The following is a 57671-nucleotide window of genomic DNA, read 5'->3' as shown; positions in this document are numbered from 1 at the left end:
TGTCTTCCGGCTTGATTACGGCGCTGCCGGCCGTGTGTGCATACTCAAGCAAACCCGGCGAATCCGTCACCTTGTCCGGTGAGATAGGATTTATAACTTTTGCTTCTTCCATACGTTACTGCTAAACAGTCCCGACCGGTGCTTTGTTCTGTTCCTGAAAAACAGACTTGCAAAACGCGTCAGGTTTAGTCATCTTGCTGCAAAAATACATTACCCACATGGAAGCTACTACAACAACAATGGATCGCCACGAGTTTTTCCGGCTGGTAGGCACCAGTGTCGGAGCCATTATGCTGTCACGCTGTCTGGCAGGCTGTACCAAAAGCAACGGAGCTGACCCCACACCGGCGGGTGCGGTAGACTTCACCATCAGCCTGAACGACAACAAATATGCGAATCTGAATCAGAAAGGGGGCTATGTGTATAACAACGGGGTTATTATCGCCCGTACGCAGGCCGATCAGCTGATTGCCGTGTCGTCAGCCTGTACGCACGAAGGGACACTGATTACGTTCCAGAGCGCCAGCAACCGCTTCTACTGCGCCAACCACGGTTCGGCATTTGACACCGATGGTAAAGTTATAAACAGCCCCGCCACCCGCGCCCTAACGAAGTATAATGTTCTGGCAGACAAAACGGCCGGCTCAGTACGGGTGTATAGTTAGTCAGGTATGTTTCTCCCCACCGATCCGGCCCGATGGCCCGCTCCCGCAACTGCTTACGAAGCCGAAGCCATCCGCTTCTGCGAAGCCTGGCTAAGCGGACAGGAGACATTTGTGCTGCACACTTCCGGCTCAACCGGTACGCCCAAACCGATTACACTTACCCGCACGCAGATGCAGGCAAGTGCACACCTTACCGGCCAAACCTTCGGGCTACAGGCCGGTGATCACGCACTCGTGTGCCTCAACATCCGGTACATTGCGGGGGTAATGATGCTCGTGCGCGGACTGGAACTTGGCCTGCCGATGACCATTCTCGAACCGTCGGGTAATCCGCTGAATGGGCTGCATCCGGCAACCCCGCTTGCCTTTACAGCCCTGGTGCCGTTGCAGCTACAGGCGATTCTGGACCAGCAGGACCCCACCCAGCCGGCGATTCTGAACGGCATGAAAGCCATCCTGGTCGGCGGAGTGGCAACAAGCCCGGCGCTGGAACAGGCCCTGCAAATCATTACGGCACCGGTCTTCGCTACCTACGGCATGACTGAGACCGTTTCTCACATTGCCGTCCGCCAACTCAACGGCCCGCAGGCAACCGATTACTTCACGGCCCTTACCGGCGTAGCAATCGGGACCGACGACCGTGGCTGTCTGCATATCACGGCAGCCGCCAGCAACTTTGAGCGGGTGCAGACCAACGATGTCGCTGAGTTTCTGACCGATCCACCCTACCGTACCTTCCGCATCGTGGGTCGCGCCGATTCGGTCATTAACAGCGGAGGGGTGAAAATCCAGCCCGAAAAGGTCGAACGAATTATGCAGCAGCAACTGGCCGGCTATCAGTTGAATCCGCGGTTGTTTGTAGCCGGTATGCCCGACGAACGGTTAGGCCAGCAACTGGTGGCGGTTGTGGAAGGAACAGTAGTACCGGATGATGTCTGGCAGGCAGTGCAGCAGGCTATCCGCGGGCAGCTTGGCCCTTATCATGTGCCTAAAAAACTGATGACTACTGGCCGGTTTGCCGAAACACCGACCGGCAAAATTGACCGGAAGCAAACCTTGTCGTTTTTGAGCGGACAGGCATAAAAAAAGCCTGACGCTGAGCATCAGGCCGGTGTATAATCAGAAAATGGCGCCCGCCACTTTCATAATATTATCGGATTTCCCCATGGTATAGAAATGCAGCACCGGTGCTCCGCCAGCCACCAGCTCGCGGCATTGCTGAATACACCATTCTATACCGGCTTCACGGGCCTGCGCATCGCTCTCACAGACCTCGACCGATTTCACAAGATCGTCAGGCAGGTCGAGGTGGAAAATACGCGGCAATACGCTCAGTTGCTTTCGTGTACTCAACGGCTTCAGTCCCGGAATAATCGGAATGGTAATCCCCATCGAACGGCACTTATCGACAAAGGCAAAGTACTTCTGATTATCGAAAAACATTTGCGTTACGATATAATCAGCGCCTTTTTCCACCTTCTGTTTCAGGTACTCCATATCCGTGTCGAAGTCAATCGCTTCGAGGTGTTTTTCCGGATAAGCCGCGACCCCGATGCAGAAATTGCTCGGTGCCAGCGCCGTCTCGCCTTCGTGGAGGTACGACCCGTGATTCATGTGCACCACCTGCTCCACCAGTTCGCTGGCGTACGAATAGCCGTTTTCTTTCGGCTTAAAGGTACTGAACGGCTTGGCCGGATCACCGCGCAGCACCAGCACATTGTCGATGCCCAGGTAATGCAGGTCGATCAGAAAATCTTCGGTTTCGTCGCGGGTAAAACCGCCACACAACACATGCGGTACCGGATCAACGTTGAAGCGGTGCATGATGGCCGAACAGATACCGACCGTTCCGGGACGTTTCCGGGTAATGATGCGTTTGATGGTACCATCGGGCATCGGCCGCTCGATGTATTCCTCACGGTGGTAGGTTACGTCGATAAACGGCGGTTTAAACTCCATCAACGGCTCAATGTTGTCCAGCAGATTTTTCAGGTTGTCCCCCTTGATCGGCGGGATGACCTCAATCGAAAAAATAGGCTTACCGTTGGCGTTACGGATATGTTCAGTAATTTTTGTCATCGCGCCGCAAAGTTAACGATAAACCGGCACGTAGCGTACATAGACGCCACTCGCCTGCCCGCTCGCCCACGGCGCCACGGATACCTGCCGCCTGCCAGTTCGCTGATGCAGCTTAGGTACCAGCCACCCCATTACTGACCCGAATGCGGCACCCGCTACCAGATCGGCCGGGAAGTGCTGGCCGGCTTTGTACCGCAGTAAACCCGTTCCGGTCGCCAATACCAGCGAGCTACCCCAGACCAGCGGCTTCAGCCGCGAATCGGGATAAACGTGGCTAAAAACAGTAGAAGCAAAAACGGCAGCAGCAAAGGCATTCGTCGTATGGCCCGAAAAAAACGAGCGGCGGGCATCCTTACTCATTTTCTCCGCCAGCGGAACCGCAGGGTTGTACACATACGGACGGGTTTCCTGCGCCATATTTTTGACCGATCGCTGTATTCCGTTCGCCAGCAAAGCCGTCTCCAGAAACATAACCGGAATGGTAGCCCACCCCTTCCGGCTCAGCGTTGGCAAAGCCACCAGTCCCGTTATTCCGACTGTTCCCAGAAACGTAAGATCGCTCAGGCGGTCAGCCGCAGGGGACCACTGATAAGTCGCATTACGGTTAACTGATGATAGTTGCGAACGCTGCAATGCCTGAATAGCCTGCGGTGTGAGCGGATCAAGCGTCTGTCCTGCTACCAGTGACACTACACCGGTTGCGGCACCCGCTCCGAACAGGGCTATTTCTCTGCTGGTTTTCAGCCGGTAAACCGAGTCTACCTGCTGCGCCAATGCCGGTACCATTAGCCACAGGCTTAGTAGCCAGAGGCATGACAGCCGGAGGCACAATGATCTGATTGTCAAAATACTTCTTTTTTAAGTTTATCAATGGATGCCTGCTGTGTCCGCGCAAAGTGATTGCGTTCGGCGACTTCCGACAGCAGGGTATTAGGGGGATAGACCGAATGACGGGCATAGCTCTCGGCATATAGTTCAAACCGCTGACGGGCGAGAATATTGCCCTGCCCCGTACGCTGACGCTGCATCCGTAAGGCATTCAGGTCAATGTCGGCATGAGCAGCCAGGCTTTCGCCGGCACCGGCTTCGGCCAGCACCTGACCGCGCGGATCAATTACCACCGAACCGCCCCCGTAGGTTTGTTCCGGCAACAGCCCGCCGGTCCAACCGCCCGCGTTGGCAGACACCACATAGGCCATATTTTCGGCCGCACGCGCCGGTTTGGCCACCCGCCTCGCCGTCAGCTGCGGACTGTATACATCGGCTGTACTGTGCAGCAACACCTCCGCCCCGCGCATGGTCAGGCAGCGGGCTACCTCCGGATACGCAATATCTTCGCCCGAAATACAGGCCAGGTTACCGATATTGGTTTTAACAACGGGGAAAACCGAGTCGTAGCCGTACGCTTCCAGGTAATAGGCCCAGACATCGTGCGGTGTCGGCGAATACGACGAATTCAGCTGCCGGTAGCGCAGCATGAGGTCGCCGTTCGGCCCCATGATGAAGCTCGTTTTAAAGTACAGATCCGGAAAATGCGGGTCGATTTCGTAAACGTTGCCGGAAAAATAAAGCTGCAGGCGCTGCACCATACCGCTGATCGCTTCATACACCCGGCCGTCGATTTCGAGTGCGGCCTTATCGCGCCACTCTACCAGCGTTTCGGTGACGGGCGCGCCGCTCAGGAAGTTTTCCGGCATCACGACCAGCGTAACATCGCGTCCGATATGGTCGATACTCGCCGAAAGCTGCCGTTCTATCCGGTCAAGCGATGCCAGCATGGTCGCTTCGGCGTCGTCGCGGTCAGCACACGCGTTTACCGCCCGACAGTTTGTCTGAAATGCAAGGGTTTTATACATGATGATAGTGAAGGTGAGCGATAAGTTCATCCCTACCGCAAACATAAAGAACTTCCTTTGCCCGTTTATGGTTTTCTGGTTGTTTTACCACAAACAATTAGCTATCTACCGGAGCGTGTGCGTGTTGCTTTGAGCGACCCCACTCTTTCGCTCTTTCTGTCTTTCACTCTTTACGTTGCATGAAAGTTGATGTACTCTGCATAACCGCTCACCCCGACGATACCGAGATGAGCGCCGGCGGCACCATTCTTTCCCTGATTGAGCAGGGGAAAACCGTGGCTGCCGTTGACCTGACGCGTGGCGAACTAGGCACCCGCGGTACCCCCGAAATCCGGCTACAGGAAGCGGCGGCGGCCAGCGACATACTGGGACTGAAAGCCCGCGAAAATATGGGATTCCGGGATGGTTTTTTCCGTAACGACGAGGAACACCAGCTGGCACTGATTCCAGTTATCCGTCATTTTCAGCCCGAAATTGTCATTACCAATACCCTCGAAGACCGCCATCCTGACCACGGCCGGGCAGCAGAGCTTGTTTACGATGCCTGCTTTTATTCGGGTCTGCGTCAGATTAAAACGGAAGGCCGCGACGGGCAGCTTCAGCCCGAATGGCGTCCGAAATACGTCTATAACATGATTCAGGACTGGTCGCTGAAACCGACCTTCGTCGTTGATATTTCGAAATACTGGGATCAGAAACGGGCCTCGGTAGCTGCCTATAAAAGTCAGTTTTACGATCCCAACAGCGGCGAACCGGAAAGCTATATTTCCAGTAAAGCGTTCTGGGAGTTTCTGGAGGCCCGCGCCGAAGAATACGGGCACATGATCGGGGCAAAATACGGAGAGGGGTTTGTCAGCCGCCGTATGCTCGGCGTTAAAGACATCTTCCAGTTGTTTTAGTTATACCGTTACAGGAGAGGGACCACAAAGGAAGGAAGACAGGAAGGGGCACAAGGAAAAAACGTTGTGCCCCTTTGGTTCTTCACGTCTTAGTGGCCTCAACCCTGGTTAACAATAACAAACAACGTTATGAAGAAGGGATGGTTAATTGCCATTGGCGTGGTGCTGGTGGTTGGTCTACTTGCGTTTATCTGGTATCAGCGGCAGGTAAAACGGGCTGCTGAAGAACCCTACGGCACCGCCCTGAAACCACGCCTTGAACTGAGCTCTTGGGAAGTTACTGACATCGACGCCGATCTGGTGAAGGTTAACGGGAAACTGCTCATTGATAACCCGCTGCCCGTAGGCTTCAAGGCAAAGCGGATGTATTTTGAATTTCTGATCGACTCTACGGTTGTCTCCCGAGGCGATTATCCCCAAACCATCGCCGTTGAACCATCCGACTCCTCGACGATTACCATGCCCATTGAGGTTCCGCTGAAGCCGCTGGAAAACAAGCTGAAATACCTTTACGACAACAATATCGACAGCGTGGTCTACACCGTCCGTACCCGCTTTGATCTGGATGTACCGATTCTCGGCAACCGCACCTTTACCGACACCATCAACCGCAAGCTGCCAACCGTTTATATTCCGACGATGCAGATCGAACGGGTCAAGATCGGTAAGGTCGGGCTGAACGAGTCGGAGCTGGCCATGAACGTATCGGTCGGCAACCGCAATGCCTTCCCCATCCGCTTTTTCGATACCCGCTACGTTGTGACTGTCGATGGCAAGGAAATTGCGGAAGGCTACCAGCCCGATTCAATTCTGATCGAAAAACAATCGACAACGCCGGCTGTGCTGCCCCTCACCCTGAAGCCCGGTACCTTGCTGGGCCTGACCGGTAAAATGCTGTTCGACAAAAAAGATACGCCGATGCTCATCCTGTTTCACTGCAAAATCATCGACAGGGACGGCAACAACCTCTTCCGCGACAGTAAAATGACGATGCGGATCGAAGGAACCATGGATGAGTTTATGAAAGCCGCTAAAAAACTGAAATAAAAAAACCGGGGTTGACCACCGGCTGCGTTGGCAACCGGCAATCAACCCCGATCCGGAGTATCTATGGCTTACAGCTGAGGCTGCTGAGCCAGTGTTTTTTCGTCAGCGTGACCTGACTTTTTATTGCGCATCCAGAGGAACAGGATGGTAAACGCAACAATCAGAATGATCGGGAACGTCGTCATTTTGACCAGCGTGGCCTGACCGGCAGCCAGTTCGAGGGCGTCACCAGCCAGACCGGTTGTTGCTTTCTCAGCACGCTCTGCATCAATCCAGCCACCGATGATCGGCTGGAAGATCGACGTCGAGAACATACCCACACCACCAATGATCGACATGCCAAGGGCACCGCTCAATGGCACCTTTTCGGCTACGAAGCCAACCATTGTCGGCCAGAAATAGCATACGCCTATGGCAAAGAAAATGGCAGCTACATAGGCCATTGAACCAGTCTGAGTGCTGAACAGGTAGATTCCTATCGTTGCAAATACAGCGCCACCCAGTAATACACCGGTCTGGTTCAGGCGGTGAATGATAGGGCCACCAAAATAACGTCCAACCGCCATCAAGCCGGTTGTCAGCGCCAGAATCAACATCGGACTGGCACCGCTCTTACTCATGATCAGACCTACCCACTGCTGAGGACCGAATTCAGAAATAGCTGTCAGGGCCATACAGCAGAACATGAAAATATAGAGAGGTGTCAGCATGGCCTTAAAGTTACTTGACAGGGAGGTAACACCTTCTGTTTTCGGTTTCGGAAATGCCTGACCAAAAAACAGGAATGCATACACAACTGTCGGGATCATGATCACCCAAATCTGTGCCTGCCATGGCAGACCGGCATCCGTCATGAACTTCGACAGCAAGCTACCGACTACAATACCACCAGGGAACCACATGTGGAACCGGTTGAGCATCTTGTTCATTTCGTCGCCTGAATACATGTCTGCAATCATAGGATTACAGGCTGCTTCTGTACAACCGTTACCGATACCAATGAACAGTGTTGACACTAACAGACCTGTGTAGCCACCGGAATAAATGGTCAGCAGAATCCCGAGTGTGTGGCAGACAAACGCCACGTTCATGATAATTTTCGGCCCGACTGAGTGGTAAACGATACCACCAACAATCATCGAGATCGGGAAGCCAAGGAACCACATCGAGTTGATGAAACCCAACTGCTCGGCCGACAGTCCGAAGTCGGTACCAAGCTGCGGCAGAATACCTGCCCGGATACTGAATGAGAACGCGGTTGTAATGAGCGCAAAACAGCTCGCGTTGAACAAACGTGTTTGGTTAATCATGTGAATAAGCTGAAGGGGTTAATGGGAAAATGATCAACAAAAGAAAGAAACCATCACGAATAAATTACTAAACCTAATGGCCAAAGCGTGCAAAATTTCCGTAAAAAAAGTAAAATAACTAATTTTCGGGCCATAAAATCGGCAGGAATCGCTACCTTTTCGGCCGATTTTACACTTTGGTCTCCAACTAACTTCTTAACTCCCGTCTAACGGGCTGATCACAATCAGATAATTAACGCTATGCACAGAAAATTGCGTATGGGTATGGTTGGTGGCGGTCTTGATGCCTTTATCGGCGCCGTTCACCGTCGTGCAGCGGGCTTCGATAATGAAATCGAGCTCGTTTGCGGCTGCTTCAGCCAGTCACCCGACAAGTCAAAAGCAACAGGCCGCGCCCTGTATCTGCCCGAAGAACGTGTCTACTCCAGCTATGAAGAAATGATTCTTCGCGAGAAGGAGCTGCCGGAAGGCGAACGCATGGATTTTATCTCCATCGTAACGCCGAACCACATGCACTTCCCGCCGGCGAAAATGGCCCTCGAAAACGGCTTCCACGTGATCTGTGACAAGCCGATGACCCTGAATCTGGCCGAGGCCAAAGAACTGGTTGGTATCGTTGAACAATCGGGCCTGGTTTTCGGCCTGACCCACAACTATACCGGCTATCCGATGGTGAAGGAAGCCCGCGATATGGTCCGCAGCGGTAAACTCGGCAAAATCCGGAAGGTCGTTGTGGAATATCCGCAGGGCTGGCTCTCGAAATACGAAGAAGGAAACGACTACAAGCAAGCCATCTGGCGGACAGACCCGTCGAAATCGGGTGCCGCCGGCTGTATGGGCGACATCGGTACGCACGCCGAAAACCTCGCTGAATACATCACAGGCTTACAGATCGAAGAACTTTGCGCTGACCTGACTACGTTCGTGCCGGGCCGGCTGCTCGACGATGACGGCAACGTGTTGCTGCGCTTCCAGGACGGTGCCAAAGGGGTACTGCATGCCAGCCAGATCAGCAACGGCGAAGAAAACTCACTGAAAATTTACGTATACGGCGAGCTGGGCGGCCTTGAGTGGCACCAGATGGAGCCGAACACGCTGAAATACAAAACGCAGGAAGGCCAGCGCCTGATCCGGCCAAACGTGGGCGATCTGTCGGCGTCGGCCAAAGCGCACTGGCGGATGCCGTCGGGTCACCCGGAAGGGTTCTTCGAAGCGTTTGCAAACCTGTACCGCAACTTCGCCTTCGCGGTTAAGGCGCATATGAACGGTCAGCAGCCTGATCCGGTCTATGACTTCCCGAACGTATATGATGGTGTACGGGGTCTGGCGTTCATCGACACCGTTATCGCCTCCTCGCAGGACGATTCGACGAAGTGGACGAAGTTTGTCAGTTAATTGATTGAATGACTGAAGGATTGAGTGATTGAATAACCCTGTTTCTCAAAAAATATCAATCCTTCAGTCATTCAATGATCCTATAGTAAAATAATTTATCCTATCCCCTTTACCGTAATGAGTATGGATAATAAAGCTGAATTTGTTCAGCAGATGCAAAGGCGTACAAAAGATTTTGCGTTACGTACCATTCGGTTATACAGGGCCCTCCCTAAAACCGATGAAGCAAGAATCATTGGCAAACAGCTCCTCAGATCAGCTACATCAGTTGGTGCCAACTACAGAGCTGTCTGCCGGACAAGAAGTCGCGCCGAGTACTTTGCCAAACTTAGTATCGTTGTTGAAGAAACAGACGAATCATTGTTCTGGCTTGAGTTACTAGTCGAAAGTGAGATTTTTGCAGCGTCTAAACTTGGTAACCTTATGTCCGAAGGGAATGAGCTATTAGCCATTTTCTCTGCGGCCCGTAAGACCACTTCATCTAACTGACAAACCGGTAATCTAATTATTCAATCACTCAATCATTCTTTAATTCAATCATTCTCAATTACATGTCAAAAATTAAAGTTGGTGTTGTTGGTACAGGCTTTATCGGACCTGCACACATTGAAGCCCTCCGTCGTTTACCCAATGTTGAAGTGGCTGCCCTTTGCGAAGTAAGCCAGGAACTGGCCGAAGCCAAAGCGGCTCAGCTCGGCATCGCACGGGCCTATACGTTTGAAGAGCTGCTGAAGCAGGAAGACATTCAGGCCATTCACATCTGTACACCAAACTTCCTTCACTATTCGCAGTCGAAAGCCGCGTTATTGGCCGGTAAACACGTGATCTGCGAAAAACCGTTAGCCAAAGACTTAGCCGAAGCCGAAGAACTCGTGCAGCTGGCGGCCGAAACCGGCTTAGTCAATGCGGTACACTTCAACCTGCGCTATTATCCGCTGGCCCGTCAGATGAAGGTGATGCGGGAAAAAGGCGACCTTGGCGAGGTGTATTCGATCATTGGTTCGTACCTGCAGGACTGGCTGTTCTACGAAACCGATTACAACTGGCGTCTGGAGCCGGACAAGTCGGGCGACTCACGCGCGATTGCCGATATCGGTTCTCACCTGATGGACATCATCGAGTACATCACCGGCCTGAAAACGGTAGCGGTTATGGCCGATTTCAATACGATTCATAAAACACGGAAGAAGCCGCTGAAGCCGGTTGAGACTTACTCAGGCAAGATGCTGCAACCGGAAGACTACGCAGACGTCCCGATCAATACCGAAGATCATGCCAACGTACTACTGCGTTTCGACAATGGCAACCGGGGTGTTATCACGGTATCACAGGTTTCGGCGGGCCGCAAAAACCAGATGAAACTGGAGATTGCCGGGTCGAAGAAAACGTTTGCCTGGAACTCGGAAGCCCCTAACGAAATGTGGATCGGTAACCGCGACGGCTACAACGAGTCGCTGATGCGTGACCCGTCGCTGGTGCATGCCGAAGCCCGTTCGGTGATCTCGTTCCCCGGCGGCCACAACGAAGGCTTCCCGGACACTTCGAAGCAAATGTTCAGAGAGGTGTACGAGGCCATTGCCGCCGGCAAGCAGCCCGAAAATCCGACATTCCCGACATTCGCCGACGGTTACCGCGAGCTTCTCATCTGCGAGAAAATCCTCGAATCCAACCGCAAACAGGCGTGGGTGGAGGTATAATTAGTGAGTGATTGAGCGAATGAGTGATTGAGTGCAGGCACCGTAACAAACGCACATGGAACAGCAAAGACTTTCTAAAGGTGACTTTGCCGATGGCATAGAACAAAGACTAAAGACGTTCATGCTTCGAAATCTGCATGTGTTTCGTGCTCTTCCCCAGTCATTCGACGCTCAACACTTCGGTAAACAGCTTGTTCGCTGCTCTTCATCTGCTGCGGCAAACTACCGCGCTGTTAGACGGGCAAGAAGCCGGAATGAGTTTTTTGCCAAACTCAGCATTGTTATAGAGGAGCTTGATGAATCACTTTTCTGGCTGGAAACATTTGTTTTCGCCGGGATTATACCAGAAAACCGCTTGAGTGATTTAATGGATGAAGGTTCACAACTGCTGAAAATTCTTGCAAAGTCAAGAAGCAACAGCGGTAGTTGATGTTCACTCAATCACTCAATCACAACTCACTCAATACATTATGACAACACTAAAAGGCCCTGCCATATTTCTGGCGCAGTTTTTAGGGGATACGGCCCCGTTTAATAGCCTGGAGTCCATTGCCAGATACATGGCCGACCTCGGCTATAAAGGCATTCAGATCCCGACCTGGGATCCGCGCATGATTGACCTGAAACAGGCGTCGGAAAGCAAAACGTATTGCGACGACTACAAAGGCAAATTACAGGAGATAGGCGTCGAAATTACCGAACTGTCAACCCACCTCCAGGGACAGCTGGTGGCCGTTCACCCGGCCTATGCGCCGATGTTTGCCGGTTTCGGTCCGGCTGAGCTGGCCAACAGCCCGAAAGAGCAGCAGGCATGGGCAACCAACCAGCTGATCATGGCCGCTAAAGCCAGCCAGAACCTGGGGCTGACCTCACACGTAACGTTTACGGGAGCACTCCTGTGGCCGTTTATGTACCCGTGGCCGCAGCGGCCGGCGGGTCTGGTCGAAACAGGCTTTAAGGAACTGGGACAGCGGTGGCTGCCGATCCTGAACGCGTTCGAAGACGCAGGCGTAAACGTCGGCTATGAGCTGCATCCGGGCGAAGACGTACACGATGGTGTTACGTTTGAAATGTTCCTCGACGCTGTGGGTGGCCACAAGCGCGCGGGCATCAACTACGACCCGAGCCACTTCGTGTTGCAGTGCCTCGACTACCTGCAGTTCATCGACTTCTACCACGACCGTATTTATGCGTTCCACGTAAAAGACGCCGAGTTCAACCCAACGGGTAAGCAAGGTGTTTACGGTGGCTTCCAGGGATGGGTAGAGCGTGCCGGCCGGTTCCGTTCACTGGGCGACGGTCAGGTTGATTTCAGCGGTATTTTCAGCAAACTGGCACAGTACAACTACGATGGCTGGGCAGTTCTGGAATGGGAGTGTGCCTTGAAACACCCTGAGCAAGGTGCAGCCGAAGGTGCGCCGTTCATCGCCGATCACATCATCCGCGTGACCGAGCGGGCATTCGACGACTTTGCCGGCACCGGTGCCGACGAAGCGTTCAACAAAAAAGTGCTGGGTCTGTAAAACGGAATGCTATTCCGTTTGGGACAATACAAATGAACGGAATAGCATTCCGTTCTACAGAGCTGCCGGGACATAGTTCCGGCAGCTTTTTTATTATCTTTCGTCAAAACTGAATCCCCTCCTCCTCAACCAGCACCGCCAGATTCAGGTCGATGCCGTTGAGTATTGAGACCGGCACATCCGGTTTTGCGGACGGCATTAAAACAATCAGCCCCAACCAAAATGGATGGGGCTGACTCATTACTATATAACACACACCTTAGAATTTCAATGTTGCCGGCAGGTATTTCGCTACCAGATCTTCGTAATAAGGCCGCAATTCCGCCCAGTTCGGCGGCGTTGGGTTCTTCGAGTACAAGTCGTACGGGTTAAACAAATCCACCCATTTGAACATTTCGCGGTCATGGTCGTCCATCAGGTGGTCGTAGGCCTTTTCGCGGTGTTGCGGGTAGAATGAGTGGTAACGCAGCATGTACAGCCCCTGCTCCGGCAAGTGGTCTTTTACCATGTGGTACACATACTCATCGTGGCCCCATGACATATGCACGTTGCGGAGACCGCAGTTTGGCGTATAAACGCCGTATTTTGTGTTGTAACGTTCGTCGTATGTATCCGGATTGGCCTTAAAAAACTCAGGATAGACAATTTTATCTGAGTGTGCACAGCCTACCGGGAATGTGTCACCAACAACAGCCCACTGAGGTTCGCCGAACAGACAAAGGACCTTACCCATATCATGCAACAGACCAACCAGTACCATCCAGTCCGGGTGACCATCGGCGCGGATCGCTTCCGACGTTTGCAGTAAGTGCTGTAGCTGATCCAGATCCGTGTCAGGGTCAGAGTCGTCGACCAGTTGATTCAGGAACGTAAACGCATCCCAGATCGGCATTTCCTTTTTGTCGAACTTCAGGAATTCACGCTCTTTTTCCAGCACAAAATCATACGTCTGATACGTGTGATTCAGGCGGTAAAACTCGCGTACGGTATCACGGCCCGGATTATCGTAGTTCCGGTATTCTTCGGTTGTTTTGCCCTGCGCAATGGCTTCCGGATCAGGGTAACGCTCCAGCAGATCGTCTTCCCAAACGTCCAGACTGGCTAAAGGATTTTGTTCTGCGGCGCTCAACGTACTCATGACTGTTGTATGTTTATAGGGTGAAACGCTTAAATCTCGTCTTGTTCAGTTTGAGACACTAAGCTAATCGACTTTATTGGCACTTTAATAAGATCTCTTTTGCTTTATTTACGAAATCGTTTTCGTAAACCGGCCTCCATGCAAACCATTAATTTAAAAACACTGGCCAGCGCCCTGGGTCTGTCGGTTTCGACCGTTTCGAAAGCGTTGCAGGACAGCCACGAAATCAGCCCTGAGACAAAACAGCGTGTCTGGCAGCTTGCCCGTGAGCTGGATTACGTTCCAAATCCACACGCCAGCAGCCTGCGCCGCAAACGCAGTAAAATCATTGCCGTGGTTATTCCGGAAGTAGCCGACAGTTTTTTTTCGCTGGCGATTAAAGGCATTGAGGCCGTGGCACAACAAAAAGGCTATCACACCCTGATTTACCTGACTTACGAATCGCTGACCAAAGAGCAGACGATTCTGCATGACTTCCAGAGCGGCCGGGTCGACGGCATAATTATCTCCCTTTCGGGCCAGACTACCCATATCGACCATGTAACCGCGCTCGAACGCAAAGGCATTCCCGTCGTGCTGTTTGACCGCATTTTCGAAGGCACCACCCTACCCCGGATCATTACCAACGACCGTGAAAGCGGCTATCTGGCAACCCGACATCTGCTTCAGCGCCAGTGCCGGCGCATCGGCTTTTTATCCGTTTCCGACAGTCTGTCCATCACAAAACAGCGACAGACAGGGTATATAGCAGCCTTAGAGGAGGCAACCATGCCGGTACTACCCGAATACATGCTGACCTTACCGGACGAGCGTGCCGAACAGGAAACAATTCTGTCCGGCCTGCTTACCGGCCCCGATGCGCCCGACGGCCTTGTGGCATCTGTGGAGAAAACGGCGGTTCTCACCTACCAGCTCTGCGAAAAACTGTGCATCCCGATTCCCGAACAGCTCAAAGTCATTAGTTTTTCCAATCTGGAGACAGCTTCGCTGCTTAATCCGTCGTTATCGACCATCACCCAACCTGCCTTTGACATGGGCGAAGCTGCGGCCTCAACCCTTTTCAATCTCGTTGAAGGGAAAAACATACGGTCGATGCCAACCATACAGTGTATTCCGTCAGAACTGATTCCCCGCCGGTCAACGCAGCAAGCGGCAGAGTAGCCGTTACCAGCGATACCGATACGGACATGAAGTCATTTTGCGGCGTTTAGGCCGGTACGGACGCGGAGAACGGTTGTGGTGAAAATCCGACGGCATAATAAACGAATAGCCCACCCCGAAGTAAGAGCCGTGGTGTTTGCCCGTGGCATAATCACGGTTATCCATCCGGTCAATAAGCCCCAGAAACACATCTATTGTGTGATAATCGAAGAGGTTGTAGCTAAGCCCTACCGACGCAAACGTATTTGAGCTACGGTACTGCAACGGGATTTCGCGCTGTCCGGCAAACTGCACAACCGTAAGATAAATATCCAGATAGGGCTTCAGGCTGGACTGTTCACCAAGCCCTTTGGTCGAATACACCCGCATTCCCGGACCGAGTGCGGCACCTTTTCCTACCCCGAATTCGGTCCGGGCATAGACCAGCAGAGACAGATCATTATTAAACGCGGGGAACACGTGGCCAATGGCTGCACTGACCGGCATGGCCAGTGTATACAGCTCAGAGGTGCTCCGCCGCCCCTGTGTTATATTGGAAATTCCGCTCGAAACCGATATTCCGCCATTTAGCTGCGCAAATCCGGCAAGCGGCCCCAACAGCATCGCCATCACAATAGTTACCAGTCGCACAGTTCTTGTTGAGTATAATTTTTCCTGTTTTTTAAACGGTCAAACTATACACATATTGGCACTGTGTTATCCTACGGTCCTATCGGATAAATAGCCGTATGAGCACTTATTCAGGGATAATGCTAGTTTTTTATGGCAATTACCTCAACTTCAATGATTATATCCGCCCGTACCTGTTGTGGTACATTTTTAAGTTCAGAAATCCGTGAGATTCCGCCGGCCTTGTTCTGGTTAAAGTAGGTAGCAGCTACGCGGTTGACAATCTCGCTGTTTACGGTACTCTTGTTCTGGTCGTTAGTGATGTGATACGCCACCTGCACAATATGTTCGGGTGTCATGCCGATGGTGGCCAGTGTCTTTGTAATATTGGCAAAACTCTGCACCAGCTGAGCCTCCAGATCACCCGCACCCACTAACTGACCGCTCTCATTGATCGGCCGCTGACAGCAGACGTAAATCTGGCGGTTGGGCACCGTTGTCTCAACCTTATACATATAGCCCTGACGAACCGCCGGGGTTGATGTCTGGGCCATCGTTCCGAAACAAACGGCCATCATAAACGCTATTGTCAATAATCCCTTTTTTTTCATCGTCAACTTGTTCAGGACAGGATTACATACTACATGAATCCTGTCTAACGATACCTCACTCCTCTTCAAAAAACAGGTAATTCAGAAAATCACAATATGGTTTCAGCAGATGGCAGCCCCGCGCTACCTCTTCGGCAAAACCAGGCTGTAACACATCCTGATCGCTGTAGCGGTGCATAAAAAACAGCTGCTTCCGACGCAATAAAGCAATGTCCGGATGGTCGGCGGTATAGCCTTTCGGAGCCGTTTTCATGACTTCGCCCCAGATTTCAGGGAAATAACTCCGGAACGTTTCTTCCTCAATGATTCCTTTCAGCTCGGCTACGTTATAATCAATTTCCTGCCGGAACTTAGCCAGTTGTGCTGGTGTCGGCTGCCACATACCGGCCCCCAGAAACGATTCGTTGCCCGGCTGAATATGAATGTAATAATCGATACGCCCCGAATGCCGCCCGCCCGGCCCGATGGCTGCGGCAAAATTCAGTTTATATGGTTCTTTATTTTTTGAAAACCGGATATCGCGGTTAATCCGGAAAATACAATCCTTAACCTCCGTATTAGGTAGTGGCTGAAAGGTATTAACCCCTGTCAGAATACGGCCCACCAATTGCTCAATCTGGGCTTTTGCGGCCTCATACCGCTTCCGGTTCGCCTGAAACCACTCTCTGTTGTTATTCTGCGCCAGCTCTCGCTGAAACGCAAATGTATCCGCCGTAATCGCGGGTTTGTTCAATTCGCCTGTTGTCATACTTACCCAAATTTACGGCTTTTTTACATACCCCGCGCACCCTTCTGCGAAAAGCGATCTTGGATAAAATAAAGTAAGAATGTAACTTAGCTATTCACAGCAGTTATATCATGTTGTGGCGGTGGCCGGCATTTACCCTTTAGTCCCTGTCAATCGGGTAAGCTAACAAAATGAACCGAACCCACGTTTGTTGGTATCTGAACCTTAGTTACAATCAATGCGATTCACTCTTGCATCCCTCTTTCTTCTCGCTGTTACCGCATTCTGCCCAACGGCATTTGGCGGCAACGCGCCAAAACAACCTGTTTCAAAATACTGGATTCTTTTCAATACCAAAGACTTAGCCAATGCACCTGCCCTGTCGGCCGCTGCACTGACCCGTCGCTCAAATCAGGGGCTGGCCGTTGACGAAACCGACCTCCCGCTGTCTGCGGCATACCTCAGCACGCTGCGGAGTGCCGGTATTGAACCGCTATGCCAGTCGCGCTGGCTCAATGGCATTTCGGCTATGCTCACGGAAGCCCAGATCGGTCAGCTAAAGCAGCTGGCGTTTATTAAAGAAATTCAGCCGATAGATAGCCGGATTAAGATTCTGAGTACCGGCACAAACGATGATGCAACAAAGCCTCACCTGGCACCGGTGATGAACCAGATTCAGGCCGGCGACTTTGCCAAAGCAGGTCTGACGGGCCGGTTCGTGACCATCGGCGTGGTAGATGCCGGTTTCTTTGCCGCTGATTCGGCCGATGCGCTGAAGCATATCTTTGAGCGGAAAGGCGTCCGGCAGGTCCGCGACTATGTGCATCCGAATGAGACCCGGCACAACCTGTTCCGCACCATGGAAACCATGTCGGATCTGCACGGCACTGAAGTGCTGGCCGCGATTGCCGGTCAGGACCCGCGCGAGAATCTGCAATACGGTCTGGCGACCGACGCTACCTTTTACCTCGCCCGCACCGATCAGGGCAACCGCGAATACCGTGGCGAAGAAGACAACTGGGTACAGGCCATGGAGTGGCTCGACAGTCTGGGCGTGCGGATTGTCAATACCTCGCTGGGGTATGCCCGTGGGTTCAGTAATCCCAAAGAAAACTACGAAACCCGCGAAATGGATGGTAAAACCAGCCTGATCAGCCGGGCGGCCCAGCTGGCGGCGGATAAAAAAGGGATGCTGATCATTGTTTCGGCGGGCAACGAAGGCGAAGACCGCAACTGGCGGATTATTTCTACGCCTGCTGATGCTCAGGGTGTATTATCAGTGGGAGCGACCAACTCAAAGCTCTGGAACCGGATCGGGTACAGCAGCATCGGCCCCGAAGCCTTACCCTATATGAAGCCCAACGTGTCGTGTTTTTCGCTTTATGGCACCTCGCTCTCAGCGCCGGTAATTACGGGCTTTGCCGCCTGTCTGATGCAGGCCAACCCCAAACTGACCAATAAGGAACTGATTGAGATTATCGAGAAATCGTCGCACCTCTACCCCTACGGCAATAACTACATCGGCTACGGGGTTCCACAGGCGTCGAGAGCCATTGCCCTGCTAAGAAACCAGCCGCTGCCTGCCACAACCCGCAGCATCAAGGCAAGCGGCAGAACCATACAGGTGCCGGTCAGCAGCAGCGAGGCACTGGCATCGGTCTTTCACAAAAAAGATCCCATGCACGTACTGACGCAGGAAGCAGCAAAGATCATTAACGGGAAAGTAACCCTGAAGCGTCTGTCTAACGAACGCCAGACGACGGTTGATCTCAAGCAGGAGGTAATTGAAGTGATCTGGGAGTAGAAATATGACCTTCCAGGAAGTTTTAAACTCGAATTAATTCCCCGAGGGTTTAAAACCCTCGGGGAGTTAGCCTACATATAGCTTCCTTCTTTCAGGTAGTTCTTCACATAATCGGCGATGCCTTCTTCCAGTGTGTGGAACGGCTTATCATACCCGATTGACCGGAGTTTGGCCATGTTGGCCTGGGTAAAGTACTGGTATTTATCGCGGATGTCGGCAGGAGTATCAATGAAGTCAATTTCCGGCTCCAGATCCATGGCCTTAAACGTATTCGTGGCCAGATCAACGAAGGTGCGTGCCTTGCCGCTGCCGAGGTTGTAAATGCCCGAATGCCGGCGATGGTGCATTAAAAACGAGCACACATCGACCACGTCTTTTACATAAACGAAATCCCGCATCTGCTCACCGTCTTTAAAATCAGGATGGTGCGACCGGAAAAGTTTCATCTTACCCGTCTGCCCGATTTGCCGGTAGGCATGGAAAATAACCGAAGCCATGCGCCCCTTATGGTATTCGTTCGGGCCATAAACATTGAAAAACTTCAGACCAGCCCAGAAAAACGGCTTGCGTTCCTGCTCCAGCGCCCAGATATCGAACACATTTTTCGACTCTCCGTAGGGATTCAGAGGCTTTAATTCCGGAATTACAGCCTCATTATCATCATAGCCCAATTCACCGAGACCATAGGTAGCAGCCGACGATGCGTAGACCAGCGGAATCTGATAGTCAATACACTTCTGCCATATTTTTTTTGAGTACTCGACGTTCAGATGCTCAAAAATGTAGTAGTCGAACTCGGTCGTATCCGTTCTGGCGCCAATGTGAAAGAGAAACTCTACTTCGTGATAATTAGCATCCAGCCAGTCGAAAAACTGCTCACGGTCAACCTTTTCCTGAATGCGCTTATCAGCCAGATTAGCCTCTTTTTCGGGGGAGGAAAAATCATCAACCGCAATGATAAAATTGAAATTTTCCTGATTCAACTTGCTGATTAAACAGCTCCCGATAAAGCCGGCAGCCCCCGTAACAATGATCATAAACTAGTCCTCTGAATGTATTGGTTATATAAATAGTGGAAGGGCAGGTGAATAAAGTGCAAAAAAGGTGCGTAAAGTTACGGGATTGTTTATTAGCGCGCTATCGACGTTTTAAGGAATAAATAGAACGTTTCTAAGATTAGCCAGAATTAATGCCGAATACTTTTGTACGAACTAAAGCTACTGTAATTTTGTAATTCATTATCCCGGCGTTTTCTGGAAAACCGCCCTAAACAAACCAGATCTATGGTATACGTAAATCGCATTGAACACTTCAATGCTGCCCACCGGTTATACAACCCGAACTGGTCAGAGGAGAAGAACAAAGAAGTTTTCGGGCCTTGTGCCAATGCCTATTTTCACGGGCATAATTTTGAGTTGATTGTTACAGTCAAAGGAGAACCGAATCCGGATACCGGCTTTGTCATTGACATGAAAAAGCTGGGCCAGATTATTAAACAGGAAGTGATCGAAAGGCTCGACCACAAAAACCTGAATATGGATGTTGACTTTTTGCAGGGAAAACTCGCCAGTTGTGAAATTCTGGTGATGGAAATCTGGAAAATTCTTGAGCGTGCGCTGCATGAGATTACAGAAGCACGCCTGCATCAGCTCCGGCTCTACGAGACACCTAAAAATTTCGTGGACTACTACGGTGAATAACAACACAACTGACCAACATATCCGCCCGGCCCTTCGCCTGTACATGATTGCAGGCGAGCGGTCGGGCGATTTGCACGGTGCCAACCTCATCAGGGCTATCCGGCAAGACAGTAACGGAGCCGTGATCCGTGCTTATGGCGGCGAGCAGATGGAAGCCGCCGGGGCGCAGATTGTCCGGCATTACCGCGACATGGCGTTTATGGGTTTTCTGGAGGTTGTGCAGAATCTGGGCACCATCCGCCGGATCATGCGCGAATGCCAGGCCGACCTCCTCGCGTATAAACCCAATGCCCTGATCCTGATCGATTATGCCGGTTTTAACCTGCGCATGGCAAAGTTTGCGAAGAAACACGGTATCAAGGTCTTTTATTACATTTCTCCCAAAGTCTGGGCCTGGAATCAGAAACGGGCGCTGAAGATCAAAGCGAACGTTGACCGGATGTTCACCATTTTTCCGTTTGAAACGGCGTTCTTCCGGAAGTTTGAGTATGATGTGACCTACGTCGGTAATCCGCTGCTTGACGCCATCAGTCAGTTCACGCCTGACCCTGATTTCGGCGATCGTATTCCGGCCGGGAAGCCGGTAGTTGCCCTTTTGCCGGGGAGCCGCAAGCAGGAAATCACGGGTATTCTGCCCACGATGCTGGCTGCCACACGGCAGTTTCCGGACTATCAGTTTGTGGTAGGTACGGTCAGTAACCTCGACGCTTCACTGTATGATAATCTGCTGAAAGACTATCCCGATGTGATCCGCGTAAACGATGCGGCCTACGATCTGCTGCACGTTGCCTCGGCCGCACTGGTGACGTCGGGTACGGCTACGCTCGAAACGGCCCTGTTCCACATTCCGCAGGTCGTGTGTTATAAAACAACGTGGGTTTCCTATGAAATTGCCAGGCGGCTGATTGCGGTGCCGTTTATTTCGCTGGTTAATCTGGTGGCAAACCGGGAAGTGGTGCGGGAGTTGATTCAGAATGATTATACGCCGGAGCAGGTGGCGGGTGAACTGGCGATGATTTTGCCGGGTGGTCAAAAACGGGAGCAGCAACTGGCCGGTTACCGGGAGATCCAGCAGATTATGGGTGGGCCGGGTGCCTCGGAGCGCGCCGGAACCGCTATGGTGCAGGCGCTGCGGGATTAATCAACGAGTCCAGTCTTCCAGTTCAATCGACTTCATCAGCCCATATGCCTGTATAATGCGTTACTATCTTATGATCAATACTTAACCTCTCTGAAACATGATCCTCTTTAATCGATTGGGACAGTTTCGATATTAGTTCAAGACGATCATCAACGCTCAGGCTTCGCAACATCATCGCATACATGTCGACAAAATGCGGATTTGATTTCAAATGTTCCATATCAGTGAAACTACATAAAAAAGCCCCTGCAATGGCAGAGGCTTTAAATTTATCAAAATTCTTCGATTAACCGACGGAACCTTCCAGGCTGATTTCCAGAAGTTTCTGCGCTTCAACAGCAAACTCCATCGGTAACTGATTCAAAACTTCTTTAGCATACCCGTTGATAATCAGGGCAACTGCCTGCTCCGTCGGGATACCGCGCTGGTTGCAGTAGAACAACTGATCTTCACCGATTTTCGACGTGGTCGCTTCGTGTTCAACGGTAGCCGTCGGGTTTTTCACCTCAATGTACGGGAAGGTATGCGCACCGCACCGGTCTCCCAGCAACAGCGAATCACACTGCGAGAAGTTACGGGCATTTTCCGCACGTTTCATCACTTCAACCAGACCACGGTATGAGTTGTGGCTCTTACCGGCCGAGATACCTTTCGATACAATCCGGCTTTTCGTGTTCTTACCGATGTGAATCATTTTCGTACCGGTATCTGCCTGCTGCATGTTGTTGGTTACCGCTACCGAGTAAAACTCCCCGATCGAATAGTCACCCTTCAGGATAACAGACGGATATTTCCACGTAACAGCTGAACCGGTTTCAACCTGCGTCCATGAGATTTTTGAATGCGGCCCGTCGCAGATACCACGCTTCGTTACGAAGTTGTAGATACCGCCACGGCCTTCCTTATCGCCCGGATACCAGTTTTGTACGGTCGAATATTTGATTTCGGCTTCTTTGGCGGCGATCAGCTCAACGACAGCTGCGTGCAGCTGGTTCTCGTCGCGCATCGGGGCCGTACAGCCTTCCAGATAACTTACATAGCTGCCTTCATCGGCGATAATCAGCGTCCGTTCGAACTGACCGGTACCGGCAGCGTTAATCCGGAAATAGGTTGACAGCTCCATCGGGCAGCGTACGCCTTTCGGGATGTAGCAGAACGAACCGTCGGAGAAAACGGCGGAATTCAGAGCTGTGAAAAAGTTGTCTTTGGCCGGAACCACCGAACCAAGATATTCCCGTACCAGCTCCGGATATTCCTGAATAGCTTCAGAAATTGAACAGAAGATAATACCTAACTCTTTCAGCTTGGTTTTGAACGTTGTACCGATGGATACCGAGTCAATTACCGCATCAACCGCTACACCGGAAAGACGCTCCTGCTCCTGTAACGAAATACCCAACCGCTCAAACGTACGGCGAAGTTCAGGATCAATATCATCGAGCGATTTAACTTCTTTTTTCTGAACCGGAGCTGAATAATACTTAATATCCTGATAATCAACCGGCGGATATTTAACGTTCGGCCATTTTGGTTCGGTCATCCCCTGCCAGATGCTGAACGCCTTCAGACGCCATTCCAGCATCCATTCCGGTTCGTTCTTCTTGGCTGAGATGAAGCGTATTGTATCTTCGTTCAATCCTTTCGGAGCCTCATCCACTTCTAAGAGCGTCTCGAAACCATATTTGTATTCCGAGTTGGTGATGCTCTCTAAGATTTCAACGTCTTTGCTCATAGCTAATTAGGTCGGTCGAGTGTTACTTTTCGTCCTGTATTAAAGATTTAACACCATTATGGCCGGGTACGTTCCGACGGGAACCTGCAAATTTAATGAATAGAGTTGAGCTTCCGGCAGGATATCCGGGTGGAAATCTTTATTTTTTGGTAACCAGAAACTGCACCCGGCCAGCCGATGGTAACCGTGTTTCGGCAACCGGCCGGCCATAGCGCGCGTAGAACTGCGCAGCCATACCTTGCGGCAGTAATTCAGGATACAGGTTAATGCCGGCAAAGTCATTCGTTTGCAGGTAGTTATCAAAAAACGCCCAGTCGGCATCCGTAAATTGGTAGGCAGGCGACAAAAGTGCCGGCCAGCCGTCGCGCAGAAACGGCTTGATCTGCTCCGGATGCAGGCGCCCGAAATACTGCCCGACTACCTTCTTGTCGTAAAACCGGCGGAAGGTAAATACCGCATTCTGAGCATCATAGTGCGGGCAAAGACCTTCCTGCATGCCCGTGCCATCGGCCCCGACAACGCAGAACGGCCAGTCCAGTACGGCCTCGCCGGGGGTTTCACGCACCCGCTCCATGTAGGTATACACCTCAGCCGGCAGCGGCGGCAGGCGATAGATAGTGAAATGGTGATAGCCATACTGCCATTCGGCCAGCATCAGGACGCCAATGAGGCCGAAAGCCAGTTTAGCCGGCAAACGGTTTGGTAAACGCACCGAAAGGGCTAAAAAACTCAGCAATATGGGGTAAATCAGCGTAGCACGACCACTGTGCCGGTTAAAGCTAAACCAGGGAAAGGCTTTCAATGTCGGAAGTAATACCGGATGATAGAGCAGACACAAGATGAGCATCAGCACAACCGGAGCCCAGAGCGGCACCTGCCGCCGCATCTGCCAGAAACCAATCATGGCCAGCAGGACCAGATACAGCCCCGGACTAGTCTGTCCATAGCTTTCATAATTATCTTTTAAATACTGCTCATAGTGCTGTACGTGCTGATTCACTTGCGGCAGGTGTGGAATCAGTAGCCGGGCCGGATGCGACCAGAGCCGCGACGGGGGCACCACCCCGAAATCAAATTCCCAGGCTGTAAACGCAATCTGCAACGTGAGCGGTACATACAGGTATATTGCCAGCAGAATCGACCCGGCGAGTGCCCAGGTCAAAACAGGCGTCTGCCGGTATTCACCGGAAATCCAGGCCATTACCTGCGCCGGCCAACGGCTGATCTTTGGATTATTCCGGTACAGCAAATACACGCCGAACGGTGCGGCTATGGTCGTGAACGTGAGGGCAAAACCAGCCACGTACCCCAATTCGAGCCCTAAAACCTGCACATGCAGCAAGGCCCATAACAGCACAAACGGCAGCGAAAGCGTCTGCCGGTGATACAACTGCCAGAGCAGCCGGTACGTCGCCACGATGCACAGAATAGTCCAATGGCCGACACAGACATTCAGGTGGACGGGATATTTCCAGAGCCCGTAAAAATTAAATACCGATACCGCCAGACTGACGATCACCAGCCGCCACGGCGAAAAAAACGCACGAAGCAACCAAAACGTACCGACGGCCGTAATGGCAATACTGAACACGTAGTAAAACTGAAGATACGGCCCCGGACCGCCGTTGAGCCAGTAACAGAAGGCATACCAATAGTCCCGTTCGAACCCCCACGGCAGAAAAACCTGTAGCGTCCCGTACGGATAAAAGGTCTGGTCATTGTCGAGATTCAGGTGCGGAATAAGGCCAAACGAAATATTCTTAAAAAAATAATACCCGGCATACTCATACTGATCAGTATCATCCCCGTCGGAAAGCGGAAACCGGAAGTCGCCGACGGCATACACAATCAGGCCTAAAACGGTAATTGTCAAGATAATTAGCCAACGGGATGGCGAAACAGAGCCTTCATTTGGACGAAGCCCGGAAAAATTTGACGTTTGGTTGTACTCCATGCGCTATTACTTCTCAACTGAGTACAACAAAAGTCATCCGAAACGGCTATTTTTGCAAAAATTTTAATAAAAGAGGTACTTCAATGAAGAATGGATAATGACGAATGAACAATGAAGCTGTTCTAACAAGTGAATTGTTCAGTATGCATTATACATTGTCCATTATTCATAAGGATGAATATGGCTGACTACAATCACCGCGAGACCGAACAAAAATGGCAGCGGTTCTGGGACGAAAACCAGACTTACCGCACAACAACGGATGCCGCCGGACAGGCATCGTCAAAGCCTAAATTCTATGTGCTGGACATGTTCCCGTATCCGTCGGGAGCGGGTCTTCACGTAGGCCACCCACTGGGATACATTGCATCCGACATCGTGTCGCGCTACAAGCGGCTGAAAGGCTTCAATGTGCTTCACCCGATGGGCTTCGACTCGTTCGGACTACCAGCCGAGCAATATGCCATTCAGACCGGTCAGCATCCGGCCATTACGACCGAAAATAACATTGCGACCTACATCAAGCAGTTAAAGCAGATCGGGTTCAGCTACGACTGGAGCCGCGAGGTCCGTACCTCCGATCCGTCGTATTATAAGTGGACGCAGTGGATTTTCATGGAGCTGTTCAACAGCTGGTATAACAAGGACACCGACCGCGCCGAACCGATCAGCACCCTGCTGGAAAAATTTGCGACCAACGGGACTACCGACGTCAACGCCGTTTGCGATGCCGACACGCCTGTGTTTACGGCCGCTGAATGGAACAACCTGTCGGCCACCGAACGGCACGCCATTACCCTGCACTACCGCCTGACCTACCTAGCCGACGCGGTCGTGAACTGGTGTCCGGCACTGGGTACGGTACTGGCCAACGACGAGGTAAAAGACGGCGTTTCGGAGCGGGGCGGTTATCCGGTCGAGCAAAAGAAAATGCGGCAGTGGATGATGCGGATCACGGCTTATGCCGACCGCCTGCTGTCGGGTCTGGATACCATCGACTGGTCGGAATCCATTAAGGAACAACAACGTAACTGGATCGGTAAGTCGGTCGGGGCATCGGTTAAGTTTGCGCTGGAAAACAGCGTAGCGCAGGGAGCTGAGGGCAAGGAGCCGTTTATTGAGGTGTTTACGACGCGGGTGGATACCATCTACGGGGTAACATTTATGGTGCTGGCCCCGGAACACGAGCTGGTCGGAAGCCTGACCACGCCGGAGCAGCGCGAAGCCGTTGAGGCCTACGTAAACGCGGCCAAACTGCGTTCGGAGCGCGACCGGATGTCGGACGTGAAGACAGTTTCGGGTGTGTTTACCGGCAGCTACTGCCTCAATCCGTTCAGTGGCGAAAAGGTGCCGGTCTGGCTGGCCGATTACGTTCTGGCGGGGTATGGTACCGGTGCTGTGATGGCCGTACCGTCGGGCGATCAGCGCGACTGGACGTTTGCCACCCATTTCGGGCTGCCGATAGTTGCGATACTGGACACGCAGAAAGACGTTGATACACAAGCCGATAACACGAAAGAAGGCCACTATATCAATTCGGGTATTATCAACGGCATGACCTACAAAGAGGCCACCGCTACGTTGATTACCTGGCTCGAAGAGCGCGGTCTGGGCAACGCACGGGTTAACTTCCGGATGCGCGACGCCGTATTCAGCCGTCAGCGGTACTGGGGTGAGCCGGTGCCGGTTTACTTCAAAGCCGATGCCAACGGAACGGTGCTGCCGTACCTGATCGACGAACGTGAGTTGCCGCTTGAACTGCCGGCCGTTGATAAGTACCTGCCTACCGAAACCGGCGAACCACCGCTGGCACGGGCAGAAGGCTGGAAATATAACCCTAACCCTTCACAAGGAGAGGGAAATTACGAATATGAACTGTCGACGATGCCGGGCTGGGCGGGTTCGTCGTGGTACTGGTACCGGTACATGGATCCGCAAAACGACGGTGCTTTTGCGTCGAAAGAAGCCATTATCTACTGGCAGGATGTTGACCTGTACATGGGTGGTTCCGAGCACGCAACGGGGCACCTGCTTTACAGCCGTTTCTGGAACAAATTCCTGAAAGACCGCGGCTATGTGACGCAGGAAGAGCCGTTTAAGAAGCTGATCAACCAGGGCATGATTCAGGGCCGGTCAAACTTTGCCTACCGGGTCAAAGGAACCGGCGTGGAAGGCGTACCACCGGTTTTTGTATCACTGAACCAAATCAACGGCCGTGAGGTAACCCCGCTGCACGTTGACGTAAATATTGTTGAAAACGACGTACTCGACATTGATGCGTTCAAAAAGCAACGTCCTGATCTGGCCGATGGTGCGGAGTTTATCACCGAGCCGGACGGTAAATACGTGGTAGGCGCCGAGGTCGAGAAAATGTCGAAATCGAAGTACAACGTGGTGAACCCCGACACGGTCGTAGATCGTTACGGCGCCGACGTACTGCGTTTGTACGAGATGTTCTTAGGCCCGCTGGAACAGGCCAAACCTTGGAACACCAACGGTATCGACGGTACGTTCCGGTTTATCCGTAAGTTCTGGCGGTTGTTCTACGAAGACAAAGCCGACGGCACCTCAAAATGGGTCGTTACCGATGAGGCACCGGCTCCGGCCGAGCTGAAAATCCTGCACAAGACAATCAAAAAAGTGCAGGAAGACATTGATCATTATTCGTTCAACACGTCGGTCAGCGCATTCATGGTGTGTGTCAATGAGCTGTCGACGCTGAAGTGCCGCAAGCGGGCTGTTTTGCAGGATCTGGTCTTGTTGCTGTCGCCGTTTGCGCCGCACATCACCGAGGAGTTGTGGGCAGCCCTGGGCAACGAGCCAGGCACGGTATCATCGGCCAGCTTCCCGGTTTTCGATCCGAAGTTCCTGGTCGAAGATGAATTCGAATACCCCATTCAGATCAACGGCAAGGTACGGACAACGATCTCGTTTGCTACCGACCGGGCGGCATCGGAGATTGAGCAGGAAGTGCTGGCCAATGAAGTAGTACAGAAGTGGCTGGAAGGTAAATCACCGAAGAAAGTGGTGGTGGTGCCGAAGCGGATTGTCAACGTCGTGCTGTAAGCAAGGCGAACCGATATAGACCACGGGCGGAGATAAATCGTTATCTTCGCCCGTTTTGTTTACCGGCGCTATTGGCTCACTAACTGCTGCACCGTCCGCTCAATATCATCCGAAAAGCCCTGACTGACCAGCCGGATTACCCCCTTCCGATCAATAAGCACATAGAACGGAATAACGTCAAGCCCATACCTTTGCCGCACCTGATTAGAACCGATTAGCGTCAGGAAAGGCAGTTGCCACTTCGCCAGCAGCCGCCGGACCGCATCCAGTTGCTGAACTTCATGCGTAATGCCGTAAACCTGTAAACCCTGCTGGTTGTACTTGCGGTACAAATGCTCCACTTTCGGCATCGACGCCAGACAGGGTCCGCACCATACCTCCCAGAAATCCAGCAACGTCACCTTGCCTGCAAAGGCAGTTGATGACAGCGAATCGCCCTGAAGTGTGGCCAGCCGGAAATCCGGTGCCGGCTGACCCACCAACCGGCCGGCCGGTTTCTTCGGACTGACGACCGGCAGTTTCTGACGATAGGTCTGCAGGAATGACGGCTCCCGGAACAGGCTGTCGGCCAGGGTAGTATCCGGGCGGATTGCACTGATTTTGTAAAACAGGTCCTGCACCTTACCCAACGTTGTCTGATGGTGCCGTACGCTTACGGGCAACAAGGTAGCACGGGCAATCTGTACCCGTTTATAGCGGTTTGTTACATCATATTGCCTGATATCAGCGTAGTGCATCGTCAGGTAATAATACGCCTCATCCTGCGTAAGCTGCAGGCGGATTGCCTTTGTGGTATCCAGGCGGATCAGGTCAGGAACAATCATCCGGCCACCAAACTGATAAAGAAGATTAGCAATCGCCGTGGTGTCGGTAACCAGTGTATAGGTCTTTTTCGAATCATCGGTCACATATCCGACATGACCATCGTACATGACTTCGCCGGCAATATCATCCTGTCCCGCACGGAACCAGAAGCCAAAGCGATGATCATTCCGGTCGGGCCGGATTGCCGCCCGGCCGTTCAGCTGCCGGATATGCCCGGTAACCAGTGTGTCGGTTCGCTCCAGACGATAAACAACACCGGACAACGATGCCTGTTTTTCGCGAACGGCACGAATCAGGGCCTCAACGCTCTGTGCATAAATCGTTACCGGTAGAAAGGTGATAAATAAGGCAATACCTCGACAAATCCGTTTCATTAAGTAGATGTGCTGCGATTGGTGAGCTCAAAAATAACCGCTCGCCGGGATACTAATCCGGTGGATTCGGCAAAGCATACCGGAAAGTCGACCGGCCCGGTTTGGTCGAAAAAACAGGCGGATTGGTCGAAATAAAGGGCTGAAAAGAACCGGGTTCGTTGGTGTGACGGCCCGACTGTTGTACTTTCAGGGATACGAATGCGCCAAAATGGTCAAGTCATTAAAGTTAAGTCTGCCAGAAGTTCTGTTTTTCGGCATTGTGTTCATCCTGTTTTCGATCCTGACCGATTTTGAGTATAACCTCTACGAAAAAACCGGACGGCTTCCCTCCCTGTTGTCGCTGCTGGAACGGTTGATTTATGGCGTCCTGCGCACCATTCCGTACTGGCTGTATTACAAACTTATTCTTCCTGCTCTGTTCGAAAAACGATACCGGACGTTTGGCTGGCGGATGCTGGTTTTCCTGCTGTTACTGGACGGTTATCTGCACTATGTGATGTATGGGTTAGTGATGAATCTGTGGTTTCTGCCCGAAACGATGCTCGTGTCTGCGCGGAAATGGTACAATTCGTCCGTCATGCTCCATTTCAGCATTGTTTATATTATCCGCGAACTGCTGATGGTATCGGCACTGGGTTACTACCAGCAATCGGTCCGGCAGCAGCACCGGCTGCACGAACTGAGCCAGCATCAGCTACAAACGGAGCTGGATTCACTCCGCGCCCAGCTGCAACCGCATTTTTTCTTTAACACACTGAATACCATTTATTCGCTGGCGCTGCACGGTTCTGCCAAAACGGCTCCGCTCGTTGCCCGTCATGCAGATATTATGCGGTATATTCTTTATCGGGCCAGAAAAAGACGGGTGCCGCTGGATGAAGAGATTAATTTTCTGAGTAATTACGTGGCGGTCGAATCCATGCGTTTTTCCGATAACGCCTCCATTAAGTTTGAGACACAGGGAATCCATAACCGCCTCCGGATTGAACCGCTGCTGCTGTTACCGTTTATTGAAAATACATTCAAGCATGGCCTCAGTCAGGATATTCAGGCTGGTTTTGTACACATTGTGCTGGTACTGCTGGAAAACGAACTGTTTTTAGAAACCCGCAACAGTACGTTTCCTTCCACAGACAAGAGCGGAACGGCTACGGGTATTGGCCTGCGCAATGTATCAAAACAACTGTCGCTGCTGTACCCTGGTCAACACGAATTAACCAGTCAATGTGAGGAAACAACCTATACCCTTCGCTTACGCTTAACCCTGCAACCGAATGATTAAGTGCCTGATTGTTGATGATGAACCACCGGCCCGCCGGATTCTGGAAACGTATGTCGGGCAAACCGCCGATCTGGTGCTGGTTAAGAGCTGCTCACAGGCATTCGAAGCCTTTGAGGTGATCACCGGTACGCAGATTGACCTGATGCTGCTGGATATTCAGTTGCCGGCCCTGACCGGTATTGATTTTATCCGCCGGTTAAAACAGCCGCCAGCCGTTATTTTCACAACGGCATATCCGGACTATGCGGTAGAGAGCTACGAACTGGAAGCGGTCGATTACCTGGTCAAACCCATTACCTATCAACGGTTTGCCCAAAGTATCGACCGGTTTTTAAAGCGATCGGCACCGGTTGCTACCCCTGCCTCCCATACGTATTTTAAAGTGGACGGGCAGTTAGTTAAACTGGCGCACACCGATCTGATGTATGCGCAGTCGATTAAAGACTATATTCTGGTCAAAACCCCTCAGCGTACCTACATCATCCACATGACCATGAAAGCCCTGAGTGAGCTCTTACCCGCGCATACCTTCCGGCGCATTCACCGCTCGTTTCTGGTGAATCTGGCGCACATCACCGCCGCAGGCCGGCAGGAGATTCAGATCGGCGATACGATCATCCCCATCGGCGACAGCTACCGGACCGTGCTCAATGATTTCCCGATCCGCTAATTCCCCTGATTACCGCCGTGACGTCAGCCGCACGCCTGCCTGAAAGCCAAGCCAGCCGGTCCAGCCGTTGTGGGACCAGGTCAGTTCGTTTGTCGTCGGCCGGTTCGACAGCCACAGACTGCGGCCCGCCAGCGGATCCGTTCCGGTTGAGGACGGATGCCACGCCACCAGCGACGGCCCCGCCGAGAAGCCAAGGCGACCGACCCGTAGCTCAAGCATGGTATTGAAACGCAGCATCCAGTTCGGATCGGTATACCGCATACCGGCTTCGAATACGTGGTGGCCGGTGGCATCGACCGAAATGCCCCAGTGTTTTTTCAGGACCAGGTTAGTCCCCAGCCCGTAACCAACTTGCCAGACCGTCGGCAGTGTGCCATTGGTGAGCAGTGTGCCTCCGGAAAACACATTGTAGAACCAGCGGCTGCCCAGTTTCAGGGTGAAGGATGTCAGCCGGGTTTCGTTTACCCCCAGCTCAAACCGCCGGTAGCCATTGCGGCGCACAATGTTCAGAATACCAATTGACGTCGCCGCCGATGAATCAGCGATGTTGATGATCCCTAGCTGACCGCTGCCGCGCCGGAGTGCATGGGCGTAGTTCAGCAGGCCCGACACCTGCCAGCCGCGCGAAACGCTCCGTGTCGCGAGGTTCAGCGCACCGGCAATCTGCCCGCCCACCACATCGCCGTTGGCCACGTTAAACGCTCCGGCGATCTGCACGCCGTATACCCGTCCGGCATTCATGTTGTAAGCTCCGGCAATCTGTACGCCGTCCATGTTGCCGAGTACCGTATTGAACGCCCCGCCAACCTGTACGCCCTCCACATTACCGCCAACCACATTGGCCGCTCCGCCGACCTGCACACCGGTCATGTTCCGCCGGACTGTATTCAGCGCCCCGCCGACCTGTACGCCGATGACGTTTTCACCGACCAGGTTTCCGACACCGGCCACCTGTACACCCATTACATCGCCCCGCACCATGTTCAGCACACCACCCACTTCGAGCTGCCGGACACCCAGCGAATACCCCGAAATAACGTTCAGCGAATAGCCGTTGATCAGCCGGCCGCTCAGCATGTGGTTGGTGCCGATAAAGGGCAGGAACGACACCTGCCATTCGCGATACAGCGTATCGCGGCTCAGGTTAATGTCATGTGCCATCTGTTTTGCCGATAAAAACCAGTCGTTTACATCCAGCAGGGCACTGCGCCAGGTGCTCTGCCAGGGTGTCGGGCCGGGCTTGCTCAGGGTGTCCGTAGCCGGCACCGGCAGCACATCGACTGCCGGCGTTACCACCGTCGGACGGATGGTATCAGGTGCGGGCACGGTTGGCAGCACCGGACGGATATCCGCCACCTTCGGCATTTGGGCCGGCACCGGCGGAACCGGCCGCAGCTGAATGTTCAGCGACTGTGTTTGCTTGCGGGGAATAATCACGGTTTCGCCTTCGTAAGTACTCTTGCGTACTTCCAGGCGGACATTGGGCAAGGCGGTTGGCAGCCGAAGCCGGTAATAGCCAAACGGGTTACTGACCGCCGACGCCAGTGTCGTACGCTCATAAATACTGGCCTGCACAAGCCGTTGTCCCGTTTTTTCGTCGATGATATAGCCATCAACGATGAAGTGGGTCGGGGCGGTGGCCGTAACTTCCTGTTGGGTCAGAATAACGTGGTTCCCCTTTGCCCGGAAGGTAACCGGCGTCCCTTTGAAAAACTGGGTCAGCACCACCCGCACCGGCTGGGCAGTCAGCCGCAGAGGCGCCGAACGGAATCCGGCCATAATTATCGGGTTGTAGGAGAACGTAAAGCGTCCCTGCTGCTCAATAAGCCGCAGGGATTCGTCCGGACGATCCGACCGGAGATCAACCGAAATAAGGCGTTCGAGCGGAGAAATCGTCTGAGCGGAGGCCGTGGGCGCCATTGTCATGGAGACCAGCAGCCAGCAAACGAATGCGTATAGGCGAAACTTCATGAGAACCGAATCTAGTTTAGGCTATGACATTCCAACCGGCGGTTCCCCCTATCACTGACAGGAATTTCCGACCAGTACATACCCTTGCCCCGACCGCTCTACTTTCAGTTTCAGCGATGTAGCCACGATGTCAAGCACCTCTTCGAGCTTCTCATTTTCGAATGACCCGTTATACCGGCAGTTCTTAATCGCATCACTCGACAGGGTAACTGGCTGGCCATACAACTCGCTGATCGACCGCACCACCTCCGTCAGCGCTGTTTTATCGAACGTCAGCCGGTTGGTCCGGAATGCCATGATGTTCGGCGATAAAAGCGCGGCTTTGCGGATGGTATCTTCCTGCTCCAGATATACCGCTTCTTCGTCAGGGCGAAGGACAATGCGTTGTTTTTTGGCGGCAAACTGGACCCGCCCCGTCGCTACGGCTACCCGAACGGTATCGCTGTAGGCCCGGACCGTAAACGAGGTTCCCAACACCCGCACGGTTGTTCCCTGCGCACTGATCACAAACGGGTGCTCCGGATCGGGTTTGATGTCAAAAAAGGCTTCGCCCGTGAGCGTCACGTGCCGGGTGCTGTCGGTAAAGGCATCCGGAAAATCCAGGCGGCTGTTCCGGTTGAGCAGCACCGTGGAGCCATCCGGCAAGGTAACCGTCTGTTTAGCGGCCTGCGTTTGGGCCAGCTGCTGATGCACCGGAGCCGGTTTCAGCCACAGGTATCCGATCCAGCTCGCACCCAGCAGCACTACCACGGCCGCGGCTACGCGCCAGAACGGCTGTATGCTACGCACCGGTTGTTGCGGTATATGTGTATGTAATGGCCGGATGACCGGCTCCCGACCCGTCTCCGGCGGCGTATCGGCCGGAAGGGCTTTCATCCGGCGGTTTACCTTCGCCCAGGCTGCGTCCGTATCGACCGCACGGGCGGCCGGTACGTTGGCGGCTTCATCCCAGATACGCCCGAACCGGTCAAATTCAGCGGCCTGTTCCGGGCCCTCCTCCAGCCATCGGCGCACCCGTTCTGCTTCACCGGCGGTGGCTTCGCCGGCCAGGTATTTGCCGATCAGGCTATCATCTATCGGTTGTTGCTCGTTGTCCATCATGCTGTCTGGTTAACTGATCACACTGATTAGGGCGTCGAGCGATTCGGGCTGCGACAGCCAATCAGCTACCGAATGATTTAGCAGGAGCAAAAGCGGCAGGTAGTCGGCCAATTCTGTACGTAAAATGCGTAAAGCTTTTCCAATCTGGTTTTCAACGGTTTTAATGGAAATGCCGAGCTGATCAGCGATTTCCTGATACTTCAATTCTTCGAACCGGCTCAGCTCAAATACCCGCCGGCATTGTTCCGGCAAGCGGCCAATGGCTTCCTGTACCCGCACGTTCAGCTCGTCGGCCACCACACTGTGGGCCGGCGACAGAGCTGTCTGCACCGGTTCAATTTCGACCTGTTGCTGATAAACTGCCCGCACCTGCCGGTGTTTGATCTGGTTCAGACACCGGTTATGAACGGCCTGATAGAGGTATGATTTCAGGGATGTACTGATAATCAATGTTTCCCGTCGTTCCCAAACGTTCAGGAACATGGCCTGTACCATCTCCTCGGCCTCGTCGTAATCGTTGAGTATCGAATTCGCGTATCGACACAGCAACGGGTAATACTGCCGGAAGACCCCTTCATAGATCCGTTCATTGCCGGCGCGGATAGCTTCCAGTATGTTCTGTTCTGTTGTTTGCACTGTTCTTTTGCCGTTGTGCTGCAAAACTAACAGGGAATTCTGAATCATTGGCTATCTGGTTGGCTGGCAGGGATATGACAATTGAGGAAGCGGTCACCCCTACGGGCGTTTTTTTATTTTTTTACAGCCTTAAAAAATAATTACTACCCTAATCTATTAACCATCAATAAATTAATTAACAAACAGACATTCGTACCTTTTTTTTAGCAAAAAAATGTGTGTCCTTTTTCAGCGACTTACAGTCAAGTAAAAATAGTTGACAAAGCACCATATTTTGTCCACAAAGCACCCTGTTTCAACCATAAGATACCTTTCTGACTTGTAGCTATAATGAAGATTCAGACACTGATTATTGAACCTGATTCACATTGGCGGGCTGTTATCAGTAACATGGTACAGTCCAATCCTTTTCTGGCACTTACCGCGTCCTGTTCATCTACACTTGACGGACATGCACTTTTGGCGGAACACCTCGTCGATCTGATCATTTGCGACATTGACATGCCGGAGGGGTCAGGGCTGGCCTTTATCCGCAGTCTGCCACATCCGCCCATGGTTATTTTTGTTTCGGCCAACCGCGACCATGCCCTGGCCTGTTATGATGTTTCGCCGGTTGACTTTTTGCTGAAGCCTGTTAGTCCCGACCGGTTTATCAGTGCCACCGAGAAAGCCCGTTACCGGTTTAACCTGCTGCATCTATCCGATATTGATCCTTACTTCCTGATCCGGGAAAGTCAGAATTACATTCAGATTGCCTACGATGATGTGCTGTATATGAAGGCACAGGAAAATTTTCTGCACATTGTCACGACCGGTCAGTCGTATATGCCGATTTTGTCAATCACAAAAATGGAAGAAGCCCTGAAAGGGAATACGTTTCTACGCGTCCACCGGTCTTACCTGGTCAATCGGTCGGCGATTGTACAGATCGGGAAGACCGAACTCGTACTGACCTCCGGACACACGATTCCGATCGGGGAGCAGTACCGGGCAACGCTCAACAGGCGGCATATTCAGAAAGGACTGATTACGCGGACGAATTAGACGCCGGCATGGTTCACAAAGAATTGTGCATAAAAACGCCCCGACTAACATCGCCGGGGCGTTTAACTTTCTATCAGCAAAACCACTGCTTTTAGTCCAAAGCCTTTGCTTAATTACAGCCGGTTCCTGAAATAACAATCTGAATGCTTTTCATTTCTACTTGACCACAACTACCTTTTGACGAAACCGTAAGGGTGTATGTACCAGGCTTATTTATATTTAAAGCCTTAAATGTATTACTCCCTGCCTTACGGTACACGCTGCTGAAGATATAGGTTGCTTCGTTATTGGTTAATACCGCTGAATTTCCGGTGACTGAAAAGTCCAGTGTTGCCGGACAATTACCCGGAGCCAATACCGTATTAAACGACGCCTGGGCACTCTGCGGCGTTACCACGACGCAGCTTACCGAAACAGTTGCCGAGGCTTGTCCTAAGCAGCCATTTGCATCAATACCACTCACTGAATACACCGTCGTTTGGGTCGGTGAAACAGTAATTGTTGTCCCTGAAGCCGGAGTATTCCAGGTAAATGACATTCCGCCTGAAGCCGTTAATTCTACCGGCTGGCCTGCGGCAACGGTTACAGAAGCGGGAGTAATCGTAATCGGACTCAGGTAGGGTGCATTCTCATAGGCCCCAATATCGATTTTGTCGTTAAGTACCCGTGGCCCGCCCGTAATATCCTGCGTCATTACAATACTGGTACTCGTACCGGCATCAACTGCAGGTGAGCAGTGGCCAATATATAGCCCATCGTCTGCTGTCCTGAATTGGTTATCATCACCAGCCGGATTGGCGGCATTTACAAACTTCGGATCGGCTGCAGTGTTTCCTCCCTGATCCGTTGCGGCCGTTGGTATACCATCCTGAATAATTGAGTTTTTGATGTAGGTATTGGCATTAACCGTATAAATTTGCCGTTCCTGCGCACTTGCAGCCGTAGCCGAATTACTCCAGACCAGACTATTAACCAGCTCGATGGTTGCATTAGGATAATTGTAAATCGCACTACCGGTCGATGGAATCTCTGAGGCAGTAGCTGACCGGCCCGCTCCGTTTAACACCGCAGTTGATTTGCTCCTGGTTAAACGCTTTGTCCGTTGACGCTCAGCCGCAACAGCAGCCTCTCTGCCAACCCGTTCAAGGGTCTGTGTTTTTAACGGTTCTGCCAATATGGTCTGTAACGGTTCAGGCTCATCAACAATGGCTACCCGGGCTGCCCCTACGTAAGGATATGATATGTTTCCGAACAGCGTACTGTTAAGAACTGTCAGATGACCGCCAGTATTCTCAATAGCTCCCCCTAGAGACTTATTACCCGCAAACACTGAATTAGTAATTACAGAACCTGTCGTGTAGATAGCACCACCGGCATAGTCACTTTTGTTATTGATGAATACACAACGATCATAAAGAGATACCTCATCGGTGCAAACAGCTGCTCCGTAACCGCTTCCTTCACCCGAAGCAAGGTATTTAGCATCATTTTCCTCAAACGTACAACCAACACACGTAAATAGGTTATCGTTATTCAGAAGATTGATCGCTCCGCCGTAGTTTGCCATATTCCCCTTGAATGCTGTTTCTTTCACCAGAAGGGGTGTTCTACTGAAAGACCAGATAGCACCACCCTCATACGCACGTGATCCATAAGTACCGTTACTGGCGCCGCCGTTACTGTTGCCCCCATTATTTTCAAATACACAGTTTTCAATCAGATTCTGACTATCCGGCGAACCATCCCCCCAACTATAAATGGCGATTGCACCACCAAGCCCGCGCTTTAGTGTATTACCCTTGAAAACACTGTTCCGGACAGTAAAGTCATGGGTCACATACAACGCTCCGCCATACCCGTCAGGATATGCATTTTTGTGATTAATGAAAGAACAGTTCTCAATGACCAGTCTCTGCTTTCCGTCACTATAAATTGCCCCTCCGTTGTTTGCTCTATTGTTGTTGAATACTACATTTTTCAGGTATGTACTGGTACCATAATCCGATATTGCCCCACCTACGTTGTCATCAGTCGTATTACTGGTAAAGGTTGAATTGGTAATTGATGTACTGACAGGAGCCAGTTGCATCCATTTATTGATTATAGCTCCTCCTTCCTGATCAGCATTATTAGCCAGAAAGATCACCTGATTGATCTGAAGAGCGGATTTCTGCATATGAATACCAGCCCCGGAACCACGGGAAATAGTGAAACTGTCATAGGTGTAGACCGAGTTTACCCCGTTTTTCCAGATTGGTAAATCTGCATTTCCTTTTGTAATAATGAACCCGTCAATGACCGTATTAGCCCCGCTATTAAAAGCAGATACAACATGGTGAGCATTGTCGGTTGCCACGTTCAGCGTGCCGATGTCACCTGACAGAATAGTTGAGAAGCTGGCCGGATTACGGTCTGTAAATAGCGGATCGCCCGTGGCCGGAAACCCTCCGTAGAGTTTTACGCCGTCTTTCAATACAAACGTCACGTCCCGAGGTCCGCAGGCGGTACATCCTGCCGGAGCAGTCGTTGGCAGGTACGTACCCGCAGCTACCCAGATTTCATTAATACCGTTACATGCGTTATCGAGTGCAAGCTGCAAGTCGCCGGCAGCATCAGCCCATGAGCTTCCACTACCTGTACTGCCGGATTTCACATAAAAACGACTACCGCTGCCGGGAACAAATTCATAAGCACCCCGATCAACAGTACTACCCACAACCCGCGCGCGACCTGTCACGTCACTGGTCGTAACCAGTGTCGTAGCGCCTCCTGTATTCACAGCCGGAGAGCAACCTCTAAGTGATAAACCATCATCAGCCGTACCCGGTACATTATCGACCCCTGCCGGGTTAGCAACGTTCACAAACAGCGGATTGGCTATGCTGTTACCGCCCTGATCGGTCGCTCCGGTTGGCATTCCATCCTGAATAACAGAGTTTTCGATCGTGACATTAGAACCTACTGAATATATCTGTCTTTCAGCAACAGTTGCTGTTGTCGCTGAATTGCTCCAGACAAGGCTGTTAACCAACTCGGTCTTTGCATTCGGGTAATTATACACAGCAGCACCTGACGTTCCGTAAGCAGCTTTAGCTGACGCCGAACGGGCAGCGCCACCGGCAGAATTAGTTCCGGCGTTTTTCAGCAATGCCCTTTGTGCAGCCCGTTCAACGGCCAGACTTGCCTGCATGGCAGCACGCTCCGGATCCCGCACAGGCAGAGAAACCCCGTTATCATTTGCCGGTTCATCCACAATCGCCATTCTGGCTCCTCCATAGGCTGTCGTTTTATTTCCTGCCAGTGTACTATTGACAAGCGTCAATGCTTCACTATTTAAAATTGCGCCCGTAGGCGACATATTCCCGGAGAAGACTGAATTACTAATTATTGATTTTTTCGTATCCATCGCTCCTCCGCCATAATCCGATACATTATCAATAAAGAAGCAACGATCATACCGACCTTTATCATAGGCAGACACAGCACCACCATAGCCACTTCCTTCACCATTAATCACATACGTTGCATCATTACTTTTAAAGATACAATCAACACATGAAAACGAATCTGCATTGCGTTCAATGTAAAGCCCGCCACCATAATTCGCCTGATTTCCTTTAAACAGCGTTTCTTTTATCTGTAGTGGTTTGCTACTGAACAGATAGATGGCCCCGCCTTCATAGGTTCGTGTACCATAGACACCGCTGCTGGCTCCGCCGTTTACATTACCGCCATTACTGTCGAATATGCAATTCTCAATAACATTAGTCTGACTCACCGGCTCTCCCCAACTGTAAACAGCAATGGCCCCGCCAAAGCCGTGCTTAACCGTATTGCCCTGAAATAAGCTGTTCCGGATGGTAAAGTCCCTTGTCAGATATAAGGCTCCCCCATAACTGTCCGGATAAGTTGCCTTATGATTAATAAACGAACAGTTTTCGATGGTGAGTGCTCCGTAGCCTTCACTGTGAATGGCACCACCTGAGTAAGCTTTATTGTTCTTGAAAACTACATTTTTCAGGTATGTATTCGTGCCATAATCAGCCAGTCCGCCACCGTAATTGTCTGCGGTTGTATTGTTAACAATTGTCGAGTTAGTGATTGACGTACTGACAGGTGCCTGTGCATCCCATTTAATAATCATTCCACCACCGTAATAATTGACATTATTAGCGATCAGCAGTACTTGATTTACCAAAACAGAGGACTGTTGCAGGTAAATACCACCGCCCTCATAACGCGTCAAAATCAGGTTTTCGTAACTATACTTTCCCGAAAACGCAGCATCTGCATTACCGCCGGTTATGACAAAGCCGTCGATTACCGTAGTTGGTCCGCTCTTCAAGGACGACACAACGTGATAGGCATTATCGCCTGCTACGTTTGGCGTACCGATATCGCCCGACAGAATGGTTGAGAAACTGGCAGGGGCACGGTCAGTGAATGCCGGATCGCCCATGGCCGGAAACCCTCCGTAGAGTTTTACGCCGTCTTTCAATAAAAACGTCACGTCCCGCGGTCCGCAGGCGGTACAACCCGACGGAGCCGTTGTCGGCAAGTACGTACCAGCGGCTACCCAAACTTCATCACCGGTACTACTGGCATCAATCATCGCCTGCAAATCACCGGAAGCATTAGCCCAGCTGCTACCGTTTCCCGAAGCCCCGGCTTTAACATAGCGTCTGGCGGCAAGGCCTTCGGAGTAGCAGAAGGCAGTTAACATTAATAAAAAACATAGTGAACGACAAAGCCTCTCTGCTGTCCTTGCGTTTAAAAACTTGACCATAAATCATATGTCAATTAGTTGAGGTTGTAGTAAAGAAGTGTGATGTGGAGCAAAATCTTTATTCCACTCTATTGTGAGTATATCTAGTGCAATAAAAAGAGGCATTTGTGTGACAATAGTCCAACAAATGCCTCCTGCTTATTTTTACTTACTTACTTACACGCTTCGCCCGTCACTACATACGTCACCGTATCGGTCGAAACCCGCCCGCAGGCGTCGGTGTAGCTTGTATTCATGGTATACGTGCCGGGTTGCGTAACCTTCAGCGCATTTACCGTGTAGAAGCCGGACTTCCGGTACACGGAGCTGTAGACATAGCCATTTGGCCCTGTCATCGTAAACGCATTGCCAAACCCATACCCCTGTAACGAAACCGCGCAGTTGCCACCGCCCAACACGAGGTTCTGCGTAATGGAAACGGCATCGGCTACTACCGAGCTGTTACAAGTTACCGAAACGGTTGCCGTTGCGGTACCAATACAGCCGTTGCTGCTGCCCGTCACCGTATATACCGTTTCCTGCGTCGGAGAAACGCTGATTGCCGTCAGGTTTGATCCTGTACTCCAGGTGTAGCTGGCTGCCCCCGAAGCGGTCAGCGTTGCCGACTGCCCACCGGCGATAGTGGTTGTCGACGGATTGATCGTTACCACAGGTGCAGCATTCACCGTCAGGCTGAACGCCGTTGACGTTACGCTGTTGCAGCCTCCGGTAATCACCAGTGAGTATGAACCGGCATCGTTAACAGTAGCCGATGGCAGACTCAGTGTAGCCATTGTCTGTCCGTTTACCGGCGAACCACTTTTGTACCACTGATAGGTAGCGCCTGCACCGGTAACACTCACCGGCACACTCACCGCTGTTCCGACGCAAACAACCGAAGCCGCCGCCGGCTGCGAGGTAATAGCAGCCACTTCACTAACGGTCAGGCTAAACGTCGAGCTTGTGAGGCTACCACAACCGCTGGTCTGAATAATCAGCTGATAGTTGCCCGCATCAGCTGTTGTCGCCGTCAGGCTCAGCGTAGTCGCCGTCTGACTGCTTACCGGACTACCGTTTTTATACCACTGCTGACTAACAACATCGCCTGTCACGCTGACCGGTACACTCACCGCAACACCGACACATACCGCCGACGAAGCTACCGGCTGAGCGGTAATACTAACACCATTTACAACACTCACACTAACCACGACCGGCGTTGCCGCACAACCGCCCGCATCCTGACCGGTTACCGTGAATGACTTCTGGCCCGCGCCCGTCAACGTAACCGATAACGGAGAACCCGTGGCCGACGACGGCAACGTTACGCCCGTACTGTTGGTTGTCCAGCTGTAGCTGTTCGGGCTGGTGCCGCCGCTCAGGGTTGCTGTCAGCGGAAGAATTTCGCCCGTACACGCCAGTGTCTTCGAGGCCGCAGCCGTCAGCGTTAAGGCTACCGGTGAACCCTGAAACTCAAAGGCGCCCATATCAATCGTACCGGCCTTCCGGTTTAGCCCGGCCAGATCAGTCGTCGTCGTATTAGCCGCATCTGTACCGGCATTGATGGCCGGTGAGCAGGCATTCAGCGAAAAGTCACCCGCTGCCGGATTCTTGAACAGCGGATTATTTGTTTTGTTGTTGCCACCATTACCAAAGCCGGTTGCTGCCGGGTCGCTGATACTGTTTGTCAGCGAAAGCGAGGCGGTTGCATCCACCGAGAAGCTGTTGGCCGGCGTAGCGTTGTTCCAGACAATGCTGTTTTTCAGGTCAAGTACACCCGTTCCCAGCACCGATATCGCGCTACCCGTCGGGGCGCTGTTGCCGGAGATAGTTTGGTTAACCGCTGTGATCGCTGCATCGGTCAATATAGCCCCACCGCTTTCTGAAGCGGCATTACCAGTAAGCAGGTTATTCACAAACGTGAATTCATTACCCTCACTCACAATACCTCCGCCGCTTAGCGCACTATTCTGCGTGACAACGCAGTTTGTCATCTGTCCATTGCCGGACACATAAATGCCACCACCCAGTCCTTGCGGAGCGATGTTGTGCGAAATGGTTGAGCTTGCCAGATACGTACCGCCTGTGGCATAGAGTCCTCCCCCATCACTGGCAGAAGAAACGTTCTGATCGATCAGGCTGTTGGCCAATGTCAGGGTGCCGGGGCCACTTACATAAAGACCGCCTCCCTGACCATTTACCGCTGTATTCTGGCTAATGGTCGTGCTGGTAATATTGCCGGTTGCGAGGGTCAGATACAAACCACCGCCCGGGCCATTTTGCCATACGGTATTCTGTTTAACAAGCGTATTCGCCATGGTGAGCGATGTCGGTGAGCCAATATAGATAGCTCCCCCCGGATTCGGACAGGTATTTCCGGTAAATACGCTGTTTTTAATGCACGTAATACCGCCGTTCAGATACAGGGCACCACCGGTTCCGCCCTGAACTACCACGTTGTCGGTGTAGTATGAATTATCGGTAACGAAGGTCGTTGACCCTGATGACGCCGCGATAGCGGCCCCTCCGTTAGGCGATGTATTCTGGCTCATGGTTGTGCTGGTAATGGTAGCAGTCAAAGGAGAAGCGACATACATTACACCACCGTTACCGTTTTGCGTAACCTGATTTTGCGAAAACAGACTATTGCTAATGACTAACCGCCCTGATATGTAGCCCGCAGCGATTACCCCTCCTGAAGCTGTAGCAGTATTCTGGATGGCTGAGCTGCTGGTAATGGTAGCATTCACGCCGGTGCTAAAGTAAAATACCCCGCCATTGCTATAGTTAGCTATAACCCTGTTTTGTTTAAATACGCTGTTATTGGCAGAGAAAGTACCAAAGCCTGATGAGTAAACAACTCCTCCTGAGTAATTAGCGTTGTTCTGCTCCAGTCTGACCCCATCCATCACTAGATTTACATCGGACTGGGCGTATAAAAATCCGCCATTACCATTGGATGAACTGTTATTGCTCATATCACCATTCGTGACCGTCAACGCAGCTACGCCCTGAATGTAAAGCGCCCCCCCACTCGCATTCGCCGTATTCTGACTGATCGTACAACTGGTCAGTACTGCCGTCAGGCTACTTGCATAAACAGCAGCACCGTTACTGTTACGAGCGATATTTTGCGAAAGGTTGCTGTTTGAAAGCGTTAGGTTCATGGATCCGTCAGCCTTGAACACACCTCCGTTACTGTTTGCTACGTTTTGCCGTATCTGTGTGTTGTTGATAACCGCATTTATAGTTGAGCTGGTATTAATTACCCCGCCATTACTACTTGTACAGTTATTGCCCGATAAATCACTGTCCGTGACCGTCAGACTGACAGCCCCTGACAAATTAGCAAACCCGCCACCGTAGCTGGATGAGTTCTGGCTGATACTGCAGCTGGTAATAACTGCTGTCAGGCCGCCACCAGTGCTATTGACCACTCCACCGCTGCTGCTCCCGGATACGTTTCCGATAAACGCGCTGTTGGCAAGCGTCAGATTGACTGCACTTGAGGCATCAAAGCATCCACCGTTGTATCTGGAACTATTCTGGTTGATACTGCTACTGGTAATAGTAGCCGTTAAGCCGCCCGAAATTTTAAACACCCCACCATTACTGTTTACAGACGAGTTGGCCACTACTTTACTGCCTGTCATAACCAGATTAACGCTTCCGTTCACCCGGAAAGCCCCGCCTTCAGACGGAGCCGAGTTCTGCCCGATTGTACTGCTGGTAACCGAAACCGTAAGGCTACTACCGGTATAGACAGCACCGCCGTTACTGTTAATCGATCTGTTATCTGAAAGTGAGCTGTTGTCTAATACGAACGTTGCCGCATTGGTAAAATACAGCGCGCCGCCATTATTGTTTGCCGTATTCCGCGTAACATTCGTCCCTGTGATAAACAGGTTTCCGCCCTGCATATATACGGCTCCACCATGATTAGCGGCATTATCGGTCAGTGTTGCGTTGGCTAGTGTAAAGCTGGCACCAGTACTGTAAATACCACCCCCGCTTTGATTAACAGCATCGCCACGCGCTCCGGTAATCACAATTCCATCCAGCCGGGTGCCGGCAGCTGTTCCAATGATTTCTACAACCCGATAGCTATTGTCCGTAGACACCGACGTACCGATGTCGCCCGAGAACGTAGTACTGGCCGGCGTGCCGACCACAAATGTCTGGCGCGTGGCCGTATTTCCGGATACCACATACCCGCCATATACCTGTACGCCCGATGCGACTGAAAAACTGGCCGTCTGGTCAGCGCCGGTCGTTGGTTTGTACAAGCCACTGCCGACTAAGAAGGTTGTGTTAGCACAGGCCGTTGATAAGGCTTGTGCAAGCTGTGTGCCGGGCAGGGCATTGTCCCAGCTGCTACCATCGTTGGCACCGGCGCCTGCCGGGGTTACATATGCGACCGTATTACAGAAAACCGGCGTAGAGACCGGGGCAACAATCGCAAACGACTGGCTATCGCCGTAGTCGTTGCTTTTCAATGTATTTGTATTGATAATGCCTAAAATCCTCGCAGAAGCCGCTGATCCGGACTTGAACCTCACAACGAAATAAGAATCCTGAGTACTAACCCAGCCTACAATCGTGTTAGTAGCAGCTGTATTTACCTGAATATCAACATCATTAGCAAATTTATTATAATCGTTTGAGTTATCATACAGCTCAAGATTATAATCATCACCCACGGTTGCCCCCGAGAAGGTAACAGTAACGCTTTGCCCTTCTGTATAACTGGCCTGAGAGGGGGTTATGGTCAGTGATAAAGGCCCGGCATTTGTATTCCGTACACCTGCCTCTTTTCTTACTCGTTGTATAATCTGCGTTTGCGCTTCTGCTGACTGCCATAACCCAACAGCCATCAATAAAGCAAGGCAAATAAACCGAAGATAAAAGCGTGGCCTGACTCTTTGGCGATTATGCCAATGGCCTAAAGAGCTGCCTGAAGCAAGTAAAGATTGTGTGTTCATTTAAAGTTGGTTAAAGTACATGTACGTTACAATAACAGGCTTACAGACGTCTATTTATTGACTAATCTGCTTACCGAATCAACTTCAAAGCTACCTAAAGCTACATGCAGGGCCAAGAAGCATGTACATAAGTCCATTAACCCGCCTAATCAGTAAATAAACCCTGAGTTTATGTACATGAAACAAAAAGGTGTACGTGAAACAAAAAGCAAGCAACAAGCAATCAGGCACCCATGTATCGTTTTTCCCGATATCAATTGTCATTAATAAACGGTCAATATTCTCTTTGTACCTTTGTCCTTTCCTATTCTGCAACAAACATGAAATTCATTGCTTTCTTTTCGGCGCTGCTGCTCGCCACGGCAACGCTGCCGGCCCTGACGCCGACCATCACCGGACCGCAGGCTATACAGCGCAAGGCACCGGTGACTGGTGCCGACCAAACCGCCCAATACCTGCCTTACCTGAAAGGTAAACGCGTAGGTATGCTGGTCAATCAGACGTCCATCATCGGCAATAAGCTGAGCGTCGACAGCCTGGTCAGCCTCGGGGTGAAGATCGTTAAGGTGTTCGGGCCCGAACACGGTTTCCGGGGTAATGCCAGCAACGGGGCTAAAGTCGATGATGCGGTCGATGCCAAAACGGGGATTCCGATTATTTCGCTCTACGGTAAACACCATAAGCCCAGCAAGGAAGACATGGCCGATCTGGACCTGATGATCTTCGATGTGCAGGACGTGGGTTGCCGGTTTTATACCTATATCAACACGCTGCAATACGTGATGGAAGCCTGCGCCGAAAACGGCAAGGAGCTGATGATTCTGGACCGCCCGAACCCTAACGGCTTCTGCGTCGACGGGCCGATTCTGGAAGATCACCTGCGGTCGGGTATCGGCCGGCACCGGATTCCGATTACGCACGGCATGACCATCGGTGAGTTTGCGCAGATGCTGAACGGCGAGGGCTGGCTGGCCAACAAAGCGCAGTGTAAGCTGAAAATCATTAAGGTCGCCAATTACACCCACGATACGCCGTATGTGCTGCCGGTACCGCCATCGCCGAACCTGAACACGCCACAGTCAATTCTGCTCTACCCGAGCCTGTGCCCGTTCGAAGGCACGATTGTGAGTCAGGGACGGGGTACCCATTTCCCGTTCACCGTACTGGGCGCGCCGGCGCTGAAAGGCAAGTATGCGTTTTCGTTTAAACCGGTATCCATTCCAGGCATGAGCGAAACGCCGCTCCACCAGAACAATGATTGCTACGGCCTCGACCTGCGGGAATACAACACCGGTACGTTTTACAAAACACGGCAGATCAACCTGAAATGGCTCATCGATCTGTATAATGCCTACCCCGAAAAGGAGAAGTTCTTCGATATGAGCTTCAGCAAGCAAATGGGTAATTTTGACAAGCTTGCGGGCACCGAAAACCTGAAAAAACAGATTATCGCCGGTACGCCGGAAGCCGAAATCCGCAAAAGCTGGGAGCCGGGCCTGTCAAACTACAAGAAGATGCGGCAGAAATACCTGCTCTATAAATAATCAACGCGTTGGAATCCATTAACCGCCGGCGAGATACCCTGTTGCGATTGGTTGCCATTCCGGTGGCGGCCACTATTGTGTCGCACGTGGTATTTGGCCGGCGGTTTCCTTTTCAGCCCGGCTATTCCTTCCCGCTGCCGTATTTCCTGACAGTGGCGACGGTAATGTTCTGCTGCTGGGAAGTAAACTTCCGGCTTTTTCACTGGCTCGACCGACTTATTCCATTCCACGAAGGTGCGACCCGACGGCTACGCTGGCAGATCGGCCTTGGCGGTATACTCACCCTGCTGACGTTCTCAATCGTCTTTCCGGCAGCAATCCGCTCTTACACCGGTCAGTGGCCGACGCCCGCGCTGCTGCTGACAGGGGCCGTTGTCTGCACCACCCTGGCCACTATCGTTAACGGGGCCTATGTCGGGCGCTATCTCTTCCGGCTCCTGCAAACGGAAAAGCCACAAGGACCGGCCACTACCGAAACACCCATCGTCACCGGTACGCAACGGTTACTGATTGACGCCGGTACCCGCACCCTGCAACTGCTTCCCGACGAAATTGCTTACTTTTATTCGGCTAACGGGCTGGTATTACTGCTCAAAACGGACGGGCAACAGGTAATAACGGCCTACAATGCCCTCACCCAAATCGGGCCGCACCTGCCGGAACCCTTTTTCTTCCAGCTCAACCGGCAGATCATTGCCCACCGGGCAGCGATTGCCAGCCTGCAGGACGATACCAACCGTAAGCTTCAGGTTGAGCTTCGGCCGGCCCTGCATAAAGATCAGGACACGGAGCCGGTTACCATCAGCCGGTACCGGAGTGCAGACCTGAAAAAATGGCTGGCAAGCCCGGTAACCGCCTGACCATTCAGCCCCGATTCCGGTACCATTCAGCTATCTTCCTGTAAGTCCATGATGTATCGTTGCGCGCAAGCCATTGTTTTGCCGGCATATCTTATAAACCAGCAACGACATGACACCTGACCTTTCAGCACTTTCGCAGCAGCCACCGGTATGGCTTGTGGTAAGTTTTGTCCTGATCACCATCATTTCACTCCTCTTTTTCTACCATCTTTTACGCAGCACACGCCCGAAAAAGGCAGTATGGTTCACCAGTCTGGCCATTGGCTGGATGACACTCACCGGCACGCTGGCGGCCAATGATTTTTTCGTGAACCTATCGGCTATCCCCCCGCGCATCATGCTGGTCGTTGTCCCGATGTTTACCGGCCTGATTGCCCTGACCGTTACACCCGGCGGTAAACAGTTTCTGGATGCATTGCCGCTGCGCTCCCTCACGTATTTTCACCTTATCCGCGTACCGGTCGAACTGGTATTACTCGGTCTGTTTGTACACCGGCAGATTCCGGAAATGATGACGTTCGAGGGCTTAAATCCGGATATACTGTCGGGTCTGACCGCTCCCGCCATCGGCTGGCTGGTGTTCCGCAAGCAGGTAGTGTCAACGCGTGCACTGCTGATCTGGAACCTGCTTGCCCTGCTTCTGTTGATCAACATTGTCACGATTGCCTTCCTGTCGGCTCCTACTGCCGTGCAACAGTTGAATTTTGACCAGCCGAACGTCGGTATTCTGAAGTTCCCGTTTGTGTGGTTGCCGGGGTTTGTCGTACCGATGGTGGCCCTGTGCCATGTGGCTGCCATCCGTCAGCTGACGCAAGGTCGTCCCGCAAACTAACCATCCATCCGGTACCGGTTGCGCCGATCAGGCAAGGGGATTATTTTTGATCAGAACCAGACCAATGTTATGATCACGCTATCCATTCCGCCCCGCACCTACCGCATGAAGCTTACGGGCTATATCTTCACCTATCTGCTTTTCCTGACGGTAATCGGGATAGTGATACTGGCGTTGAGGCCACTTTCTGCCCAACCGTTCCCCAACCTCGTTCCGGCTCTCCGGTGGCTGGGCGTCCTGTTGCCGGCCTTGCTCCTGCTCATGACCTTTCCGTTGTTTGTGACCGTATCGGTCAGGGTCTCCGGCGATCAGTTGCTGATCCGTAAAGGGTTCGGGCAACGCGCCCGTATCCGGTTATCCGACATTGTGGCCTACAATGAACAAGCCGCCGGCGGCAAAGCAACACCCGACAAAAAACAACTGACAATCTATACCCATGACGACTGGTTCAGCATCCTGGAAACTTACTACGCAGATTATGACCAGTTAAAAGAACTCCTGACGCAGTTCGGGCAACCGGTCCCGTTCCGACAGGGTCTCAATACGGCTGAAACCCGGCTGCTGCGCGGCCTCGTGCTGGGCTATGTCGCGTTTATCGCCGGACTGGTGTGGCTGGGCTATGCTGCTTATACGCCGGCAACGCAGCGCAACCGGACACACCAGTTACAGGCTACTGTTAATGAGGTCCGGATCGTGAAGTCGGGCAAAGGCAGACCACTGGGCATAGCGTTCCGGCTCAACGAATTTCCACAGTTCTCGTTTGGCGCCACAAAAAAAGAATTCGGCGATGAGGTATTGTCATTACCGGGTCAGCTTCGTGCCGGACTGCCCGTTCAGCTGACCATTATGGAGCAGGATTTAACCAGAAAGCTGACCGGGACCGACGCGCTTTCATTTGGCGATAAGGTCGATGACTTTACACAAATTAATGTCTTCCGGATTGAGGCTGCTATAAACAATTCCCGTTTGGTGCTAAAGGCAAATACACCCCCTCACGCTGATACCCATACGCGGCCGGTTCTTTGGATGTTGGGAGCGGTTGCGGGTCTGCTAATTGCCTGGACGTGTTGGGTCTGGCTCGACCGTCATCAAATGCGACAAATCATTCTCCGGATAAATCAATCCGCTTCGGGCAATTAGTTTTTCTGTACCTTCGCGCTACGAAACCATCCTTGATTAAGTGCCCATGCAGAAGAAAATCCGGCGCGAAGACGCGCTCGAATATCACGCAAAAGGCCGTCCGGGCAAACTGGAGGTCGTTCCTACCAAAGAGTACAACACACAGCGCGATCTGTCGCTGGCGTACTCACCAGGCGTAGCCGAACCTTGTCTTGCCATTGCCGACAACCTGGAAGACGTTTATAAATATACCGCCAAAGGCAACCTGGTCGCCGTAATCTCTAACGGTACGGCCGTGCTGGGTCTGGGCGATATTGGCCCCGAAGCCGGTAAGCCGGTGATGGAGGGAAAAGGCCTGCTCTTTAAAATCTACGCCGACATTGACGTATTTGACATTGAGCTGAATACCAAAAACGTAGATGAGTTTGTCAGAACCGTTAAGATTCTGGAACCTACGTTTGGCGGCGTTAACCTCGAAGACATCAAAGCACCGGAGTGCTTTGAGATCGAAGAGCGCCTGAAAAAAGAACTGAACATTCCGATCATGCACGATGACCAGCATGGTACCGCCATCATTTCCGGTGCGGCCCTGCTGAACGCCCTCGAACTGGTCGGCAAGAAAATCGAAGAGGTTAAAATCGTGGTGAACGGTGCGGGAGCTTCGGCTATCTCGTGCTCGAAACTCTACGTAGCGCTGGGTGCCAACGTCGAAAACGTGGTCATGTGCGACAGTAAAGGGGTCATCCGCGCGGACCGTACCGACCTCGACGAGCGGAAGAGCATTTTCGCGACTGCACGCGACCTGAATACGCTGGAAGAAGCGTTTGTGGGCGCCGACGTATTCATCGGTCTGTCGAAAGGCAACACCGTCAGTCAGGCGATGGTCAAAACCATGGCCGACAACCCGATTGTGTTTGCGATGGCCAACCCGACGCCGGAAATCAGCTACGAAGAAGCGATTGAAGCCCGGCCGGACATTATCATGGCAACCGGCCGTTCGGATTACCCGAACCAGGTGAATAACGTACTGGGCTTCCCGTACATTTTCCGGGGTGCCCTCGACGTCCGTGCTACCGAAATCAACGAGCCGATGAAACTGGCCGCTGTCCGTGCCCTGGCCGAACTGGCGAAAAAACCGGTTCCCGATCTCGTGAACATGGCTTACGGTACCGACAACCTGATGTTCAGCCGGACATACATCATTCCGAAACCGGTTGACCCGCGCCTGTTGCAGACCGTTGCCCCGGCCGTTGCAAAAGCCGCGATGGAATCCGGTGTGGCCAAAAGCCCGATTACCGATTGGGAAGCGTATGAAGGCCAGCTGGCCCGCCGCCTCGGTCAGGACAACCGGATTTCGCGGGTGATCATCAACAAGGCAAAAACCAATCCGAAGCGGGTGGTATTTGCCGATGCCGAGAACCTGAAAGTACTGAAAGCCGCCCAACAGGTCCGCGACGAAGGCATTGCCTACCCGATCCTGCTGGGTGAGCAGGAGCTGATCCGCGACCTGATTGCACAGAACAACCTGGACCTGGGCGATACGCCGATCCTCGATCCCCGTTCGCCGGAGCAGGACGAACTGATTAACAAATTCGCGGACGGATTCTATCAGAAGCGTCAGCGGAAAGGTGTCAGCGCCCGTGAAGCCCGCAAACTGATGTATTACCGCAACTATTTCGGGGCAATGATGGTCGAAACCGGCGAAGCCGATGCGCTGATCTCCGGTCTGACCCGCAACTACCCGGACACCATCCGGCCGGCCCTCCAGGTGATCGGTAAGGAACCGGGTGTACAGAAAGTGGCCGGTATGTACATCATGCTGACCAAGCGCGGCCCGCTGTTCTTCTCGGATACAACAGTTAACTTTAACCCGACGGCGGAAGAAATCGTGGAAATCACGGAGATGACCGCCCGCGCCGTTGAACGCTTCAACATCAAGCCGCGCATCGCCCTCGTTACGTACTCAAACTTTGGCTCGGCCAAAGGCGATGATGCCGAGAAGATGAACAAAGCCGTTGATCTGCTGCACAAAAAGCATCCGGACATGATTGTTGACGGTGAAATTCAGGCTCACTTAGCGTTCAATACTGAACTGCTGCGCCAGAATCATCCGTTCAGTAAACTGGCCGAAGAAGGCGCTAACACGCTGATCTTCCCGAACCTGTCGGCCTCGAACATCGCCTACAACCTGATGTCGGAAGCAGCTGGTTTCGATGCCATCGGCCCGATTCTGCTGGGTCTGCGCAAGCCGGTTCACGTATTGCAGCTGGGATCGTCAGAACGCGAAATCGTAAACATGGTAGCCATCGCCGTGGTTGAGGCACAAGGCAAATAATTTTTTTAATGAATAATGGATAATGTAAAATGAATAATGGTGGCTCAGCAAGGGCATTGTCAATTATTCATTTTACATTATCCATTCACTTTTCGTTACATGGCACGCATATTAACAGGTATTCAAAGCAGTGGTCGCCCTCACCTTGGTAATCTTCTGGGGGCCATTGTGCCGGCTATTGAATTATCCCGTCAGGAGGGCAACGACTCGTTTCTGTTCATAGCCGATCTGCATTCGCTGACGACCCTCCGCGACGGTGAAACACGTCGGGACTTTACACGCGCCATTGCGGCTACGTGGCTGGCCTTTGGCCTCGACACCGTCCGGACAACGTTCTGGCGGCAATCGCGGGTGCCGGAGCATACTGAACTGGCCTGGTATCTCAACTGCTTTACGCCGATGCCGATGTTACAAAACGCAACATCGTTCAAGGATAAAGCCGAACGGTCGACCTCTGCCGTCAACACCGGCTTGTTTACTTATCCGGTCCTGCAGGCGGCTGATATCCTGTTGTATAACGCCAATCTGGTGCCGGTCGGCAAAGACCAGCGTCAGCACCTGGAAATTACCCGCGACATTGCCAGCGCGTTCAATAACCACTACAATCAGGAGGTTTTTGTGGTGCCGGAAGCCAGAATCGATGAACGGATTATGACCATTCCGGGCATCGACGGCCAGAAAATGAGCAAGTCGTACGGCAACTACATCGACATTTTCCAGCCGGCCAATGACCTGTATAAGGTCATCAAAAAGATTCTGTCGGATTCAACGCCGCTGGAAGAACCGAAAAATCCGGACACTGACATTACATTCCAGTTGTACGCCCTGATCGCCACGCCGGAGCAAACGGAGGCCATGCGGCAGAAATACATGGCCGGTGGCTATGGCTACGGCCACGCGAAAAAGGAGTTGTATGAGCTGATCATTACCCGTTTCGCGACCGAACGTGAGCAGTTTAACTACTACTACAACGAAAATCCGGATGCCCTCGAACACGAGCTACGGGTCGGCGAAGAAAAAGCCCGCTCCATCGCAGCTCACACCATCGAGCGTGTCCGGACCGTTCTGGGATACAACTGATTATGATTAAAGAGCGAAAGAGTGGCCGCCGTGCGGCGAAAGAGCGGACGCTTACGCGGCAAAAGAGCGATTTTTTGATAAATTAACCGCAACGAAAAGGCGGATTTAACACAATACCGGTTAAATAGCGCCCCGCTCTTTCACTCTTTCACTCTTTATCTCTTTCGCCGCGCGGCGGCCGCTCTTTAAAATATGCTTCTCCCTTTTCACCAGACTCATCTGTTTGCCCGGCACTGGCCGGTTGACCAGCCCAAAGCGGTTGTCGGCATTGTGCATGGCTTCGGAGAACACTCCGGACGGTATGCCCACGTGGCGGCATTCCTGAACAGCCACGGCTATGCAGTAACGGCATACGACCTGCCCGGCCATGGTCAGACGAGAGGAAAACGCGGCCATGTCGACCGCTATGACACTCTGCTCGACAGCGTACAAACCCTCCTCGACTTTACCCGGACCGAATACCCCGAACTGCCCGTTTTTTTGTTCGGGCATTCGATGGGCGGCAACATTCTGGCCAACTTTCTGATTTGTCGCCAGCCCCGGATCAATGGCGCCGTTGTACAGGGAGCCTGGCTGAAAGTGCCTTACGAACTGCCGAAGGTTGAGATCTGGCTGGCCAAAACCATGCGCAACATCCTGCCGTCGATCCAGGTTTCGTCGAAGCTCGATGTATCGGCCGTTTCCCGCGATCCGGCCGTGGTAGCCGCTTATAAAGCGGATAAACTAAACCATAGTGTTATCACGCCCGGCTGGTTTTTCGGAGCCTATGAAGCGCAGCAATACGCCATCGACCATGCCGCCGACATTCAGGTGCCAACATTGATCATGCACGGCACAGCCGATACGATTGCCGGTCCGGATGGATCAAAAGCACTTTACGAAAACGGAAATAAGGCGTTATTGACGTTTAAAACATGGAACGGTCTCTATCACGAAATCCACAATGAACCGGAACAAGAAGCTGTGTTGGACCACATGACCGGCTGGCTGGATACGCAACTGGCCCGATAAGTCCGTGTTTTCGTTCGGCTTGTTTACCTTTGCGCCACGATGATTGACGCGCTGCTCCGACTGGATACCGATCTTTTTCTGTTTTTGAACCGCCACTACGCCGGTTGGCTCGACCCCATCATGGTCTGGTTTACCGAACGGAATACGTGGATTCCCTTTTACCTGTTGCTGACGGGATGGCTCATTTGGCAATTCCGGAAACAGGGCGGCGGGATAATCCTGACCATTGCCGCTGCCGTAGCCCTTGGCGATCAGATTACCTCATCTATCTTAAAACCGCTGACACTCCGGCCCCGCCCCTGCCATGTAGAGGCGCTGCAACCGCTGATTCATCCGGTGTTACCGTGTGGCGGTCTGTACGGTTTTGCCTCCTCACATGCAGCCAACACCTTTGCGATGGCGACGGTACTGACACTGTTGGTGGGCCATCGCTACCCGTGGGTAAAGTTTTTATATATCTGGGCTGTATTGGTTTCCTACAGCCGCATTTACGTTGGTGCCCACTACCCGCTTGACGTGCTGGCCGGTGCTGGCATCGGTACGCTGGCCGCTTTCGGTAGTGTGTGGGTGTATACCCGTTTTTATACTACCACAAAGGCTAAAAGTATCTAAGCAGTATAAGGAAACAGTTGCCACGAAGACGTACAGCATGAAGAAAGTTAACAAGGTAGTGCTTCTTCCCGTCATGGTGTCTTCGTGGCGAAAAAACTACATCAGCACTGCCTGAAACACCTCATCCAGCCGCGTCACGGGCCTGACCGTAATTTTGTAATTCTTCACGTCGATGCCTTTCAGGTTGTATTTCGACACAAAAATCTGTTTGAAGCCCAGTTTTTCGGCTTCCGAAATCCGCGACTCAATCCGGTTAACGGCACGGATTTCACCGCCCAGCCCGACTTCAGCCGCAAACGCTGCCGAGGCCGGAATCGCCACATCCTCGTAGCTCGACACGATCGCCGCACACACCGCCAGGTCAATCGCCGGATCCTCTACTTTCAGCCCGCCGGCGACGTTCAGGAACACGTCCTGCTGCCCGAGCCGGAAACCGCCCCGTTTTTCGAGCACGGCCAGCAGCATCTGCAGGCGCTTGCTATCAAAACCCGTACTGCTCCGCTGCGGCGTTCCGTAATTGGCAATGCTGACCAGCGACTGGATTTCAATCATCAGCGGGCGGTTGCCTTCCATCATCGAGCCGATGGCAATGCCGCTCAGCGTCTCTTCCCGCTGCGAAATCAGGATTTCAGACGGGTTCGTTACCTGCCGCAGCCCCGACCCCAGCATTTCGTAAATACCCAGTTCGGATGTACTGCCAAAGCGGTTTTTGGTCGTCCGCAGAATACGGTATGTGGTATGACGGTCCCCTTCAAACGTCAGCACAGTGTCAACCATGTGCTCCAGCACTTTCGGGCCCGCCAGCGAGCCTTCTTTGGTAATATGGCCGATCATAAACACCGGCACCCCGCTGTCCTTGGCGTATTTCATAAACTCGGCCGTGCATTCCCGCACCTGCGATACACTGCCCGCCCCCGACTCCACCAGCGACGAATGCATGGTCTGAATCGAGTCGATAATCAGTACTTCCGGTTCGAAATGTTCGATCACGCGGAAAATGTTCTGCGTCGACGTTTCGGTCATGATGTGGCAATCACTGGCCGGCACAGCCGGCAGCCGCTCCGCCCGCATTTTAATCTGCATCTCGCTTTCCTCACCCGACACATACAGCACCCGCTGATCTTTCAGACTGAGAGCAATCTGGAGCAACAGGGTTGATTTACCGATACCAGGTTCACCGCCAATCAACACCAGCGAGCCGGGAACAATACCGCCTCCCAGCACGCGGTTCAACTCCCCGTCTGTAGTCAGCGTGCGGGGTTGTTCTTCGTAGTTTATGGCATGGATCGCTTTGGGTTTAGCCGCCGTTTTGGTGATGCTGGTCGATGCCCGCCAGTTGCCTTTCTCCGGTTCATCTTTCTGAACCAGTTCTTCAACAAATGTATTCCATTCGCCGCACGAAGGGCAACGGCCAAGCCATTTGGGCGACTGATGCCCGCACTGCTGGCAGAAATAAGTGGTTTTGATTTTAGCCATTGTCAAGTGGTTAGTTACCGCTAAAGAAGTCAGGTGTATTTTTTAAGAAGCCCGTTAAACCTTATGCGGCATCCCATATCCAACAGGCGCCTTTCGGGTTTTGCTGGCCACCTAACCCGCATCTACCGGCAATTGAAAAACACCGTTTACTCAAAATAAGTTGGTTTCACAGACCAGAGAATAGGGGTAAACGTTAAGTCAACAGTCATAGACGAAACAACAGAAAAAACATGAAGAAGAGCCTTCTTTTGGTATTAATAGCGATTTTACCTGCCGTTTCATTTGCACAGGGTGGTTTTCAGATTGGCATCAAAGGGGGTGTCAATTTATCGCAGCTTAAGTTTGGTGAGTTTGTTACAACACGGCTGAATGCCAACGGCTCGCCGGCGGTCAGTGTAAACGGACAGGTCATCCGGGATAATATACGGCAGAGCCTGGATAGCCGTACGGGTACTTCGTTCGGGATTTATACCCGTTTCGGCAAAAACCTGTATATCCAGCCCGAACTGTTGTACTCGACAAAATCAGGGCAGTTCGACATTGTTCGTCCGGAGGGCACCCAAACAGTTAACGTAACCACAACCAGTTTCGACGTACCGATTCTGTTAGGCTTAAAAGGTGGTCCGCTCCGCGTAGTAGCCGGACCGGTGGTGTCATTCAAAGTAGGCGGCAACCAGAATCTGCGCGATGCCTTGACACAATATACGTCTGGTAGCCTGAACGATGCCTGGGCTAAAGCGTACTATGGTTACCAGTTGGGCGTTGGCCTCGACCTTGGCCGCCTGGGACTTGATGTACGTCGTGAAGGCAGTATTTCGAACATTGCCGCCATCGACCTCGGTCCTTCCGGCAGTTCCGCGCAGTTTTCGCAGAAGCTAAACTCGTGGCAGATTACGCTGGCTTACCGGATTTTTTAAATTTAGACACTGGATGTTCTGGATACTGGATAATGAATGTAGTGGTGGGCCAACAGAAAGAACGTACCCCACATTTTTGTGACAACCCAAAATATAACCAACAACAAACCCGTTGAAAAAA

General features: G+C 52.2%; 45 protein-coding genes (1 of these 45 cut by a window edge). 26 read left to right on the top strand and 19 right to left on the bottom strand.

The window, feature by feature from the left end:
- On the bottom strand, positions 1–112 hold the start of the coding sequence (locus AC23NW_RS18495; RefSeq protein ID WP_293845236.1) for a DUF2452 domain-containing protein. 347 nt of this gene lie to the left of the window's left edge; only the first 112 of its 459 coding nucleotides appear in the window; the start codon lies at positions 110–112; its stop codon lies beyond the left edge, outside the window.
- Between the two features lie 106 nt (positions 113–218).
- Between AC23NW_RS18495 and AC23NW_RS18490 the strand changes: the two genes are divergently transcribed.
- Both AC23NW_RS18490 and AC23NW_RS18485 read left to right on the top strand, forming a co-directional pair.
- Entirely contained in the window at positions 219–665 is a 447-nt protein-coding gene (locus AC23NW_RS18490; RefSeq protein WP_293845233.1) for a QcrA and Rieske domain-containing protein, read from the top strand.
- Between the two features lie 6 nt (positions 666–671).
- Positions 672–1748 (top strand): AMP-binding protein, encoded by a 1077-nt coding sequence (locus AC23NW_RS18485; RefSeq protein WP_487451158.1) that lies wholly within the window; start codon positions 672–674, stop codon positions 1746–1748.
- Between the two features lie 36 nt (positions 1749–1784).
- Here AC23NW_RS18485 and metF read toward each other — a convergent pair whose 3' ends face one another.
- Genes metF through AC23NW_RS18470 form a run of 3 tightly spaced genes read right to left on the bottom strand, consistent with a single transcriptional unit; the run spans position 1785 to position 4600 of the window.
- Entirely contained in the window at positions 1785–2744 is a 960-nt protein-coding gene (gene metF / locus AC23NW_RS18480) for a methylenetetrahydrofolate reductase [NAD(P)H] (RefSeq protein ID WP_487451157.1), read from the bottom strand.
- Positions 2745–2756: 12 nt separating this feature from the next.
- A complete protein-coding gene (locus AC23NW_RS18475) occupies positions 2757–3590 on the bottom strand; it encodes a phosphatase PAP2 family protein (protein ID WP_487451156.1) in 834 nt (277 codons plus the stop codon).
- Positions 3587–4600, bottom strand: a complete 1014-nt coding sequence (locus AC23NW_RS18470) for a nitrilase-related carbon-nitrogen hydrolase (protein WP_487451154.1) — start codon at positions 4598–4600, stop codon at positions 3587–3589. Before AC23NW_RS18470 ends, AC23NW_RS18475 begins: the two co-directional genes overlap by 4 nt.
- A gap of 179 nt (positions 4601–4779) precedes the next feature.
- Here AC23NW_RS18470 and bshB1 point away from each other — a divergent pair, with 179 nt between their 5' ends.
- Positions 4780–5499, top strand: a complete 720-nt coding sequence (bshB1, locus tag AC23NW_RS18465) for a bacillithiol biosynthesis deacetylase BshB1 (RefSeq protein ID WP_487451152.1) — start codon at positions 4780–4782, stop codon at positions 5497–5499.
- A gap of 129 nt (positions 5500–5628) precedes the next feature.
- Positions 5629–6546: an LEA type 2 family protein gene (locus AC23NW_RS18460; RefSeq protein ID WP_487451151.1), complete on the top strand. Its 918-nt coding sequence runs from the start codon at positions 5629–5631 to the stop codon at positions 6544–6546.
- A 68-nt stretch (positions 6547–6614) separates the two neighbouring features.
- Here the strand turns inward: AC23NW_RS18460 and AC23NW_RS18455 are convergent, their stop codons facing one another.
- Positions 6615–7856 carry an MFS transporter gene (locus tag AC23NW_RS18455; protein ID WP_487451150.1) on the bottom strand — a complete coding sequence of 414 codons (1242 nt, stop codon included), beginning with the start codon at positions 7854–7856 and terminating at the stop codon, positions 6615–6617.
- 258 nt (positions 7857–8114) lie between these two features.
- On the opposite strand from AC23NW_RS18455, the gene AC23NW_RS18450 reads away from it, so the two are divergent.
- From AC23NW_RS18450 to AC23NW_RS18430, 5 genes are all read left to right on the top strand, one after another.
- Entirely contained in the window at positions 8115–9251 is a 1137-nt protein-coding gene (locus AC23NW_RS18450) for a Gfo/Idh/MocA family protein (protein ID WP_487451170.1), read from the top strand.
- Between the two features lie 123 nt (positions 9252–9374).
- On the top strand, positions 9375–9740 hold the full coding sequence (locus tag AC23NW_RS18445) for a four helix bundle protein (protein ID WP_487451149.1): 366 nt from the start codon (positions 9375–9377) through the stop codon (positions 9738–9740).
- A gap of 62 nt (positions 9741–9802) precedes the next feature.
- On the top strand, positions 9803–10948 hold the full coding sequence (locus AC23NW_RS18440) for a Gfo/Idh/MocA family protein (RefSeq protein ID WP_487451148.1): 1146 nt from the start codon (positions 9803–9805) through the stop codon (positions 10946–10948).
- Positions 10949–11003: 55 nt separating this feature from the next.
- Positions 11004–11378: a four helix bundle protein gene (locus AC23NW_RS18435; protein ID WP_487451147.1), complete on the top strand. Its 375-nt coding sequence runs from the start codon at positions 11004–11006 to the stop codon at positions 11376–11378.
- 40 nt (positions 11379–11418) lie between these two features.
- The gene (locus AC23NW_RS18430) at positions 11419–12471 is read left to right on the top strand and encodes a sugar phosphate isomerase/epimerase family protein (RefSeq protein ID WP_487451146.1); all 1053 of its coding nucleotides are present in this window, start codon (positions 11419–11421) and stop codon (positions 12469–12471) included.
- Between the two features lie 259 nt (positions 12472–12730).
- Here AC23NW_RS18430 and AC23NW_RS18425 read toward each other — a convergent pair whose 3' ends face one another.
- Positions 12731–13609, bottom strand: coding sequence for an inositol oxygenase family protein (locus AC23NW_RS18425; protein WP_487451144.1), 879 nt, complete (start codon positions 13607–13609; stop codon positions 12731–12733).
- 138 nt (positions 13610–13747) lie between these two features.
- Between AC23NW_RS18425 and AC23NW_RS18420 the strand changes: the two genes are divergently transcribed.
- Entirely contained in the window at positions 13748–14770 is a 1023-nt protein-coding gene (locus AC23NW_RS18420) for a LacI family DNA-binding transcriptional regulator (protein ID WP_487451142.1), read from the top strand.
- Positions 14771–14773: 3 nt separating this feature from the next.
- On the opposite strand, the gene AC23NW_RS18415 is transcribed toward AC23NW_RS18420, so the two are convergent.
- The 3 genes from AC23NW_RS18415 to AC23NW_RS18405 all read right to left on the bottom strand — a co-directional run bounded on the left by AC23NW_RS18415 (position 14774) and on the right by AC23NW_RS18405 (position 16738).
- Positions 14774–15400: a hypothetical protein gene (locus tag AC23NW_RS18415; RefSeq protein WP_487451140.1), complete on the bottom strand. Its 627-nt coding sequence runs from the start codon at positions 15398–15400 to the stop codon at positions 14774–14776.
- A gap of 122 nt (positions 15401–15522) precedes the next feature.
- On the bottom strand, positions 15523–15990 hold the full coding sequence (locus AC23NW_RS18410) for a RidA family protein (protein WP_293839628.1): 468 nt from the start codon (positions 15988–15990) through the stop codon (positions 15523–15525).
- Between the two features lie 55 nt (positions 15991–16045).
- Entirely contained in the window at positions 16046–16738 is a 693-nt protein-coding gene (locus AC23NW_RS18405) for a DUF2461 domain-containing protein (RefSeq protein WP_487451138.1), read from the bottom strand.
- A 217-nt stretch (positions 16739–16955) separates the two neighbouring features.
- On the opposite strand from AC23NW_RS18405, the gene AC23NW_RS18400 reads away from it, so the two are divergent.
- Complete coding sequence (locus tag AC23NW_RS18400) at positions 16956–18521, top strand: S8 family serine peptidase (RefSeq protein WP_487451137.1); 1566 nt, start codon at positions 16956–16958, stop codon at positions 18519–18521.
- A 71-nt stretch (positions 18522–18592) separates the two neighbouring features.
- Here the strand turns inward: AC23NW_RS18400 and rfaD are convergent, their stop codons facing one another.
- Positions 18593–19558, bottom strand: coding sequence for an ADP-glyceromanno-heptose 6-epimerase (gene rfaD, locus AC23NW_RS18395; RefSeq protein ID WP_293839619.1), 966 nt, complete (start codon positions 19556–19558; stop codon positions 18593–18595).
- Positions 19559–19804: 246 nt separating this feature from the next.
- Between rfaD and AC23NW_RS18390 the strand changes: the two genes are divergently transcribed.
- Together AC23NW_RS18390 and lpxB are read left to right on the top strand one after the other, a co-directional pair.
- A complete protein-coding gene (locus tag AC23NW_RS18390; protein ID WP_487451136.1) occupies positions 19805–20221 on the top strand; it encodes a 6-pyruvoyl trahydropterin synthase family protein in 417 nt (138 codons plus the stop codon).
- Between the two features lie 43 nt (positions 20222–20264).
- The gene (gene lpxB / locus AC23NW_RS18385; RefSeq protein WP_487451169.1) at positions 20265–21362 is read left to right on the top strand and encodes a lipid-A-disaccharide synthase; all 1098 of its coding nucleotides are present in this window, start codon (positions 20265–20267) and stop codon (positions 21360–21362) included.
- A gap of 286 nt (positions 21363–21648) precedes the next feature.
- Here the strand turns inward: lpxB and sufB are convergent, their stop codons facing one another.
- Positions 21649–23094, bottom strand: a complete 1446-nt coding sequence (gene sufB / locus AC23NW_RS18380) for a Fe-S cluster assembly protein SufB (protein ID WP_293839613.1) — start codon at positions 23092–23094, stop codon at positions 21649–21651.
- 139 nt (positions 23095–23233) lie between these two features.
- Positions 23234–24967 (bottom strand): hypothetical protein, encoded by a 1734-nt coding sequence (locus tag AC23NW_RS18375; RefSeq protein ID WP_487451135.1) that lies wholly within the window; start codon positions 24965–24967, stop codon positions 23234–23236.
- A gap of 261 nt (positions 24968–25228) precedes the next feature.
- On the opposite strand from AC23NW_RS18375, the gene leuS reads away from it, so the two are divergent.
- A complete protein-coding gene (gene leuS / locus AC23NW_RS18370; RefSeq protein ID WP_487451133.1) occupies positions 25229–28114 on the top strand; it encodes a leucine--tRNA ligase in 2886 nt (961 codons plus the stop codon).
- A 68-nt stretch (positions 28115–28182) separates the two neighbouring features.
- Here the strand turns inward: leuS and AC23NW_RS18365 are convergent, their stop codons facing one another.
- Positions 28183–29313 (bottom strand): TlpA family protein disulfide reductase, encoded by a 1131-nt coding sequence (locus AC23NW_RS18365; RefSeq protein WP_487451132.1) that lies wholly within the window; start codon positions 29311–29313, stop codon positions 28183–28185.
- A gap of 208 nt (positions 29314–29521) precedes the next feature.
- Here AC23NW_RS18365 and AC23NW_RS18360 point away from each other — a divergent pair, with 208 nt between their 5' ends.
- Together AC23NW_RS18360 and AC23NW_RS18355 are read left to right on the top strand one after the other, a co-directional pair.
- Positions 29522–30595 (top strand): sensor histidine kinase, encoded by a 1074-nt coding sequence (locus AC23NW_RS18360; RefSeq protein WP_487451131.1) that lies wholly within the window; start codon positions 29522–29524, stop codon positions 30593–30595.
- Positions 30588–31265, top strand: coding sequence for a LytR/AlgR family response regulator transcription factor (locus AC23NW_RS18355; RefSeq protein ID WP_487451129.1), 678 nt, complete (start codon positions 30588–30590; stop codon positions 31263–31265). Before AC23NW_RS18360 ends, AC23NW_RS18355 begins: the two co-directional genes overlap by 8 nt.
- A gap of 9 nt (positions 31266–31274) precedes the next feature.
- On the opposite strand, the gene AC23NW_RS18350 is transcribed toward AC23NW_RS18355, so the two are convergent.
- The 3 genes from AC23NW_RS18350 to AC23NW_RS18340 are packed head-to-tail and all read right to left on the bottom strand — an operon-like array spanning position 31275 to position 34973.
- The gene (locus AC23NW_RS18350; protein WP_487451128.1) at positions 31275–33236 is read right to left on the bottom strand and encodes an STN and carboxypeptidase regulatory-like domain-containing protein; all 1962 of its coding nucleotides are present in this window, start codon (positions 33234–33236) and stop codon (positions 31275–31277) included.
- A 51-nt stretch (positions 33237–33287) separates the two neighbouring features.
- Positions 33288–34337: a FecR domain-containing protein gene (locus AC23NW_RS18345; protein WP_487451127.1), complete on the bottom strand. Its 1050-nt coding sequence runs from the start codon at positions 34335–34337 to the stop codon at positions 33288–33290.
- A gap of 9 nt (positions 34338–34346) precedes the next feature.
- A complete protein-coding gene (locus AC23NW_RS18340; RefSeq protein WP_293833612.1) occupies positions 34347–34973 on the bottom strand; it encodes an RNA polymerase sigma-70 factor in 627 nt (208 codons plus the stop codon).
- Between the two features lie 330 nt (positions 34974–35303).
- On the opposite strand from AC23NW_RS18340, the gene AC23NW_RS18335 reads away from it, so the two are divergent.
- On the top strand, positions 35304–36017 hold the full coding sequence (locus AC23NW_RS18335; protein ID WP_487451126.1) for a LytR/AlgR family response regulator transcription factor: 714 nt from the start codon (positions 35304–35306) through the stop codon (positions 36015–36017).
- 109 nt (positions 36018–36126) lie between these two features.
- Here the strand turns inward: AC23NW_RS18335 and AC23NW_RS18330 are convergent, their stop codons facing one another.
- On the bottom strand, positions 36127–40740 hold the full coding sequence (locus AC23NW_RS18330) for a choice-of-anchor Q domain-containing protein (protein ID WP_487451124.1): 4614 nt from the start codon (positions 40738–40740) through the stop codon (positions 36127–36129).
- A gap of 215 nt (positions 40741–40955) precedes the next feature.
- Positions 40956–45278, bottom strand: coding sequence for a beta strand repeat-containing protein (locus AC23NW_RS18325; RefSeq protein WP_487451123.1), 4323 nt, complete (start codon positions 45276–45278; stop codon positions 40956–40958).
- An 806-nt stretch (positions 45279–46084) separates the two neighbouring features.
- Here AC23NW_RS18325 and AC23NW_RS18320 point away from each other — a divergent pair.
- The 8 genes from AC23NW_RS18320 to AC23NW_RS18285 all read left to right on the top strand — a co-directional run bounded on the left by AC23NW_RS18320 (position 46085) and on the right by AC23NW_RS18285 (position 55157).
- Positions 46085–47308, top strand: a complete 1224-nt coding sequence (locus AC23NW_RS18320; protein ID WP_487451121.1) for an exo-beta-N-acetylmuramidase NamZ family protein — start codon at positions 46085–46087, stop codon at positions 47306–47308.
- 8 nt (positions 47309–47316) lie between these two features.
- Entirely contained in the window at positions 47317–48168 is an 852-nt protein-coding gene (locus AC23NW_RS18315) for a LytTR family DNA-binding domain-containing protein (protein WP_487451119.1), read from the top strand.
- 109 nt (positions 48169–48277) lie between these two features.
- A complete protein-coding gene (locus AC23NW_RS18310; protein WP_487451117.1) occupies positions 48278–49000 on the top strand; it encodes a hypothetical protein in 723 nt (240 codons plus the stop codon).
- A 69-nt stretch (positions 49001–49069) separates the two neighbouring features.
- A complete protein-coding gene (locus AC23NW_RS18305) occupies positions 49070–50140 on the top strand; it encodes a hypothetical protein (protein WP_487451115.1) in 1071 nt (356 codons plus the stop codon).
- Between the two features lie 46 nt (positions 50141–50186).
- Entirely contained in the window at positions 50187–52454 is a 2268-nt protein-coding gene (locus AC23NW_RS18300) for an NADP-dependent malic enzyme (RefSeq protein ID WP_487451114.1), read from the top strand.
- Between the two features lie 99 nt (positions 52455–52553).
- The gene (trpS, locus tag AC23NW_RS18295; RefSeq protein ID WP_487451113.1) at positions 52554–53534 is read left to right on the top strand and encodes a tryptophan--tRNA ligase; all 981 of its coding nucleotides are present in this window, start codon (positions 52554–52556) and stop codon (positions 53532–53534) included.
- Between the two features lie 192 nt (positions 53535–53726).
- Positions 53727–54545: a lysophospholipase gene (locus AC23NW_RS18290; protein WP_487451111.1), complete on the top strand. Its 819-nt coding sequence runs from the start codon at positions 53727–53729 to the stop codon at positions 54543–54545.
- 39 nt (positions 54546–54584) lie between these two features.
- Complete coding sequence (locus tag AC23NW_RS18285; RefSeq protein ID WP_487451110.1) at positions 54585–55157, top strand: phosphatase PAP2 family protein; 573 nt, start codon at positions 54585–54587, stop codon at positions 55155–55157.
- Between the two features lie 96 nt (positions 55158–55253).
- Here AC23NW_RS18285 and radA read toward each other — a convergent pair whose 3' ends face one another.
- On the bottom strand, positions 55254–56633 hold the full coding sequence (gene radA / locus AC23NW_RS18280; RefSeq protein WP_487451109.1) for a DNA repair protein RadA: 1380 nt from the start codon (positions 56631–56633) through the stop codon (positions 55254–55256).
- A gap of 230 nt (positions 56634–56863) precedes the next feature.
- Here radA and AC23NW_RS18275 point away from each other — a divergent pair, with 230 nt between their 5' ends.
- Complete coding sequence (locus AC23NW_RS18275; RefSeq protein ID WP_487451107.1) at positions 56864–57550, top strand: porin family protein; 687 nt, start codon at positions 56864–56866, stop codon at positions 57548–57550.
- Positions 57551–57671 lie beyond the last annotated feature (121 nt).

It is taken from the genome of Arsenicibacter sp. R0_47 (assembly GCF_057652235.1).
The sequence above is the reverse complement of the archived record's forward strand: the minus strand, read 5'-3'. Positions and strand labels throughout refer to the sequence as shown.

What these genes read in the sequence shown, in the direction of transcription:
- AC23NW_RS18435 (WP_487451147.1), top strand. Translation starts at nt 11,004, where the DNA reads ATGGAACAGCAAAGACTTTCTAAAGGTGACTTTGCCGATGGCATAGAA.
- AC23NW_RS18440 (WP_487451148.1), top strand. Translation starts at nt 9,803, where the DNA reads ATGTCAAAAATTAAAGTTGGTGTTGTTGGTACAGGCTTTATCGGACCT.
- AC23NW_RS18410 (WP_293839628.1), bottom strand. Translation starts at nt 15,990, where the DNA reads ATGAAAAAAAAGGGATTATTGACAATAGCGTTTATGATGGCCGTTTGT.
- AC23NW_RS18425 (WP_487451144.1), bottom strand. Translation starts at nt 13,609, where the DNA reads ATGAGTACGTTGAGCGCCGCAGAACAAAATCCTTTAGCCAGTCTGGAC.
- AC23NW_RS18390 (WP_487451136.1), top strand. Translation starts at nt 19,805, where the DNA reads ATGGTATACGTAAATCGCATTGAACACTTCAATGCTGCCCACCGGTTA.
- AC23NW_RS18470 (WP_487451154.1), bottom strand. Translation starts at nt 4,600, where the DNA reads ATGTATAAAACCCTTGCATTTCAGACAAACTGTCGGGCGGTAAACGCG.
- AC23NW_RS18430 (WP_487451146.1), top strand. Translation starts at nt 11,419, where the DNA reads ATGACAACACTAAAAGGCCCTGCCATATTTCTGGCGCAGTTTTTAGGG.
- AC23NW_RS18455 (WP_487451150.1), bottom strand. Translation starts at nt 7,856, where the DNA reads ATGATTAACCAAACACGTTTGTTCAACGCGAGCTGTTTTGCGCTCATT.
- AC23NW_RS18285 (WP_487451110.1), top strand. Translation starts at nt 54,585, where the DNA reads ATGATTGACGCGCTGCTCCGACTGGATACCGATCTTTTTCTGTTTTTG.
- AC23NW_RS18320 (WP_487451121.1), top strand. Translation starts at nt 46,085, where the DNA reads ATGAAATTCATTGCTTTCTTTTCGGCGCTGCTGCTCGCCACGGCAACG.
- AC23NW_RS18360 (WP_487451131.1), top strand. Translation starts at nt 29,522, where the DNA reads ATGGTCAAGTCATTAAAGTTAAGTCTGCCAGAAGTTCTGTTTTTCGGC.
- AC23NW_RS18420 (WP_487451142.1), top strand. Translation starts at nt 13,748, where the DNA reads ATGCAAACCATTAATTTAAAAACACTGGCCAGCGCCCTGGGTCTGTCG.
- AC23NW_RS18330 (WP_487451124.1), bottom strand. Translation starts at nt 40,740, where the DNA reads ATGTTAACTGCCTTCTGCTACTCCGAAGGCCTTGCCGCCAGACGCTAT.
- AC23NW_RS18450 (WP_487451170.1), top strand. Translation starts at nt 8,115, where the DNA reads ATGGGTATGGTTGGTGGCGGTCTTGATGCCTTTATCGGCGCCGTTCAC.
- AC23NW_RS18355 (WP_487451129.1), top strand. Translation starts at nt 30,588, where the DNA reads ATGATTAAGTGCCTGATTGTTGATGATGAACCACCGGCCCGCCGGATT.
- AC23NW_RS18485 (WP_487451158.1), top strand. Translation starts at nt 672, where the DNA reads ATGTTTCTCCCCACCGATCCGGCCCGATGGCCCGCTCCCGCAACTGCT.
- AC23NW_RS18290 (WP_487451111.1), top strand. Translation starts at nt 53,727, where the DNA reads ATGCTTCTCCCTTTTCACCAGACTCATCTGTTTGCCCGGCACTGGCCG.
- AC23NW_RS18300 (WP_487451114.1), top strand. Translation starts at nt 50,187, where the DNA reads ATGCAGAAGAAAATCCGGCGCGAAGACGCGCTCGAATATCACGCAAAA.
- AC23NW_RS18335 (WP_487451126.1), top strand. Translation starts at nt 35,304, where the DNA reads ATGAAGATTCAGACACTGATTATTGAACCTGATTCACATTGGCGGGCT.
- sufB (WP_293839613.1), bottom strand. Translation starts at nt 23,094, where the DNA reads ATGAGCAAAGACGTTGAAATCTTAGAGAGCATCACCAACTCGGAATAC.
- lpxB (WP_487451169.1), top strand. Translation starts at nt 20,265, where the DNA reads ATGATTGCAGGCGAGCGGTCGGGCGATTTGCACGGTGCCAACCTCATC.
- radA (WP_487451109.1), bottom strand. Translation starts at nt 56,633, where the DNA reads ATGGCTAAAATCAAAACCACTTATTTCTGCCAGCAGTGCGGGCATCAG.
- AC23NW_RS18460 (WP_487451151.1), top strand. Translation starts at nt 5,629, where the DNA reads ATGAAGAAGGGATGGTTAATTGCCATTGGCGTGGTGCTGGTGGTTGGT.
- AC23NW_RS18345 (WP_487451127.1), bottom strand. Translation starts at nt 34,337, where the DNA reads ATGATGGACAACGAGCAACAACCGATAGATGATAGCCTGATCGGCAAA.
- AC23NW_RS18445 (WP_487451149.1), top strand. Translation starts at nt 9,375, where the DNA reads ATGGATAATAAAGCTGAATTTGTTCAGCAGATGCAAAGGCGTACAAAA.
- bshB1 (WP_487451152.1), top strand. Translation starts at nt 4,780, where the DNA reads ATGAAAGTTGATGTACTCTGCATAACCGCTCACCCCGACGATACCGAG.
- AC23NW_RS18275 (WP_487451107.1), top strand. Translation starts at nt 56,864, where the DNA reads ATGAAGAAGAGCCTTCTTTTGGTATTAATAGCGATTTTACCTGCCGTT.
- AC23NW_RS18310 (WP_487451117.1), top strand. Translation starts at nt 48,278, where the DNA reads ATGACACCTGACCTTTCAGCACTTTCGCAGCAGCCACCGGTATGGCTT.
- AC23NW_RS18365 (WP_487451132.1), bottom strand. Translation starts at nt 29,313, where the DNA reads ATGAAACGGATTTGTCGAGGTATTGCCTTATTTATCACCTTTCTACCG.
- AC23NW_RS18350 (WP_487451128.1), bottom strand. Translation starts at nt 33,236, where the DNA reads ATGAAGTTTCGCCTATACGCATTCGTTTGCTGGCTGCTGGTCTCCATG.
- AC23NW_RS18400 (WP_487451137.1), top strand. Translation starts at nt 16,956, where the DNA reads ATGCGATTCACTCTTGCATCCCTCTTTCTTCTCGCTGTTACCGCATTC.
- AC23NW_RS18490 (WP_293845233.1), top strand. Translation starts at nt 219, where the DNA reads ATGGAAGCTACTACAACAACAATGGATCGCCACGAGTTTTTCCGGCTG.
- rfaD (WP_293839619.1), bottom strand. Translation starts at nt 19,558, where the DNA reads ATGATCATTGTTACGGGGGCTGCCGGCTTTATCGGGAGCTGTTTAATC.
- AC23NW_RS18405 (WP_487451138.1), bottom strand. Translation starts at nt 16,738, where the DNA reads ATGACAACAGGCGAATTGAACAAACCCGCGATTACGGCGGATACATTT.
- leuS (WP_487451133.1), top strand. Translation starts at nt 25,229, where the DNA reads ATGGCTGACTACAATCACCGCGAGACCGAACAAAAATGGCAGCGGTTC.
- AC23NW_RS18305 (WP_487451115.1), top strand. Translation starts at nt 49,070, where the DNA reads ATGATCACGCTATCCATTCCGCCCCGCACCTACCGCATGAAGCTTACG.
- metF (WP_487451157.1), bottom strand. Translation starts at nt 2,744, where the DNA reads ATGACAAAAATTACTGAACATATCCGTAACGCCAACGGTAAGCCTATT.
- trpS (WP_487451113.1), top strand. Translation starts at nt 52,554, where the DNA reads ATGGCACGCATATTAACAGGTATTCAAAGCAGTGGTCGCCCTCACCTT.